Genomic DNA, 57,671 nt, shown 5'->3' with positions numbered 1-57,671 from the left:
GCATGCGGATGCTGAGGTGCTGTGTCAACTGGCCCAAAAGCTTCTTGCACAGCGTGCTCTGCACGGACTTTTACCCGAAATCAACCGGCTTGTTGGCGCGTTGCGCATTCCTGGCAGCGAGTTGCCCAACGAACGCGGGTATCCCCACGAGACTTTGGCCCAGGAATAATGCCGGCGCAGGGAACAGCATTGTGGGCGCCCCGGCGCGTGACCGTTCAGGATTGCACCCGCAGTTACGTCTTGCGGGTCAATCATATAAGGCATAAACATAGCGGTCACGCGCTGAAGGCTTGATGGTGGACGACGACGCGTACGCGACGCAACGAGGAAGCGTTCGCGCTGCAGGGCGAGGGGGGTGTCGATCCAGCCGTGATCGTCGAACAGCAGCATGTTGGGCTGGGCGAGCGCGCCGCGCCGCGGGCAGGCCGGGATGTTGCTCACGAGCCGGCACCGGGCCAGGTCGATCACCGGACCGAATCCGTCGACGGACCAGGTGCGCCCATCGCATGCATCGATGCATTGCAGGAAATGCATCGAGCCGTGGCACTCCATAATCCGGTCGCTGTCGTAGCCCGCCTTCTGGAACGCGCCATCGACGTTGCTCGTAAAGACGAAGTAGCCATATTTCATCCGCCGCGCCCAGCACAGCAGGATCCGGTATCCGTCGTGTGGCGCCGTCTGGCGAAAGCGCTGCAGCAGATGGCCTGAAAGCCCCAGGCGAGGCACGGGGCCTTGCGCATCGCCACCTCAGTGGAGATGCGCGCGAAATCCATGTTCAGGTGTTTCAGCGCCGGATAGTCCTTCCAGAGGCCCCGCCGCCCGCGAAAGGCGGGCAGCCCCGAGTCGACGCCCATGCCCGCACCCGCCGTGATCAGCAGCGCATCGGCATCCGCGAGCCACGCAACGGCCTGGTCAAATTTTTCTTCCGGGGTCAGCGCCATGTCATGCACCCCTCGTCTTCATCAGGTTCGCGATCGCCGCGATGCCTGCGTGCATCCGCGCCGCTGCCGCGGGATTGGCTGAGTGGACCAGCATGTGCGGCGGCTTGAATCCGCGCAGGGCGACGGCCTCTTCAATCCAGCGGATCACGTCGTAGCCGGTGCCGAGGCGGTCGTCACCGAGGTCGTGATCGAGGCTGACCGTGTCGACCTCGCCCGTTTTGAGCAGGGCAATGACCTCGTCGGGCCAGCGCGCCTGGATCCAGCCCGCGGGCGCCTCTCGCTCATCGTCAAGAAAGATCTTCATCGTTGAGGTCACCATGAAAGCGGGAGAGGTTCAGGACTGGTTTTTCTGATCGGCAGCGGGGATGCCGCCGTGCTCCTGTGGCGGCCAGCATCCCGTCGCGCTGGCTCCGAATACGGTCAACTGGATGCTGCCCGCACCAGACGGGCCGGTGTTGGCCGCGAGACCGAGCGACAACTCACGCACGGGCTCGACCAAAAAACGGAGGGCCAGCGTGTCGTCGATGCCGGTGTACCGGATCTGCATAAGAGTCTCCTTCCCGGCAAGCGGGCGTGTAATCCAATGTGTGGTGGCGGCAGGCGGTGCGTGACCGGTCAGCGCACCGGGCCGTCATGGATGCCCGTGCGTCGCGGCAGAAAGAGCCGCAGCGGCGCCCTGATGGCCATACGCAGTTGCGGTCTGCGTCGCGACCGGCGGCGCCGCAGGACCAGGCGGATGGCACGGCGCGCCTCGCCTGTCCGGTTGGGTCGGCCCCGGCTGATGCGGAACAGCCAGCCCGTCATACTCATGGGCGCTATTTCTGTGACGAGTGCGGTGGCGGTGGGGTGCCGCGGGTAGCGCGGCTGCCGGGTCGGGTGCGGCGTGACGCGATACCAGAAGCGGCGACGATGCGAGCGGATCACCATGATTGGGCCTCCCTACCGGCCTGTGCCGTGCGTGCGGCACGTACGGCGCGTGCGTCGAGCAGCACGCCGCAACCAGCGCCACGTAATGGTGAGCGGCAGGCAGTAGAGGCCCAGGCAGATCCGGGCCTGATCGACGGTGACCTGCCAGGGCGAACGGGAGTAGTCATGATCGGGTTGTTCCAGAAGGACGGCGCGACGAAGGCGCACCGGTAACCGGGCAGCCTGATACGGGGCGGCCCACCTGTTGCTGCACGCTTCGGTGCAGACACAACCAGGTTCTCACACGGCGGAAGGAATGCAAGTCGACATCGGGGCGGAGTCTGGTGCCGACGAAGGGCGGTACAGGCGGCGACAGAAAGGGGGCAGCCACGGCGCGCGCAAGGGACCGTGGCGAGCAATGGCCGCGGCTGCCGGCGCGTGTCAACGCATGAAGTACGCCGGCAGTATGGCGCCCAACGCGACGCTGGGCCCGGTACTACGACGAAAATGCGACGCCGGGTTTCGGGCGGCTGGCGTTGTCCGGTACGCCGGTCACCGGGGGGGCGCGCGCCAGAACATTACCGCCGCGCCCAGCGTGCGCAGGTCCTCGCGCAGCGTGGCGAGAAAGAGCTGCCGCATGGCCGGGCGGCGCGCCGCCGGGCGCGACAAGCAGTAGCGCGCCGATCAGCAGCAGGCTGGCGACCAGCCCCGCGCCGCCGATCACCAGCGCGGCGAGCGCACCATCCCAGTGGCGCACGAACACGCAGTAGCAGAGCAGGCCGGTCAAGCCGGTGAGAACGGCGAGTAAGGACAGACGCATGACGGGACCCCGGAATGACAGAGGGAGGATGGGAGAGAATGCAACCCGTTTTCAGGCAGGCGATTCAGCAGCGCCGATGCCGAGTGTCCGGGCGGCGGCCTGCATGTCCTCAAGGCGCAAAAAGGGCCCGTTGTGCACGTCGTCTTCGATTTCCTCCCCATTGAGAAACCGCATATTGCTCAGGTTGATGGCTTCCTCAATGAGCGCCTCGGCATCGGCAATGGGCCGCCCGGCCAACAACTGGGCAGCCAGATCTTCGGCGCCCCGCTCCAGCACAATATTCCACCTCGCCTGCCGGTCATCCAGCGTGGACTCGACCCACGCCAGCAGGTCGGCTGCACCAGGCACGTCGAAGCGGATCCGCATCGCAAAGCGCCCGCCGCGCAGCACGGCCGGATCGAGCAGGTCCGGATGATTGGTGGCCGCGATGTAGATGACATCCGGTGTACGCCCGCCAGTGCCATCCATTGTGGCGAGCATGCGGTTGGTAAGGGCCGAGACGTTCGAGTGACGCCGGTCGGTCAGGATCGAATCCGCTTCGTCGATGAACACGATGGCCGGGCGCTGGTCTTTTGCTTTGCGCACGAGGTTCTCCCATTCATCGGGGCGGGCAATCAGGTCGGTGCCGGTGGTGGCGAGGAACAGCCAGCCCGACGCCTTCGCCAGTGACATCGCAGCCATCGTTTTGCCAGTGCCGGGGGGGCCATAAAACAGGATCCCGCGCGGCAGGGTGCCGCCGAGCCGGGTGAAGTCCCAGACGTTGCGAAGCCGGTCACCGAGATGGGTCAATATCCCCAGGGAGGCATCGGGCATGACAATGTCTTTAAGCGGGACCACATGCCTGGGCAACGCACTGCGCTGGCCCTGGATGAGGCGCATGGCCCGCATGGCGATCTCGAAGGTGACGGGGCCGTCGAATTCGCTGTCACGCTGCATCTCGCGCAGTTGCGGGCCGAGGGCGGCCAGCCGGGCGGCGCTGAAGCCGTCCCAGCGGCGCGCAAGTTCGTCGACGGCAGCCTCGTCGATGGCTTCCCGTCCGAGGCATCGGACGATATGCCGCCCGATCAGGTGGCGGCGCGCGGGCAAGTCGGGTGCCGGCACCTCGATGTGGAAGTCGAAGCGCCCGGAGCGGATCGCGCCGCGGTCGAGCCGCTCGATGTAGTTGGTGGCGGCGACGAGCACGACCTTCGCGCTGCGCAGATCCACGATTTCCTTGAGCAGCGTGTTGACGACGTCGCGGTCCATCGAGTGGCCCGTCGTGCCATCACGGGGCTTGAGAAATGAATCGATCTCGTCGACGAACAGCACGCAGGGCGCATGGCGTCGCGCGGTACGGAAGAGGCCGCGCAGTTTCTCGGGTGTCTCGTTGATCCACTTCGAGGCCATGTCGCCGAAGGCGACGGACAGGAACGGGATGCCGAGTTCACCGGCCAGCGCCTCGGCGAACATCGTCTTGCCGTTTCCGGGTTCGCCAAAGAGCAGGATGCCGTTGCGCGGCTCGCACTCCAGGCCAGCCAGAATGTCCTGCCCGGCGCGCAGCAGGCGGCGTTTGGTGTCGGCCATGCCGGTGAGGTGTTTGAACGAGCCACGGAGACGACGGACAAGGTCGCTGCAGTCGTGTGGAATGGCCTCCGTGCTGGCGGGTGCCGGGGTAGCCGGGCGCCCGGTGGGCGTGGGAGCGCGTGATGCGGGCACCGGCGGGGTAGAGGATGAAGCGGCAGGCGTTGCCGATACAACGGTTTCAGACGGCGCCACAGCGGCGGATGCCGCAACCGGTGCCGCTACCGGTACGACTGCCGGGGCGGCTGAAACTGCAGGAGCGGCTTGATCGGATGCCGATGCCCTGGCCATGGAACGCGAGCGGCCGATCTTTTGATGCAGCGGAATCCACGCGCGCGTGCCTTCGACGTAGAAAGTGGATTTGCGACGAAACGGCTTCTGGATGGCGGAGTATCGCATGGTGACCTCGTGAGGGTGGTGGGGCGGACGGTTCCCGTCCGTTTTGTCGCCGCAGTTGGCGGCGGCAACAGAACCACGATCTCACAGGATCCGGCCGATGCAAGTCGATGCCGGGAACGCTTTAGGAGGCAAGAAATCTGCACATATAGTGCCGGCCGAATCGGACAGCCAAACCTGCACGTCGTTGCGAACAGGAATCAACGGGCGAGGTGTTTTGAGTGCGTCAGCCGCAGCCAGTGGCCTTGCAGTCGTCGCGGGATCGTCAGATCGGCAGGTACGATGGCGGCCGGAACCGACGATGACGTCGCTCGCGAGGTGTGGCATCGAGCGCCGGCGAGGCAATGACATCCATCCGTGGCTTCGGGCAAGAAGGCAGTCGTGAAAGCGACGCGTGCGGGCGTTCGCCACGTTGCACTCAAATGCGCTGATCCCAAAACGGGGGCGACGTGGACGGGCCGTGGATGGGCGCCTGCCTGGATTCGCGAAGTGAAGGACCGTTCAAAATTCGCTATTGAAGCGGGCGCACAGTCGAAGGATGTGGCGAAAAAAGCAGCCCCAACGAAAAAGGCATCGGCGAAGCGCGCTACGGCTCAGAAGCGAGTGAAGCGCGCGGCCGCCGTGAAAAAGGAACCGGCGCAGCGCGCGGTTTCGTCGGCAAACGGTGTGCGTGCGCGCAAAACCGCAGCGCCCGCGAAAAAAGCTTCGGCACCCCGCAAGGTGGCGGCTCAAAAGGCTCCGGCCGCGGTCGAGGCTGTGGCTACGCCGGAAGTTGTCGCGGCATAAAGAGCGACCCAGTGGTGGCCGGTGGAACCCGTATTCCGGCTAAAATGATGTGTTTCCCGATCCGTCGATGACGGTGATTTACACCACGAATGCCATAGAATCGATCAACATGAGCCTGCGCAAGGTGATCAAGACCCGCAGCTCGTTTCCGACCGATGAGGCCGTCACCAAGCTGTTTTACCTAGCCCTGAACAATATCAGCAAGAAGTGGATGATGCCGATTCGCGACTGGAAGGCGGCCCTGAACCGCTTCGCCATCCAGTTCGAAGAGCGGCTGGTGCCGGGTTAAACCTCAACCCGTTTACACAAAATTCCGGCCCCCCCCCCCGCCGCTCGGGTCCCCGCAAAGCGCTCACGCCGACCACCGTTATCTTTTGCGTCCCTGGCGTGAGTGGGCCGCCATGGGATATCCCCTCGGTCCCGCCTACGCCGCCTTCGCGTCGAGCCGAAACACCGCCACCGCGTCACGGAGCGCCACCGCGTGCTCTTCCAGCGATTTCGCCGCGGCCGCGGCCTGCTCGACGAGCGCCGCGTTGTGTTGCGTGACCTCGTCGATCTGCGACACGGCCTTGTTGACCTGCTCGATACCGTCGCTCTGCTCGAGCGCCGACGCCTCGATCTCCCTCATCACACCGGTCACGCGTTCGACCGCTTTCATCGCTTCCTGAATCGTCTTCTGCGCATCCGACACCAGCGACGCGCCCTCTTCGACCTTCGCCGCCGACTCGCCGATCAACTCCTTGATCTCCTTGGCCGCCGCCCCCGAGCGCTGCGCGAGGCTGCGCACCTCCGAGGCCACCACCGCGAAGCCGCGTCCCTGCTCGCCGGCGCGCGCCGCTTCGACGGCCGCGTTCAGCGCGAGGATATTGGTCTGGAACGCGATCCCCTCGATCATGCCGATGATCTCCGTGACCTTGCGCGACGACTCGCTGATGCCATCCATCGTTTCGGTGACGCGCGACACCACCGTGCCGCCGCGCGTCACCGTGTCGAGCGCGCCGTGCGCGAGGCGGTTCGCCTGCTTCGCGTTGTCGGCGTTCTGCTTCACGGTGGCCGATAGCTGCTCCATGCTCGCCGCGGTCTCCTGCAACGCGGCCGCCTGCTGCTCGGTACGCGCCGACAGATCGGCGTTGCCCGACGCGATCTCGTTGGCGCCCTGCGTGATCGCGCTCGTGCTGCCGCGCACCTTGCCGACCGTTTCGACGAGGCCGTCGCGCATCCGCGTCAGCGCGCCGAGCAGCTGGCCCATCTCGTTGCGCGATTTCACCTTGATCGCGACGCTCAGGTCGCCGGCCGCGATGCGCTCGAAGTGCTTGACCGTCGCGTTGACCGGCTTGATCAGCGCCGACGACAACGCGACCCGAGCGCCCACCGCGATCACGAGCGCGATCACCGCGATCGCGCCGAACAGCACTGTCGCGAGCTGGAAGCGTCGCGCGCCGGTCGCGGCGTGCTGATGCTGATTGTCCATCTGCGCTTTTTCGAGCGCGTCGATCGCTTTCGAGTAAGACGCGTACAGGCTGTTGGCGGTATCGCCCTGGATGTTGCGGAAGGTGTTGAAGTCGAAGTCGGTCAGTGCCTTGAATTCCGGTTCGATCGCCTTGTCGACGAGCGCCGCGCGCGCGTCGCCGACGCTCTGCGCGAGCTTGCGCTCTGCGTCGCTCGCGAACGGGCCGGCCATGTAGTTGCGGAAGTCGTTGTTCGATTCGAGCAGCACCTTGTGCGCGGCCGGCAGCAGATCGTCGGTCTGCTTGCCGACGCTGAACAACGTCTGATAGGTGCCCAATGCGAGCTGCACCTGCAGAAGCTTCTCGGAACTCGCCTTCAGATGCGACAGCGCGGCCGCACTGCGCTGCGTGTCGTCGAGGCTGTCGTTGGCGAGCTTCAGCGCGCCGTAGCCGACAGCGATCACCGTCAGAAGAAAGGCGACGAATACGCTGATCACGAGCGTCAGTCCGCCACGAATTGTGATGTTATTAAGCATTGGGTCTCCGGAACGCCTTTGTTGCGCGCGACTTACACTTCGTCGCATCCAGGTTTACGGTTGCGGCGCGCGTGCGCCGCATAGGGGGAATCCATGAGGAGCGAGCGCTCACGGGCCTGTGCGGGCCGCTTCGGTCTCGCTATATGGGATTTTTTGCTGGCCTGGATGAAAGCTTCGCGCCCGTGCCGCGCGCCGGCCGCCGCACGTTTCGTTTGTATAATTCCGCGTCTTCGCTCAGGCCCACTTTCATGCTTAGTTTTGCGCTCGGCTTTCTCGTCTCTCTGCTGATCACGCTGTTGATCGTGCGCTATGCGCATCTGCATGAAAAGTTCTCGACCGACACCGATCTGGCCGGCGTCCAGAAATTCCACGTGCGTCCGGTGCCGCGCATCGGTGGGACCGGGATTCTGGTCGGGCTGATCGTCTCCGCGGTGCAATTGCATCGCGCGTATCCGGCCGTATCGGGCAGCATTCTCGGGTTGATCGCGTGCGGCATGCCGGCGTTCGGCTCGGGGCTCGTCGAGGATCTGACCAAGCGCGTGTCGCCGCTCGCACGCCTGATCTGCACGATGGCGGCCGCCGCGCTCGCCTGGTTCTTTCTCGACATCGCGGTCACGCGCATCAGCGTGCCGCCGCTCGACTTTCTGCTGTCATATGCGGCGATCTCGTTCGTGGTCACGGTGCTCGCGGTCGCGGCGCTCGCCAACGCGATCAATATCATCGACGGCTTCAATGGCCTCGCGTCGATGGTCGCGTTCATGATGTTCGCGTCGCTCGCGTATGTGGCGTTCCAGGTGCACGACCCGGTCGTGCTGTCCGCGTCGTTCATGATGATGGGCGCGGTGCTCGGCTTCTTCATCTGGAACTTCCCGGCCGGGCTGATTTTTCTCGGCGACGGCGGTGCTTACTTCATCGGCTTCATGCTCGCCGAGCTGTCGATCCTGCTCGTGATGCGCAATCACGACGTATCCGCGTGGTATCCGGTGCTGCTCTTCATGTACCCGATCTTCGAGACCTGCTTCTCGATCTACCGCAAGAAGTTCATCCGCGGCATGTCGCCGGGCATCCCGGATGGCGTGCATCTGCATATGCTGGTCTACAAGCGGCTGATGCGCTGGGCGGTCGGCGCGCGCACCGCGCGCGAGCTGACGCGCCGCAACTCGCTGACGTCGCCGTATCTGTGGCTGCTGTGCCTGATTGCGGTCGTGCCGGCGACGCTGTTCTGGCGGCACACGCTGCATCTGTTCTGCTTCGTCGTGGTGTTCGCGGCGACTTATGTGTGGCTTTACGTGAGCATCGTGCGGTTCAAGTCGCCGCGGTGGATGGTGGTGAGGAAGGGGAAGCGGTAAGCAGAAACGACAAAGGCGCCCGAGGGCGCCTTTTTGGTCGAAATAGCTTAGCCGCCTCGAAAGTGATCCGACGGCCAATTTCAACGGGTCAAATGACCTGCCTTCGCGGGTACTGATTCAATGCTTCGACTACTCCGATGACTCGCGGCAGCGGAACGCCTACGACACCCGCGTCGCCGGCGCCACACTACGCAGCGTCGTCGCCGTCGCCGGCAGATACTCCGGCACCCAGCGCCGCAGATCGCGCCGCACTTCATCGTCGGCCGGCACGCGATGCTGCATCAGCCACGGCAGCAGATTGTCGATCAGGCTGTCCGGCACCTCGCGCGCCTGTGCGATGCGCAGCTTCGGATGCGGCGTGCGCGTGGTGGTTTCGTCGTCCGCGAGCAGTTCTTCGTAAAGCTTCTCGCCCGGACGCAAACCCGTGAACACGACGCGAATCTGCTCTTCGGTGAAACCGTACAGGCGGATCAGATCGTGCGCGAGATCGGCGATGCGCACCGGCTGGCCCATGTCGAGAATGAAGATCTCGCCGCCGCGCCCCATGCTCGACGCCTGCAACACGAGCTGCGACGCCTCGGGGATCGTCATGAAGAAACGTGTGATCTCAGGATGCGTGACGGTCACCGGTCCGCCGCGGGCGATCTGTTCCTGGAACTTCGGAATCACGCTGCCCGCGCTGCCGAGCACGTTGCCGAAGCGCACCGTCTCGAACTGCGTGCGCCGCGCGCCCTGCTGCTGCAGCGCCGAGCATGCCATCTCCGCGAGCCGCTTGCTCGCGCCCATCACGTTGGTCGGGTTGACCGCCTTGTCGGTCGAGATCAGCACGAAATGCGCGACGTCGTGGCGGATCGCCGCGCGCGCGACGCGGTACGTGCCAAGCACGTTGTTGCGCACCGCCTGCCACGTGTTGACCTGATCCAAAACAGGAACTGGCGCCAATGCTGTCCTTCCTTCTTTGTTCCCTGTATGCACGCAACTTGGCGCGTGACGAGCACGTGCTGCTGCAGCGCGCCATGCCATGCTGGCAGCGGACTCGTCGGCGGCGTGACGCTCCAGCTCACGCGCACTTCTCTGATCGCATCGACGACCGTGTCGCCGATCACGACGATCTTCTCCGCCGCGACGCCTTCAGCAAGCAGGCTGTCGCGCGCACGCGAGGTCGGTGCGAAATGCAGCGTCGCGATGCGGCCGAGCAGGCTGCGGTTCGCTTCCTCGGGACACGGACTCGTGAGATCGCCGGTGCGCAGCCCCGCCTCGACGTGGCCGACGCGGATGCCGCGCTGGAACGCCGCGAAGCCCGCGCAAAACGCGATCGTCGTGTCGCCCTGCACGATGACCCAGTCGGGACGTGTTTCGTCGAGCGCGCGATCGAGCGCGGCGATCAGACGCGACGCGAGCGCCTAAATCGCTGCACGTTCATTGACTAACATTTTCTGATTGCGCAAGTCCGGCAGTGGTGCAGCTTGTCGAACTCAACGCTTTGCACATCAGGCAAAAACGAACCTCTTGTCGAGTCGGTATTTGATGAGATAACCAATCACCAGCCCAATTACGCCACCCGAAAAACGAACAGGCTCGGAGTGGTAAATCGCATCCGCGCCGAATTCGAAACCCCAGAAAATCGCGGTGGTCGCGAGCCCCATCACGGTGTAGAGGATAAAGCTCTTGATGCCATGCGAGAGGTCGCGATGGCGATAGCGAAAGATCCAGATCTTGTCGAGCGCGAACTTCACGACCAGCCCGACCCCGGTCCCGACCACGACGGATACCGGCACGCTGAACGCGTCGGCATAGACCAGCAGCGAAATCTTCTGAGAACCGATATTCGCGAGAATCGAAAGTCCCGCGAATAGCGAGTAAAAAACGACGAGGCGCGGCGCGCTCAGCGGGGCTGCAGGCGAGTTCACGAGAAAGGCCACCGTGTCAGAAAAGAAAAATCGACGCTCCGCCGCGGCGCGGCATCCGGCGCATTACAGGGAAAGCCGCTTGAACACGCGCCCGGGAATGGAACGGATGATCAGCATGATACCCGACCAGAACCACGGCGTATAAACGACGTCCCTGCCCTTCTCCACCGCACGCACGATATCGCCGGCAACCTGGCCCGGCGTCGCGACGAGCGGCCCCGGCAGCGGCAAGCCCGCCGTCATCGGTGTCGCGACGAAACCCGGCTTGATCGTCACGACCTGCGCGCCAACCTTGAACAGCCGCGCCCGCAAGCCCTCGCAAAAAGCCGACAATGCCGCCTTTGCACTGCCGTACAGGTAGTTCGACTGACGGCCGCGATCGCCGGCAACCGACGAAATCACTGCAATCGTGCCGCGGCGCTGCCCTTCGATCACGTTCGCCACGCGCGTCAGCAGCGCGATCACCGACACCGCGTTGGTGTTGAATTCGCGCACCGCAACCTCGACGTTGTGCTGGCAAACCTGCTGGTCGGGCAGCGTGCCGGGTGCGATCAGGACGATATCGAGCGCGCCGAGTTCATCGGCGCAGCGCTGCATCATCGCCGCGTGCTCGCCGATCTGATCGATGTCCATCTGCTGGCACAGCACGGTCTGCGCGCCACGCGCGGTCAGGTCGTCCGCGACCTGCCGCAAACGGTCGGCATTGCGCGCGACGAGAAAAAACCGCGCGCCCTGTTCGGCCCACCGACGCGCACAGGCCATGGCGATCGCCGAAGTGGCGCCTACGATGACGATATTTTTCATACTCGAGTCGTTCGTTCCCAAAAGCGCGACAGCAAAGCCGGGTCACGCAGTGCTTCGACCTGCTGCCACTGCGGATAGGCAGCGCGAAAATCCTCTCCCGACATATGCGCGTCCTTCGCCGGATACAGGCGGCCGCCGCTTTCGCGCACGATCGCATCGAGCAGCTCGAACAGCTTGCGATTCGAAGCTTCGCGCTGCGGAAAATCGAGGGCAAGCGACGTCCCTTCCAGCGGAAAGGACAGCAAGCCCGGCGAGCGGATAGCGCCGCAGCGCTTCAGCACCGCGAGTATCGAGCCGGTGCCGCTGCGAGCGATCGCCTCGAGAATCGCGCGGATCGCATCGCGCGCCACCGGCGCCGGCATCACGCATTGATACTGCTGGAAACCCGCTCGACCGTAAATGCGATTCCATTCAAGCAGGCTGTCGAGCGGGTAAAAGTAGGCATCGTAGCCGACGCTCGAGCGCACCGCGTCCGCACGTTGGCGTCGGTCGTACAGCTCGTTGAAGGCGCGCAGCGTCAGCCGGTTGAACACCGGAATCGGCAACGTGAACGGCACCGTGCGCGTCTTGCGGCGCTCGATGTCGAGCCCCCCGCCGTTCGCGTGATCGGCCACCATGAAAATGCCTCGTCCCAGCGCGGCGTCGCGGCTCTGACAGTCGACCCAGGCCACGCTGTATTCGTGCTGCGCGTCGAGCCGCTCGGACAGTGCGAAGAATTCGTCGAGATTGGCAAAGCGGATGCTGGTCACGTCGAGCGTGCTCGATTTGATTGGCATCAGCTGAATCTCCGCCCAGGTGATCAGCCCGGTCATGCCGAGACCACCAATGGTCGCGACAAAGAACTCGGCGTGCATGTCAGCGGCGCATTCCAACTGCGTGCCATCGCTGCGCAGCAGACCAAAGCGCCGCACATGCCGGCCAAACGTGCCACGGACATGATGGTTCTTGCCGTGTACGTCGTTGGCGATCGCGCCGCCGAGGGTCGCGTACCTGGTGCCGGGCGTGACCGGCAACATCCAGCCGCGCGGGACCGCCACGTCGAGGATCTGCCCGAGCGTCATGCCGGGCTCGGCGCGCAGGATCCCGTTCTGCCAATCGGCCGAAATCAGCCGGTCCATCGGCAGCGTCTGGATCATGTGCCCCGACGCCGCAAGACAACTGTCGCCATAGCTGCGTCCGTTGCCGAATGCGAGCGTCGTGCGCTCCTCGTCGTTCACCTGACGCCAGACCGCGGCGGCTGAATCGCGCCATGCGATCGGATGCGCATCTTGTGGCGCGTACGGATAGCGCCCCCATGAGTGGACTTTCGGCATCGGCTAGATCGCTATCCAGAAAGCGATGCCGCACAGCGCGAAGACCAGCCAGCTGTTGCGATCCTTCGCCGCGAACACGATCGGATCGTCAGTCATCTGCCCGCGATGCGCGATGACCCACGTGCGGCTCACCCAGTACAGCAGCAGCGGACAGGCCAGCCAGATGAACTGCGGATGCCGGTACAGGCTCGTGGTATGCCGTCCTGAATGTAGAGCGCGAGGACCAGCACTGACAGATAGCCCGAGGCGGCGCCAAGCGACGAGATCAGCGGCAGATCGTCGGCGACATAGCCCCGGCCGCGCGTTCTCATCAGGCCGCGCTCGCGCAGCACATGAAGTTCCGCGTAGCGCTTGACCAGCGCCAGGCTCAGAAAGATGAACATCGAAAACGCGAGCAGCCAGAACGTCAGACGCGCATCGATCGCGGCGCTGCCGGCGACGATTCGCGTCGTATAGAGCGATGCCAGTACGATCACGTCGACCATCACGCGCCGCTTCAGGTGTAACGAATAAGCAAGCGTAAGGATGTAGTAGCCGAGCAATACCAGGCCGAACTCGCGCGGCAGGCAGAACCACGCGATCGCGCCGCCCACCAGCAGCAGAACGGGAAAAAGCGCCACGCCCCACACGAGCGGCAGGGCGCCGGACGCCAGCGGTCGCCGTCGTTTGGTCGGATGGTGCCGGTCGTCTTCGAGATCGAGCAGGTCGTTGAGCAGATAGACACTCGACGCGCACAGGCCGAACGCGAAAAACGCGAGGATCGCGGCGATGACCGCGGGCAGGTGCGACACTTGATGCGCCGCCAGCAACGGCACGAAGATCAGCAGATTCTTCAGCCACTGGTGCAGGCGCAGCGATTTCGCCCACGCCCGTGGCCAGCCGGAGCGTTCGTCGATCACTCGCTCGACGTTGCCGTGTTTGCGGGCCGCGCGCTCCACGCCGGTCGACGGATTGACGACATAGGCACGCTCGGCGGCGGCCCAAACCGCGACATCGTCGTGAGAATTTCCCGCGTAGTCGAAGCCTTTCTCGCCGAACTCGGCGACCAGTCTGTCGCGCTTGCAATTCGCGGACAGATTGATGGCGCCATCCGTCGCGAAGGTCTTGTCGAATAATCCCAGATGATCGGCGATGGCATTCGCGTAGCGCTGATGGCAGGCGGTAGCCAGCACGAGGGAGCGTCCGGCGGCGCGCTCCTCCTTGAGCCACTCGATGACCGCGGCATCGTAGGGCAGCACGGTGACATCGATATTGGTCGCTTCGGCCAGACGGGCCTTCAGGCCCGGTTTGCCCTCGCGCGCGAACCACAGAAGAGGCTCGAAAAAGCGATGCGGGGCAGCCTTGGCGAATGCGAAGCCGCATTCAATCAGGACATCCGATCGAATCAACGTACCGTCGAGGTCGACGACCAGTGGTCTGCTGCTCATTTGGTTGGCCGCTGTTGCCAGAAAATTGGACGAGAAGCCATGGGATATCGTAGAAATGAGACTTCGCGAGGTTGTGACTGGACGCAACAACCGGCGCCCTCCTGTCCAAATTGGTGCAAGTACTACAACATCCAATGCGCGCGGCGGCTCCTCACCCGTCTTTTAACAGAGGAAAGCAAAAAAATAGCGACTCAGGAAGACTGTACTTGCTCGTACAGCGATTTATATGCGTTTCCCAACGCTGGCCCGGAAAATAGCCGCTCATATCGCTGCCGCGCGGCCGCCCCCATGCCGCGCGGCAGTGCTTTCCAGCGCCAGCCGGTTGATCGCGGCGATCAGCGGTTCCGGCGCCTCGGGCGGCACGACGAACCCCGTCACCCCATCCTCGTTCACGAACGACGCCCCGGACCCCACCTCACAGCACACCATCGGCTTGCTGAACATCGCTGCTTCGACCGGCACCATCCCGAACGCTTCGGAGCGCAAATGCGACGGCAGCACCATCGCGCGACAGCCCCTTGAGCAGCGCGACCTTTTCCTCATGCGTGACCTGCCCGGCAAACACGACGTTACTCGCGCCATGCTCCCGCGCCAATGCGGCCAGCCGCTCGCGCTCCGCCCCGAGCCGGCAATGACGATTTTCGCCTGCACGTGCCGGCCGGCCTCGACGAGCGTATGCAGTCCCTTGTAGTAGCGCAACACGCCGAGCGCTAGAAAATACGGCTCGCCTGGCGCGAGACCGGGCCAGCTCTCGAGCTTTCGCTGCGCGTCAACGGGCTGCGGCTCGCCGCGATAGTCGATGATGCCGAGCGAAATCGTCTTCAAACGCTCCTTCAACAAGCGCGCTGCGGGCGTTTCGCTGGTTTGCGCATAGGCCGGCGACGTCGCGACCACCGCCGGACATGCTGCGCGCAGCGTGCGCCGCATCAAGGGTCCATAGACGGCCTCGAGCAGCTTCTGCCGCACGATGTCGGATTGATACGTCATCACCGTCGGTTTTTTCGTGCGTCCGAGCAGATGCAATACGTCGGCGAACGGCCACGGAAAGTGGAAGTGCACGACGTCGGCCCAGTCGGCCATCTCGCGATACCTGATCACCGAGCACGTGCCGCCCAGATCGCACGATGCCGGCGCCGCCCACGATTTCTCGCGGATCACCTGCCCTTCGGGACGTTCGACGACGGTCAGCGTCGGGCTAGGCGACAAGGTCAGGATGCGCGGATCGACACCGCGCTCGCGCGTCGACAGCGCAATCTGGCGGATCGCTTCCTGCAGCCCGCCAGGCGGGTCCGGGAAGTACGTGCGGTACACATGAACGACCCTCACGTGCGCACCTCCGCGCCGTGTGGCTGCGCACTGCCGTCGCCCGCCAGCGGGTAGTGGAACGTGATCGCCAGCATCTTATCGAGCCGCGCTTCCCATGTGTTCTCGCCGACCGCCGCGCGCACTTCCTCCGCGCTCAGCTTGCCGCGTGCAAGGTGGTTCTCGATCGCCGCGATGAACGCGTCGGCGTCGCCGCCCACTTCAAGCCCCGCGCGCGGTTCCTTCGCGAAATCGAGCGGTGTCGATACGACCGGCAGACCGGCCGCGAGATATTCGTAGAACTTCATCGGAAACATCGAGTGCGCGTATTCGTTGATCAGCGTCGGCAACACACCGACCCGCATGCCGCGCAAATACTGCGGCAGCACGCGATACGGCCGGTAGCCGAGCAGATGCACGTTCAGCAAACGCTTGCGCTGCGCGAGCAGGTCGCTGCGCTGCCCTTCGCGCTCCTCGCCGATGATCACCCATTGCCACTGCGGCCGCGCGCCCTGGTGCTGCAGCGCAGAGCACGCCATCTCCGCGAGCCGCTTGCTCGCGCCCATCACATTGGTCGGGTTGACGGCCTTGTCAGTCGAAATCAGCACGAAATGCGCGACGTCGTGGCGAATCGCCGTGCGTGCGACGCGATGCGTGCCGAGCACGTTGTTGCGCACCGCCTGCCACGTGTTGACCTCTTCCATCAACGGCACATGCTTGTAGGCAGCCGCGTGAAACACGATGTGCGGACAGTAGCGCGCCATCACCTGATCGAGCAGCAACGAGTCCTTCACGTCGCCGACGATCGGCACCACCGACACCTCCGGATACTTGTCGCGCAGCTCTTCGTTCAGACGATAGATCGAGAACTCGGAGACGTCGAACGCGACCAGTTGCACCGGCCCGAAGCGCAGGATCTGCCGGCACAGCTCCGAGCCGATCGAGCCGCCCGCGCCGGTCACCATCACGACGCGGCTTTTCAGCAGCGCGGCGACGTGCTCGGTGTCGATCGTCACCGGGTCGCGGCCGAGCAGGTCTTCGAGATCGATCTGCCGCACGCGCGACATGAACGCCTGGCCCTGCGTGAGCGGCGTGAGCGCGGGCAGCACCATCGCGCGCACGCCGGCGCGCACGCATAGCGTGGCGACGCGTCGCTGGGTGTCGACGGAGGCCGACGGAATCGCGATGATCGCGTGCTCGACACGCAGCGTCTCGGCCCAGTGGGCCAGGTCGCTGATGGGACCGAGCACCTTATGGGCGTAGATTTCGCGGCCATGCTTGGCGGGATCGTCGTCCAGCAGGCCGGCGAGACGCCATTCGCCCGAGCGGGACAGCTCGCGGGCCAGCGTGGCGCCCGCGTTGCCCGCGCCGAGAACGATCACGGGCTTGCCCTGGCCGACGAGGCCGCCTACAGAAGTGCCTAATCCGCTGGGCTGGGCGCATCCACCGCGCACGAGTTCACCATCGCGCGCCGCAAATCGCTGACGTCGACGTATCTGTCGCTGCTATGCATGATCGCGGCCGTGCGGGCGGCGGCCCACTTGGACGCATTGCCGATGTTCAGCGAGCGCTTCTGGGCGTGTATCTGCATGCCGCAGGGTCACGTCGGCGATCTTGCGAACAGGCAGGCGTCCTGTCCCCGAACGTGCAAACTGCTGCTGGCGCACCCCCAGGGGCCGATAAAGTTCGCTACACTCAAGCGCCAAGTAGCAGCTCAACCACCTTCCGCCGTTGCCCAATCCAAGCGGCGCCGCGCAGGCCGCGCTTCATCGCGTTCTGCGCCGACACGGCCTTGCCGGCGTCAGTCGCCGACCCTTCGATGTTCGTTTGGTTATCCATGTCCTAGGGGATCGGGATAGGGGCAGGCCTCGCGGCCCGGCCCCTCCCACACCACCGTGCGTACGGGTCCGTACACGGCGGTTCGGATCGGTTAATCGACTATGGCCTTAGTGATGGAAGCCCCAGCGAGCGAAGGTAACGGTTTGACAGGGCGATGCCCAGCGCGGGACTGCAACTCAGCCGCCACGCATCGTGTGGCGAACCGACCGTCTGGGCAGCAGGGTTTCGGCTGACGCCGCGTACTGTCAGCTCCCGGAATCTTGTGCGGCCCCGTTTCCACTGCTTCCAGAAGAAGCAGCGGATGCGGCGGCGTATCCATTCATCCAGGCGTTGCAGAACGCTGGGCGTTTCGCAGAAACCGAAGTAGCCCCGCCACCCTGCCAGATAACGTTTCAGCGCGCCGATCATCTGGTCGACGCTGACCCCGCGCGTGCGTTGAGTCAATTCCCGGATGCGCTCCTTGAGGCGGGACAGCGCCTTGGGCGCAATACGCCGTTTGACCTTGTCCCGATCCGAGAAGGTGAACCCCAGAAACTTCCGCGTGTGTGGCCGTGCGACCGCGCTCTTGGTCTCGTTGACCGTCAGCTTCAGCCTGCCGGCGAGGAAGGCCTTCAGCCCCGCCATCACACGCTGGCCCGCGCGTTCGCTGCGTACGTAGACGTTACAGTCGTCAGCGTACCTCGCGAAACGCAGCCCGCGTCGCTCAAGCTCCCGGTCAAGATCGTCGAGCATCAGATTGGATAATAGCGGGGACAGGGGACCACCCTGGGGTGTGCCCTCGTCCGTCGCACCAACCAGCCCGTGCTCCATCACACCCGCCGTCAGGAAGGAGCGGACCAGCTTCAGCATTCGCTTGTCGCTGACTCGCTTTGCCACCCGACTCATCAGGATGTCGTGGCTCACGCGATCGAAGAATTTCTCCAGATCCAGATCTACAACCCATCGGTACCCCGACTGGATGTAGCTTTGCGCCTGCGCCACGGCCTGATGTGCCGAGCGGCCCGGACGGAAGCCGTAGCTGGACTCCGAGAACGTCGGGTCCCACTGCCTTTGCAACACCTGCAAGACCGCCTGCTGGACGAATCGATCAAGCGCAGAGGGGATGCCGAGCTTGCGCACGCCACCACCATCCGGCTTGGGTATCTCGACCCGTCTCACAGGTTGAGGCTTGTATGTGCCGTTCAGCAGCGTGGCCCGTATCGACGGCCAATGCTCCCGCAGGTACGCCGGTAATGCCTGAACGGTCATCCCGTCCACGCCCGGTGCGCCCTTGTTCGCTTTCACACGCTTCAACGCCTGCTTCAGGTTCCCCCTTTCGCAGACTTCTTCCATCAGTCGGTCATATGCCGACGGGCTTTCAGACTCGGGGTTCGCCGCCATAGGTTCAGCCCCTCCACCAGCAGCCATCGGGGCTTCACCCCTGCTTCCGCTGTCGAGGACGCGATGCGTTTTCTGCTGCTCTCCCATGTCGAGTTCTCCGGCTTACTCGCCGCTCCTTTCCGTTCGGGCCTTCAGGCGTCGCCGCCCTAATATGCCCTCTGCTGACTCCTGCACGGTGGTCAACGGCCCTTGCGAGCCGCTCAGTCCTGATTCCAGGACGCCATGCAGGCCTCCCGAGGTAAGCGCAACCGCCTTCACCACACACCTGCCAGATCTACCACCCCAGCCCTTGATGGCTATGGACTTCGCAATCAATTGCTTGCTCGTCCGGCTAGGTAGGCCTCGCATCTGGTTTCTGTTCGTCAGGTCATGGCTTTGCTACACGCTTCCTTCAGACCCCGCCTCACGACGACGCCCTTGCGTTTCGCTAGATCCTATGCACGAAGGAGCCACTAAACACGCCGATCATAAAATCAGCCCGTGTGGATCTTACTCAAAGGAGAGAATCATGCGCACAGATCATGCAGACACGACCCATCCCGAAGCGCTTGTGCTGGCAGTCTCGCTGGAACTGGCTGCGACAAAGTGGAAGGTCACGCTGCACGACGGCCGCCGCGACAACCCGGCAGTGCACACAGTGGCGGAGCCACAAGCCGCATCCCGCCTGCAGGCTGTGCTGGCCCTGATTGCCCAACACAGGGAGAAGTGGGCACTGCCGGCGGATGTGCGGGTCGTCGTCAGCTACGAAGCCGGCCAGGACGCATTCTGGATCTATCGCGCGCTGCAGGCTCGCGGGATCGAATGTCATGTCGTCGATCCCGCGAGCATTCCCGTTGAGCGTCACAAGCGCCGCGCGAAGACCGACCGGCTCGATGCCATCAAACTGGTCATCAACCTGCGTGCGTGGCTGCGCGGCGAACGCGACCGCATGCGGGTAATCCGCGTGCCGTCACTGCAGGACGAAGCCTCCCGCCATCTGATGCGTGATCGCGGACAACTACAAAAGGAAGTGCTGCAGCATCGCGACCGTATGCGCAAGCTGCTAGCCACGTTCGGTTGCTGGGATGAGGTCGGCAGCAGGAAGTTCGCCGACCGCCTCATCCGCGGCGAGGTACGGTGTCACGATGGCGCGCCGCTGCCACCCGAGTTCCACGAACGGCTCGTACGCGAGTGTGAACGGCTCGCACTGGCTGAGGAGCAACTGGCGGCACTCGAGAAGACGCGCCAGACCAGTCTGCCCGAGCCTGCGCGCACCCGGATCAGTCATCTCACGCGCCTGAACGGCATCGGGCAGGTTGGGGCCTCAAGACTGGCGCTGGAACTGTTCTGGCGGGAGTTCAGCAACCGCCGTCAGGTCGGCGCGTGCGTGGGCCTCGTCCCGCAACCCTACGACAGCGGCGAGAGCCAGGTGGACCAGGGCATCAGCAGACAGGGCAACCGGCGGGTCCGGGCCCTGCTTGTCGAGATGGCCTGGTCCTGGATTCGCTACCAGCCCACGAGCGCGCTGACGCAGTGGTTCAACCACCGCACCGAGGGCACAGGCCCGAACCGCCGGGCCCGACGGATTACGATCGTCGCGGTGGCACGGCGCCTGGCGATTGCGCTGTGGCGCTATCTGAAGGATGGCGTGATTCCCGCCGGAGCACAGCTGAAATCCGCCTAACCCCTCAGACTCCCGGGAGGTTTGTTCAACGATGTGAGATGAAGCAAATATGGTTTGAAGCGAGCATGCCCGTGTGAAGGACTGGTTGCGCAGCCAGCAACCGATTTTCTAGATGGGGCATGCTCCCGGCGATCTTACCGGCGTAACGCGCATACAGGATGAGGCTGGTTTCATGCCAGCGGATAGAAGTTGGTGAGACGTCAGGTCTCACGGGCGCAAGGATCGACTTCAACCATCGGTGGGTTCAGCGCAACGGCGCCCACTCGCGGTACGAACTGTGAGGAGAGTTCGCTTATCGATGATCAGTCAGTCTGTAAAACGGCTTGACAAGGGACTACTCATAGAAGTCCTTCACCACCATCAGGTTGGACAGGGGACTCACACCCCCAAGCTGTTGCGCATGCTCGGCGCACCATAAAAAAAGCCGCCCATGGGCGGCTAGATGTGTTTGTTACGGACGCAAAAAACCGGCTCGCGGCCGGTTAATGATTTGGTCTTCAGGGCGCTCTGAAAGCGACCTTCGCATGTGCCGGGTCTGAGACAATTCCAATCTGTTACGATACCTTTCCAGACTGGCGCTTGGTAACTTTCAGAAAGGAAACGTATGTCCGAGAATCCACTGATTGCACTGTCTCACCGGTATTACAGGGAAGGCGAAGGGACGACAAAGCCCGATCACTATTTCAAGCTCTACCACGAAATGCTTTGCGGGTTGCGAGACAAGCCAATCAACTTCCTTGAACTGGGTGTGTCTTCGGGTGCATCCATGTTGGTCTGGCACGACTACTTCTCGAAGGCACGCATTGTAGGCCTAGAGTTCGAGGCGCAGCCGCCAGCAATCAGCGAGATATTGAAAGGTGATCGCGCACACTTTGTACGCGGCGACCAGAGCAGTCCGGCGACGCTTCAGGACGCTGCGGACCTGACGCATGGCGAAGGCTTCGACGTGATCATCGACGACGCCTCGCACATCGCCGACTGGTCACGCCGTTCGTTCGACTTTCTCTTCAACAAGGCGCTGAAACCGGGTGGGTTGTACTTCATTGAAGATTTTGGCACTGGCTATATAGACGGCTTCCCAGGCGGCCATGCATTCTCGCGCGACCCCGGCATCGAGTCGGAGGCCGGCTTTCAGTCCATCTTCCCGAGCCATCAGTACGGCATGGTTGGTTGGATCAAGCAACTCTTCGATGAGTTGCACGCCGCTGCGATCATTCCAGGAGAACCCGTCAGATACGCGATGGAATACTTCAAGATTCTGCCGCACATCATGGTGATCAAGAAACCCGGTTGACATCCCCTGAGCCGGATCGAAGGGAATAACAATGACGCTTGACCAAATACTGCGACGAGAAAACAACAACGCGGATCTGCTGCGCCTGATCGCGGCATGCGCGGTAATCTGGGGCCACGCCTTTGTGATGGTACCGGGCAACAAAATAATCGAGCCCGTGCAGCAACTGCTTGGCTTCGACTACTCCGGCTCGCTCGCAGTCAAGTTTTTCTTCTTCCTGAGCGGGATTCTGGTCACGAACAGTTGGCTTAGCAATGGCTCGCCACTGCGATTCGTTACCGCCCGAATTTTCAGGATTTTCCCTGCGTTGATAGTTGCGGCCCTAGTCTGCATGTTCATCATTGGGCCAGCACTAACCGAACTGCCGCTTGCGTCGTATTTCGCTCGCACAGACTACTTTCTGCATATTGCCCGCTATCCATATATCGAGTATTACCTTCCGGGAGTCTTTGAGCACAACCTGCACCCGCAGGCAAACGGGGCCATCTGGACGATTCGGTATGAACTCGCCATGTACACCGCGCTGCTGACGCTCGGTCTATGCGGGCTGCTTCGATTCAAATGGGTGGCTACTGCATTTTTTTCTGCCTTGATACTGGTATCAGCCATCAGGCCAGAAAGTATCGAACTGTTTGGGCTGCCCAATGTGAACATGGCAGGACACCTACCGGCGTTCTTCCTATTCGGCGCAATACTAGCGCTCCACAAGAAGTGGGTTCGGCTTGACGGGCGGCTGGTTGCGGGTTTGATCCCGTTTGCCTGCATGTTCAGGCATAGCGCGGCATTTCAGTTCGTTTTTTATCCCGCATTTCTAATCTCGTCGATATGGTTGATGACGTTGCGCCCGGTTCTGCAGACGCGTCTACCGGGCGATTTCTCATATGGCGTATATGTGTTCGGCTGGCCAATTCAGCAGACGTTGGTAACCGTATTCCCACATATGGGAGTGGCTGCGCACATAGTTTTCGCTATGTCCACCTCTATCGCAGTAGCGTCCGTATCGTGGTATGCCGTCGAGAAACCATGCATTGCATTTGGCAGAAATGTTTCCTTGCTGCGCAAATCCGGTCGCCCGGACGGGTTGCCTAGCCATAGCTAAGGACGCGGGACTTCCGTCGCGCCCGGCGTCCTGTCGCAGCAAATTGTATTCGTAGATGATGATCTCGCCGCCGCTTGGATTGCCTCCTGCCTCAGTGCCGATATTGCTCCCCACCGCGCCAGAACCGCCCCATAGCCGCTCGCAGCGGTTCCGATGCGCGGGATATACGTGACCAACTGCGCCAGCACCATAGGGCGAACTACCTCCACTCCCCGAAGAATCGATCCCTGTCTGGCCAAAGGCATAACCCGCACTGGAATCGATCTGGCCGGAGTTGATCAGGGTGGCGGAAACCCCTGAAAGCGCGCATCCGCTGCGCCATGGGAGCACGTAGCTGCGATGCATCGCCGCTACACTGCGCCCGAGGCCACGCCGAGCTCTATTCGGTGGCCTGAGCTATCCGCACGCCACAGAGTTTGACGAACTTTGCAACGTCGCGAGTGTCTTTTTTAACCTATATAAACGCGCGTTCCGAGGACTTGCCGACGACCTATGCAAGCCCGCCTTCACCGGACATTGCCCACTTTACGACACCCTCGTCGCCGGCATCACGCTGCGCAATTGCGTGGCCGTTGCAGGCTGATATTCCGGCACCCAGCGACGCAGATCGCGCCGCACTTCATCGTCGGTCGGCACGCGATGCTGCATCAGCCACGGCAGCAGGTTGTCGATCAGGCTGTCCGGCACCTCGCGCGCCTGCGCGATGCGCAGTTTCGGGTGCGGCGTGCGCGTGGTCGTTTCGTCGTCCGCGAGCAGCTCCTCGTAGAGCTTCTCGCCGGGCCGCAGGCCCGTGTACACGACGCGGATCTGCTCTTCGGTGAAGCCGTACAGACGGATCAGATCGTGCGCGAGATCGGCGATGCGCACCGGCTGGCCCATGTCGAGAATGAAGATCTCGCCGCCGCGCCCCATGCTCGACGCCTGCAACACGAGCTGCGACGCCTCGGGGATCGTCATGAAGAAACGTGTGATCTCAGGATGCGTGACGGTCACCGGTCCGCCGCGGGCGATCTGTTCCTGGAACTTCGGAATCACGCTGCCCGCGCTGCCGAGCACGTTGCCGAAGCGCACGGTCTCGAACTGCGTGCACCGCGCGCCCTGCTGCTGCAGCGCCGAGCACGCCATCTCCGCGAGCCGCTTGCTCGCGCCCATCACATTGGTCGGGTTGACGGCCTTGTCGGTCGAAATCAGCACGAAATGCGCGACGTCGTGGCGGATCGCCGCGCGCGCGACGCGGAACGTGCCGAGCACGTTGTTGCGCACCGCCTGCCACGTGTTGACCTCTTCCATCAACGGCACATGCTTGTAGGCAGCCGCATGAAACACGATGTGCGGACAGTAGCGCGCCATCACCTGATCGAGCAGCAGCGAGTCCTTCACGTCGCCGACGATCGGCACCACCGACACTTCCGGATACTTGTCGCGCAGCTCTTCATTCAGACGATAGATCGAGAATTCGGAGACGTCGAACGCGACCAGTTGCACCGGCCCGAAGCGCAGGATCTGCCGGCACAGCTCCGAGCCGATCGAGCCGCCCGCGCCCGTCACCATCACGACGCGGTTTTTCAGCAGCGCGGCGACGTGCTCGGTGTCGATCGTCACCGGGTCGCGGCCGAGCAGGTCTTCGAGATCGATCTGCCGCACGCGCGACATGAACGCCTGGCCCTGCGTGAGCGGCGTGAGCGCGGGCAGCACCATCGCGCGCACGCCGGCGCGCACGCATAGCGTGGCGACGCGTCGCTGGGTGTCGACGGAGGCCGACGGAATCGCGATGATCGCGTGCTCGACACGCAGCGTCTCGGCCCAGTGGGCCAGGTCGCTGATGGGACCGAGCACCTTATGGGCGTAGATTTCGCGGCCATGCTTGGCGGGATCGTCGTCCAGCAGGCCGGCGAGACGCCATTCGCCCGAGCGGGACAGCTCGCGGGCCAGCGTGGCGCCCGCGTTGCCCGCGCCGAGAACGATCACGGGCTTGCCCTGGCCGACGAGGCCGCCGTACAGGTAAAACTCCTTGGTCGCGCGATAGAGCGCACGGGCGCCTCCCATCACGAGAAACAACAGGATCGGCGAGACGATGAGGACCGAGCGCGGGACGATGGGAATCGGCTGGATCATCACGGCGGCGACCATCACCACGATCCCGCCCGCGATGACCGCCTTGGAGATGCGCATCAAATCGGGCAGGCTCGCGAAAACCCACATGCCGCGGTACAAGCCGAAGATGCGGAACATCAAGCCGTAAACCGGCAGAACCCACACGAGCGCGTGCAATGCGCCCATCCAGAACTCATGGGGAATGGGACCGTTGAAACGGATCAGATAGGCGGAAAGCCACGTGCCCATGACCGCGCACAGATCGAACATGAAGGCGCTGAACGATAGCCATGAGGCTTTGTTTCGAAGCATCGGCGTCACACCTTTGGTTGTTCGGAGACAATTGAATGAAAGCGCCGCCAGCGCGAATCAATGGCGACGCCTATCAGCACGAGCACGACAGCCCATGCAATAACGAAGCTCCACTGCATTTGCACAGACCGACCCAGCGCGGAAACAGCAAGTATTATGCCCGCGAGCATTGCTACATACCAGTAAAGCGCCGTCCGGGCGTGCCCCATCCCCGAGCGAACCATTCGTTGATAGTAGTGCTCGCGGTGCGCCTGCCAAAATTTTTCTCCGCGGAGAAGGCGACGCAACAGGGTGACCGAAGCATCGGCGATGAACGGGGCAAAAACCATCGCAGGGAACCAGATCGGCCACGCGCCTTCGCGCCAGCCCCAGTAACCGAGGGCACCCGCCAGGAAACCGAGAGGAATCGAGCCGGCGTCGCCGAGAAAGATGCGCGCCGGATGAAAATTGAACAGCAGAAAGCCGGCCGCGGCACCCGCTACGGCCGCGCTCGCAAAGCCCAGTTGGGGCACCGGATGTCCGCTCACCAGCGCGGCCACCGCGTAGCCACCGAAACCGAATAGAGCCATCCCGCCGGCGAGCCCGTCGGCACCATCCATGAAATTGTAAAGATTGACGAGCCAGAGCATCAAAAAGGCGAGGCACGTCAGCATCCACCAGGGGACGTCGGCGGGATAGACCGCCACCAGCACCGCCACCGCGGCGAAATGGCCGGCAAAACGAACGCGCGCTGGCAGCCCGCGCCGGTCGTCGATCTGGGACATCGCTGCGAGGAACACGACGGCGCAGGCGATCATCCATAGCGACGAAGCCGTCAGAAGAATCGCGGCCACCGCCACCGGAACGACGCCCCAGCCGCCGACGCGCGGCGTCGGCCGCACATGGAGCGAGCGCTCGTTTGGAATGTCGGTGGCAAGCCGCCAGGCGAGGCCAGTAGTCAGCAAGAACCAGAGCAGCACCGCGCAGCCTGTGGCGGCGCCAATCGCAACCAGCGCGGCGGTCGGCCAGGGAAACAACCCGTGATCGGCATTCAGCAGCATCGGTGGTCCTCAATGCGTCGAGCGGTACCAGCGCGCCGTGGCGGCCAGTCCGTCGTCCGTCGAGTACGGCGGTTGCCACCCGAGTTCGGCGCGAATATGCGACGTGTCCTGGCGCAGGCTCCCGATCAGTCGCTCCACCTGGGCCTGACGCCCCGTCAGCCGCCCCGCCGCGTGCAGCCAGCTGCCGGGAACCGGTAGGAGGCGCGCCGGCTTGCCGAGGTGCCTGCCCAGCGTGCGCGCCAATTCGGCCACGCTCAGGCTGGTGTCATCGGCAACGTTGAAGCAGGCCGCCTGCCGCGCGCGGATCCGTGACGCAATGCTTCAGTGCATCCGCGAGATTCTCTACGTAGACCATGCTGCGTCTGGCCGCGATAACGCCGAGCGGCAACGGCACGCCCTTCGCGATGGCGTCCATCAGCCGCAGAAAGTTCGCGCGGACTTCCGCACCATAGACGAGTGGCGGGCGGACCACGACGATTTCCATGCCCGTTTGCGCGCCGTAGCGCGTGAGGCTCTGTTCGGCTTCGGCCTTCGAGCGCCCGTAAGCGTCCTGCGGATGCGGCGGATCGTCTTCGCGCAACGGGCGCCCCGGATCGATCTCGGCCTGCGCCTTGACGCTGCTGACGAAGACGAAGCGCCGCGCGCCGTGGCGCTGCGCCGCCTCTGCTACCCGCATCGTCCCGTCCACGTTCATCTGGCGAAACGCTGCATCGGGGTCGGCCGCGCTATCGCGCATGACATGGACGCGCGCGGCCAGATGGACAACGCAATCGGGCCGCAAATCCTGCGGCCAGACCGCTGAGACGTCCTTGAAGTTCTCGCTATCGTGAACCCATTCGCGCACGCCAACCGTGCAACGGCCAGGCTGCCGAACGAGCGCGGTCACGGCGTGGCCTTCGGCGGTCAGCGCGCGGCACAATGAACGTCCGACAAAGCCGCTCGCACCGGTGACGAGCACGCGACTCACAGCCACCTCCAGCCGAAGCGCCTGAAGAATTTGAAAGCGGACGCGGCGAACATGCGGATATGCGCGGAACCCTTGCGCGACGCGCCGCCGCCGTGGTGCAGCACACGGACCATCGGCGCGTATGCAATACGCGTGAGTTCGTGAGTTCGCAGGCTCAGGTCGTAGTCCTCGAAATAGAGGAAGTAGCGAGGATCGAAGCCGCCAAGGCGTTTGAGCACGCTGGTTCGAAACAGCATGAAGCAGCCGCTGATGATCGGCGGATCCCAGACCACTGAGGTGCCGTCGATCACATCCCGCATTTCATAGCGCGCGAGGCGAGCGGCGAACAGCGAGTCGCGCAGAGCGACGGGCAGGAAGCCACGGGCGAACAGATCGATCAGCGTCGGGTACTGTCGACAGAGGTATTGTTGGCTGCCCGAGTCGTCTCCGATCCACGGTGCAAGCAGGCCCACGTCGTCGTGCGCGTGAAAGAACTCGCAGGCGGCAACAAGTGCACCGGCCTCGAGATCGATGTCGGGGTTCAGAATGAGATGAAAGTCGCTCCGCGCCTGCTCAATCGCAAGATTGTGACCGCGACCGTAGCCTACGTTACCGTGCCCCGTCAGCAGCTGGAAGGCGACGCCTCCCTTGTCGAGCCGATCGATGGCATCGTGCACATCTTTCAGGCCGCCGTTATCCACGAGGTACAGCACAACCGTGCATTCGGGAGCGCTCGCTCGCAAACACTCGCAGGCTGCCGCGAAGCTCACCAGCGTTCGCCGGAGGAGAGCCTCATCGGGCTTGTATACGACAATAGAGGCCGAAAGCCCGAGACTTCGTGGAAACAACGCGCCTTTAGCGTTCATGCGGAAATCGACTGCAAGACAATTAGAAAAACGGATAGCTTGATGCGGCCAAGTGCTCGGCCGCCCTTTCCACGTGATGCCTCGCAGTGGGCGCACATGTGCGCCGCAATTGTAACCGCTGCGGCCGAAGTGGAACAAAATCAACGTCATGACGTGCGTTGGGCCTGTGGCAAGTCGAGCAGGCGTATTGACGAGATTGCTCTTGTTCTCGCAACTCGATTCGCCCCAAAAAACGTACCTGCGGGAACGCTGAGAATTGTGAATAAGGCGACACGGTAAGCGGGATCCCAGCTGGCGGCGGGTCCTCGATACGGTGCGGAGTCCTGGGCGGCGTTGAAGGAAAGTTCTGGATCAACTACTCCAGAACTGAATTGAACAACTGCGCCAACGCCCTTCCTCCGCCTGACAGGCACTTATCTGACCCTTTTCTTATCCCGAGAAGACTTTCGCGGCACATGCTCTTGCGCTATTATCGTCGCTCGTATTTTGGGGACTGAGAACCGAACCAATACTTTCGCGACAGAGCGCGCAAACGCAGCATCAAAACAATCAAGCAAGGCTAGTGTCGTGAGTTAAAAATTCATTGAAATATGTTCGCTGCGTACTAAAGTGTCTTGTGTAGCACTGGTATGAGGACGTGGCGATGAGCGGAAGACCTAAGGCGGAGCTTGTGCTGAGCGAATCGGAGCACGAACAGCTTAAGGCGTTGACGATGCGACGCAAGACAGCGCAGGCGTTGGCTTTGCGAGCGCGCATCGTGCTGGCCTGTGCCGATGGCATGGACAACCGGATGGTCGCAAAGGCACAGCGTGTAAGTCAGCAGACTGTTTGCAAGTGGCGCGCGCGCTTCGTTGCAGACCGTCTGGATGGATTGCTCGACGCGCCGCGCCCGGGCGCGCCCCGAACGATCGATGATTCGCGCGTCGACGCAGTGATCGCGAAGACGCTCGAGTCTGTCCCTGCGGTGGCCACGCACTGGAGCACGCGTACGATGGCGCGCGAGATGAACCTCTCGCAAACGGCAGTGACCCGGATCTGGCGAGCTTTCGGGTTGCAGCCGCATCGGCAGGAGACCTTCAAACTTTCCAGCGATCCGCTGTTTGTCGACAAGGTTCGCGATATCGTCGGGCTTTACCTCGATCCGCCGCTCAAGGCCATGGTGTTGTGCGTGGACGAGAAGAGCCAGATCCAGGCGCTGGACCGCACGCAGCCCATCCTGCCGTTGGCACCGGGCATTCCCGAGCGGCGCACCCATGATTACATGCGTCACGGCACGACCACGCTGTTCGCGGCATTGGACATCGCCACCGGTGAAGTGATCGGGGAGTTGCACCGACGCCATCGCAGCAGCGAATTTCTGCAGTTCCTGCGCACGATCGAAGCCAACGTTCCGCAGTCGCTGGATGTGCATCTGGTGATGGATAATTACGGCACGCATAAGACGCCCTCGATCAAGGCGTGGTTCGCTCGCCATCCTCGCTTCCATGTTCATTTCACGCCGACCTCGGCGTCGTGGCTCAATCAGGTTGAACGATGGTTCGCCACGCTCACAGAGAAATACCTTCGACGCGGCACGCATCGTTCGACCCGCCAACTCGAAGACGCCATCCGCCATTACCTTGAAGGCTACAACGCAAATCCCCGTCCCTTCGCCTGGAGCAAGTCGGCCGATGAGATCCTGACCAGCCTTGAACGGTTTTGCGTGCGGGTCCAGAAGGTCGAAGGACGCGCGCGATGAACATCAATACCGACGCGATCGACGAAGTCGCCCTCGCACTTCTTTCCCTGACCCTGCACGATCACAACCGGGCATGGAAGGGCTTCGACTGGGATGTGCTGAATCGGCTCTACGAACGAGGCCTCATTGGCGACCCGGTTAATAAAACGAAGTCTGTCATCTTCACCGAAGAAGGATTACGTGAGTCCGAGCGGCTCTTTAAGCAGCACTTCGTCATCGCTGACAGTACAGGACATTAATACAACGAACTTCCAACTCACGACACTAGCTGTGGTGAAAATCTTGAGGTGCCTGTACTATGCTTATTGGCCCGAAGGATAAGTTTCATGTGTTCAGACAGGCCACGAAGCTGGGTGGGCCGTATATATCGGCTAATAGTTCAATGCGCCACGACTCCCTAGACACAAAATGAGGATTGCTCCATGGCTCGTCGGTTCAGGTAATCCGAACGGCAGCCTGTGTAATGACAGAGACGTAGGCTACGCTTCTCGATTGTTTCCACCGTTTTTTGCACTCTAGACCATCGAATGTCGAAGGATTTGAAATGAAAATTGCGTGCTTTGTGATGATGAGAAACGAATCCCCAATCTTGGGACCTTTTCTCGATCAGGCCGATGCGCTTTTTGATCGATGTATTGTTTTGAATCACGGCTCGACAGATGACAGTGTTTCAATGGTTCAAGCCCGAGATGACTCGAAGTTTTCCCTCTACCATCTTAAGGCGGCGGGTTACCCACAATCGGAGGTCGCAACATTCTTCGCTCGCGAAGCTTTCTTGAGGAATCAGTCCGATTTCCTTTTCTTCCTCGATTGTGACGAATTTCTGCCTTTCGATAGCCGAGTGGAGTTGGAAGATTTCCTTTCTAAGCACGCAACCGCGGATGTGATGCGCCTGCCGTGGCTAAATGTATGCCCAAGTACTTTCGACGGGGGAAATATATTTTCGAGTACCTTTGTACACCAAGGGCCATCTTCCATTTTTTACAAAGTGATTCTACGAAAGAGCGTTGCTGAAAAGTCGCCTAACTTTGAAGTACAGCAAGGATACCACAGCATCTTAGCACCGGGGACCGACGCTCTGCAGATGGTCGACTGCGAGGACGCATATTGCATTCATATCCCAATCCAGAGCCGCGTGCAGTTCGGGTTCAAATTGGCGAATGGCAACAATCGGTTGATGCGAGAACGAATCAACCTTCGCAAAGGTAACGGATATCACTGGGCTGAGCTTGCCAAACAGTTCGCGACAGGCGGGTTGGACTCTAAGACTCTGTGCAACTTGGCGATGTCTTACCCGAATACAGACGCTGTCAACGACAACGCACCGCGTGAATTAACTTTCTCCTTCCCTTATGTGAATACTGAGTATCGTGAGCCGCCCAACTACACAGCGTCCCAGATCGCTGGGCTGATCGGTCTTGAAATCGAACAGGATAAGCATGCTGTTGCACATGCCTACTCAGTAATTGACTCTCTCGGCGGCGTGGTGTTTTCAGGTGGGATCAACTCCCAAGAGACGCCGATTTCCTTGAAAAATGGAGCCGCACCAATAACGCGCTCATTTACTGGAATCGTCGGTGGCGTTGCTGAGGATTTTTCGTCGCTGATTGAACCGCTTTTTAACGTCCCAACCAAGTTGCCCGTGACGGCATGGAAGGGCCATGTGCCTTTTATGTTCGTCCTGCAGAAACTCCTAAAGCCACGAGTGTATGTGGAGCTGGGGGTTCACAATGGTGCAAGCCTTATAGCCGCATGTACTGCAGCCAAGTCTTACAATACTGATACCACGTTATACGGAATTGACTCCTGGTATGGCGACGATCATGCTGGACGCTACGAAGGCGATCGAATTTATGCTGAATTAAAAGCCCATCTCGATGCGAATTTTCGAAATGTAAAACTGCTGAGAAGTTACTTTGCTGATGCACGTCGGCATTTCCGGGATGAATCTATCGATTTGCTCCATATCGATGGGTTGCATACATATGATGCAGCGAAAGAAGACTTTACTACTTGGTTTGGAGCCATGTCCCCGTCGGGCGTAATTCTCTTCCACGATATCTGTGTTTACGAACGAGGATTCGGCGTACATCGTCTATGGGCAGAATTGAAAGAGCTTTTCTCTACCGTGGAGTTTCATCATTCGTACGGTCTCGGCGTGCTTTTTTTAGATCCCAATGATAGCCGTTTGAGTTCGCTCACTGCATTAGCTTCAAACGAACATCAGATGAGCTTCTATCGAGACTTAGTGTCTCTGGTTGGAGACGTTTTGCCAGAGCGTATGGGCTACTTCGGTGCATCCGGCATTATCTCGGAAAAAGAACGCCTCATCGTTGAAAAGGACCGTGATATCGCGGACCTTAATCATCGTTTGTCTGCATTTGATCGGGACGTCGCACAGTTGCGTTCAGAAGTACAGGCGCTGCGGGCATCAACAAGTTGGCGTATTACGGCACCGCTGCGCGCACTAAAATTTCACCATGGTTGAGAAGTCGCTGCGTATTGCCGTTGTTGGGCATTTCACCTATTTTGAGAACCATTTTCCAGAAGGCTGGAAAAAAGATCCAAACATACTGTGCGTTGATGTCGACGAGAGAGACTACAGCTGGTTGCTGACTGTTCGTAATTTCCGCCCGCATATTACGTTGTTTTTTCGTCCGGAGTTGTATCCGAGGCACTACGTTGAGTGCATTCCCGGTTGGCGAGTCGCGTTGCTTTCGGAACCACTGCCTACACTTAAGGATGGAGAACTTGAATATACCGAGGAAACACGACTTCGGGAGCGAGTCTATGCGCCCATGGCGTGGGATGCCTATCATTGGCGCATTTTTTACGACCAAGGCAAACGGGAAAGCGCAAGAATTTTGGGATTTCCTATAGATGAATATCGTCCATTGCCGATTGATACATCATGTTTCTGTCCCCCCTTGCACCACAGGGCAAAAGAGTTCGATGTGACGTTTCTGGGAAAACCTACGCCTCACCGAATAGCACAACTTGATTTTCTGAGATCGACTGCGCTGTCTTTCCTGTGGGTCGCGCACGGGTTATCCGGAAAGCGTCTTGCCCAGATTTTCAGGCGATCAAAAATTGTGCTGAACGTCCATGCGGATGGGCGGGAAGCCTTCGAGCCCCGACTGTACCTTGCGGCTGCATGCGGTGCTGGAGTGCTTACGGAGCCATTGTCTTCACGTCCGGATTTGTTTGTCCCGAGGATATGGGAACAGGGTGGGCGCTGGAATGCACAGATGCTGGAGGACTACGTTCGCCTTGTCTCGCAGGAAACTTACACGAAGGGACTTTGGCAAGATGTGGAAGCATTGAGTACGCGGCGGTTGATTGCTGATCTTTGGCTTCGATTCGGGCGGTAAGGTGATAGAAAATGTTTAACCGATCGTTTTTACGAAGAAGTTTGCGGGGCAATAAGGTACCCACAGAGGCGGTATCCATTATCGTCAATAGTTACGACGATCAGCGTTTCAAACAATTCGAGGCTCGATTCCTTGCCAAGCTTGACTTCCCCCGCGTCGAATTGATTCGAATCGCAGACGCTGCTTCGATGTCCGAGGGATATAACCGGGCCGCGGAGAGTGCGACATGCCATTGGCTTTTCTTTTGTCACGATGATATAGGGATTCTGGGCGAGACGAGCGGCGCGGCTTTTCGTGATGCGATGAGTGCATCCGACGTCTTCGGTCCTTGCGGAACGCAACGGCTTGTATCCGGCAACTGGTATGACGGGGGGATGCCTTATAACGCCGGTGCCGTCGTGGCCCCTGACCCCGCGCGGCGCGGGGAATACAGGCTCGAGTTGTTCGGGAGGTCTCCGAAAAGTCTAGTTAGAAGAGTGCAGGCACTTGACGGTTTGTTTATCGCATGTAAAAGACAGGTTTTCGATGCCATACGCGGGTTCGACGAACTTCGACTGCACGGCTTTCATACCTACGATATTGATTTTACCTTTCGTGCTTATTTGGCGGGATTTGATTGTGTCGTGACTAATAATTTGCTGTTGCTTCACGATTCAAATGTTTCCGAGTTTTCAGAAGAGAAGCTGGCGGCGTGGGAGCGCGAGCGTAACCGGTTCGCGCAACGATTTGAACGTTACTTGTCCGCAGATCCAGGTGTTCGGACGCATGACAATTATCCGTTAGCTGACCCCGAAGACGGGCCCTCCGCACGAAGAAGGGCCGTAAGATCAACGCGTTGGCGGCCTTAGCGGGTGTTAGGGACTTTTGTTAAGAGCTGCAAAGTGCACGAACGTAAGCACGGAGAATACGATGGACTGCAAGCTAGTCAAGATTTCGGGCAATCGCTGGTAGTCTCCTGCCAGTTGATCGTAACCGGCGCGAAGCCCACCTTCGCGGTTCGACTGCAGCGTCCGCCCGTCGGGAATGACCGCGCGGGCTTCACCCCGGCGCTGCTGCGCGATCCGAGTGATCGAGCGCAGGTTATTGGCCGTGGCCTCGAAACAACCTGCTTGAATCCAGCGTTGTGTCCGCTGGTCGACCAGTTCGCACGGTGGAAACTCATTGAGCAACAAACGCCACGACGCACCCGAACGCACGATCCAGCGCGGCGCGTTGTACATCTCGCGCAGTGGGTAGCGGCGCTGCGGCGCGTCTTTGTTCATCAAGTTTAGGCACGGAGCGATGAAGTACCACGCTTCATGCGATACATCCATTGGGTCTGGCCTGCGTTTTTTCATTCCTTCAAGCTACCGGGTCAAACTCAATGTTTCTAATACGTTCCAAGGTTCCGTTGAGTTCGCATGCCATTGGGCGATCTGCAATAATCTGAGCGGCGAACCTGCCAAGATGAGGGATGAAAGATGCATGTTACTGCATTGGAGATTGGTAAAAAGTTTTTTGATACTTACGTAAGCGGCAGGGACGGGCTAAAAATCGTTGACATAGGCTCTCAAGACGTAAACGGCTCATTAAGATCTGTCGCACCACGAGGGTGTGAATACATTGGACTCGACTTCGTCGGCGGGAAAGGCGTCGACATCGTCTTAACTGACCCTTATTCCTTGCCCGTTCCAGAAAACTCGATTGATGTCATTGTTTGTTCCTCATGTATGGAGCATTCAGAATTTTTCTGGCTGTTGTTTCTCGAGATGCAAAGGCTGCTCAAACCTGAAGGGATTGTCTACCTAAACGTGCCGTCAAATGGGAATTTTCACAGATACCCGGTCGATTGCTGGCGCTTTTTTCCTGATAGCGGTGTCGCGCTGCAAAATTGGGCTAGACGTTCTGGATATAAGACAACGCTCATTGAGTCCTTTACTGGCATACAAAAACAGGATGTCTGGAACGATTTCGTGGCGGTTTTCGTCAAAGATGCTGACCACATCGCAATGTATCCTGAAAGGATCCAGGCGACATATAACGAGTTTACCAATGGGATCACGTTTGAAACTGACACATTTGCAAACCAAACGGACCTCCAAGAGGATCAACAACAAAAGATTCTGAACCAGACCGCACGTGATACCGCAGTTGCGGAGCGCAATGCGGCAGAAGCGGAACGCGCTGGAGCAACGGCGGCGCGTGATGCCGCGGTGGCAGCGCGTGATGCCGCGGTGGCAGCGCGTGATGCCGCGGTGGCGGAGCGCGACGCCGCAGTGGGGGAACGTGATGCCGCGGTGGCGGAACGTGATGCCGCAGTGGCGGAACGTGATGCCGCGGTGGCGGAGCGCGATGCAGCCTTGGCGAACCGCGATGCCGCCGTGGAGAAAAGGGATGCCGCGTTTGCAGAGCGGCTTGCTGCGGTGGATGAGCGTGATGTCGCGATATTGGAGCGCAATGCTGCAATGACAGAACGTGATAGGGCGGAGGCGGAACGTCACACTGCTTTACGACTTCGAGACGCCGCGATTGCGGCGCATGATGCGATTGTCGCGTCGACGAGTTGGAAGCTCACCGCACCGCTTCGAAGGCTGCGCGGCTTTTTGCACGTGTAGATAAGAATGGTGCACGCAAGGCGCACAGCTTATTTGTAAAAATCTGGACTTGATGGGACAAACGGTGTCCATTCCAGATCGGCCAATGCCGGCTACTCGACATATGTCGGAAACCGACCGGACATATCCGGCACGGCGTCTTTGAACGAATATCGGCGAACTGAAGACGATCAATTCAGCCCGCAGAATGGTTTATCCTGCAGGTTTGACGGGCATGAGTGCAAGCTTCTCAACTGGCTTGTGGAAGAGATTCAACTCGATCGCGCGCGATCATTTCGAGAAACGTAACAAGTCCGGCCTGCATAATTCGTTTTGCGCGGCGGTAGCTCTCATGCCTTGAAGACGACCGAGGTCGAGCGGTTGATCAAAGCGAACAGAACATCAAACTTATCGTAAACATTACAAATTGATAGGACGCACCCGCAAACGTTAAAATTGCGAATCTCAGCGTCTCGTTTGATGTTCCCTCAAAGTTCGGCGTCAGCCCGGTGCACCCTGCATAGGCTGATGGAAAGTGGGCCGCAGCGCGAGGCGAGCCTGCTCACCTGCCTACCACATACATGAAAGCTCATCCTGACACAGCAGCATCACTAGAAACCGCACTTGTCGTTGTACTCGGAATGCACCGCAGCGGCACAAGCGTTATCACCCGCGCGATGGAAACAATGGGGGCCGAGTTCGGCGACAATCTGATGCCCGCCGTTGCTGGCGTGAACGACAAGGGATTCTTTGAAGACCTCGATGTTTACGCGATTAATATCGAACTATTGAAGGCAGCCGGTGCAGACTGGCACAGTTTGGCGCCTATTGATTTCGGCAGAATTGAAAAATCGCAATGCGATGCACTACGGAGTCGCGCAATTCAGGTTTTGCGCGGTAAGTGCAGGAACAAGATCTTTGCCCTTAAAGATCCGCGAATTGCACGGCTCATGCCCTTCTGGCAACCTGTTTTCGACGGGTTGGGCATCCCCATCATTTATGTCATCGCAATTCGGAATCCTATAAGTGTCAGTCGCTCGCTCGAAAAACGAGATCACTTTCCTTGGGAGAAGTCTCACTTGCTCTGGCTGGCGCATACGGTTCTTGCTCTGCAAGCTACCTCTGGCACGAGGCGTGTGCTTGTCGACTATGATCGATTGATGGAGGAACCACGCGGCGAACTGGAACGGATTTCCAGACAACTGTGCATACCACTCGATACTCACCGAGCAAGCGAATTTGAGAAGGAATTCCTTGACGGCAAGCTGCAGCATACGAAATTTGAGGCTCGCGACCTTGAACTCGTGCACGCGGCATCGCGGCAAGTAAAGAGACTGTTCAGTGCGCTGCAGTCGACCGCGGCACGCTACGATCCAGGGCAGGACCCAGTGTATGAAACCGCACTGATGGACGCGCAGCACTATCTTGAAGATCTAGCACCCATATTGCGTCACGCGTGGCAAATCGAACAACAATTGACGCAGTTTCATGCCGAAATCGAGAGTTACAAGCAGCGTGTTGATGGACTGCAAAATGACCTGAACGAATCCAGGGAGAGCGACCGCCAGCACGTCGAAGCTCTAAAACATGATCTGGACGGGTGCAGACTTGATTCCGAAGCTCTACAACATGATCTGGACGAGCGTAGATCTGAAGCCGAAGCTCTACATCATGATCTGGACGAGCGCAGATCTGAAGCGGAAGCGGCCATGAGCACGATCGTCAAACTTAATGCCGAGAGCCAACTTCAGAAAGCAACCATAGACTCCCTGACAGCCACTATTCAGTCAATGGACGAAAGCGCAGCCAAGCAAGCAGCCGCTCTGGAACAGTCAAACCGCACCATAACCGCGCTCCTGCATTCAACGTCCTGGCGCATCACGGCACCACTACGCGTTGTGCGTAGATACGTATCAAAGCGGGAATCATAATGCCCGAGGGTGTAAAAAGTTTTGTGTAAACGGTCATTTGGCGGGAGACTGCCATCAATAGGAGCATAGATGACCGTAGCGAAACGCAATAAAAGAGAGAAGCCCGATCCTGAACTCGTCAAGCTGGCAGACAGCCTACTAACGAACTACCAGAAGCCAGAGGATCTGATCGGCGAGAATGGCCTGCTCAAGCAACTGACCAAGATGCTGGTGGAGCGGGCGCTCGAGACGGAGATGTCTGAGCATCTGGGCCATGCCAAGAGCGAAGCGGTGACCAATGCCACGGGCAACATCCGCAACGGCCATAGTGCCAAGACGCTGCAAGGGGAGTTTGGCGAGTTGCCGCTCAATATCCCGCGTGACCGTCAGGGTGCATTCGAACCGAAGCTGGTGGAGCGTCACCAGACGCGCTGGACGGGCTTCGACGACAAGATCATTTCGTTGTATGCGCGGGGCCTGAGCGTACGCGAGATCCAGGGGCACCTGGAAGAAATGTACGGCACGGAAGTCTCGCCAACGCTGATTTCGGCGGTCACCGATGCCGTCAGTGATGAGGTGAAGGTCTGGCAGGCCCGTGCGCTCGACGCGCTTTATCCGATTGTCTATCTCGACTGTATCCACGTCAAAGTGCGCGACAGCGGTGCGGTGCGAACCAAGGCGGTGTACCTGGCCATCGGCGTGAACATGGCCGGCCATAAGGAGGTGCTGGGGCTGTGGATCGCCCAGACCGAGGGGGCGAAGTTCTGGCTGCAGGTGGTCACCGAGCTGAAGACGCGCGGCGTGCAGGACATCTTTATCGCCTGCGTGGACGGGCTCAAAGGTTTCCCTGAAGCGATTGAGGCGGTCTACCCGAAGGCGGCTGTGCAACTGTGCATCGTGCACATGGTGCGCAACAGCCTGAACTTCGTGCCCTGGAAAACGCAGAAGGAAGTCGCCGCCGACCTGAAGACGATTTACGCTTCATCGACCGTCGAGCTGGCCGAGCAGATGCTGGGCGCCTTCGAGGCGAAGTGGGACAAAGACTACCCGTCCATCGGGCAGAGCTGGCGGCGCAACTGGGCTCGCGTAATTCCGTTCTTCGATTACCCGCCAGAAATCAGGAAGGTGATTTACACCACGAATGCCATAGAATCGATCAACATGAGCCTGCGCAAGGTGATCAAGACCCGCAGCTCGTTTCCGACCGATGAGGCCGTCACCAAGCTGTTTTACCTAGCCCTGAACAATATCAGCAAGAAGTGGACGATGCCGATTCGCGACTGGAAGGCCGCCCTGAACCGCTTCGCCATCCAGTTCGAAGAGCGGCTGGTGCCGGGTTAAACCTCAACCCGTTTACACAAAATTCCGGACACCCCCAACAATGGCTCGGACTCCTGATGCAGCACTATGCGTCGAGAACGATGAAGCCATCGCGATCTGACCTCACCGAGACGGCCAGATCACGTCAAGACTCATACAGCTTACTTCTGTCCTTCCGCTTCAGCGACAGGGTCCGCTGGGTGAGAACGATCAACTACTGCAGCTCACCGCGCACGATGTCAGCAAGCGATTCGAGCGGACGCTTCACGTTACGCATCACCCGCCCAACGCGCGAGCGCAACGTGTGCACTTTGAACTATTTCCGTAAAGCGGTGACAGCACGGCGAAGAGGCGACGTCAGGCGCCAACTTGTGGATGCTCTCAGTTCGAACAATTCTCGTTCTTTAAGCGCCGATTGCCTCTCCAGTTCGATATTCCGTTGACGAAGTCGCTCCACTTCAGCACTCAGGGCGGCATTTTGCGCGATATTCTGTTGACGAAGGTCCTCTATCTCATTCTTCAATGCGGTATTTTGCGCAATCAATTCGACCGATTGTGATCTCGCGCTCGATGATTCCGCTGTCTCTTCAAGTATTCGACGGAGTAACTTGTTTCGAATCGCCTCGTAGTCGCTGGGATGTAAAATGGGCGTTGAATCGGCTTTTCTCAGGCGACCATAGAACTCGACACCCGGTGAATCGAACACCTCGACGATCTCGAATGAGCACAGGCCGAGATAGCCGAGGTCCCGGATAAGCAACTCGAACGACGACGGTGTGAACACAGAACAATGAGTGTCCAGATACTCCACACTCCCGGAGCGAGTCTGCTTCAGCCATTCAGCATAATATTTTTCGAGCGCCAAGCCTACGGAAACGCGATCTGGGGTGACACCGCGATGGAAGGCGATATCCTTTCCATTGCCGTTATCGAAAGCCCCTAAGCAGGAGTACAGGTCGAAATATTGCGCAGATGTCGGCTTCTCTCGCTTGCATTCATATGCCTCGATCCATTGTCCTAGTGTAGAGACTGGACGGAAATAATCAAAGCAGGACCGCTTGTCGGGTATGGCCATCGAAATCAAACCACCCGGCTTCAGAGCCTGCGCACATCCCTGCAGGAATCGGATCGGATCTGGCAAGTGCTCGAAATTGTGGGACGACACAATATAGTCGAACTGGCCAAGTTCGCCCCGTGACCTGACGAGCTCTTCGATTTGGGTTGACGAGCCAAGAAGGTCGACTTCTTCGATCCTGTCCCGAATGTCGTCCGGGACATTGGCGATATCGGTCGCACGTTGCCTGAGCGTCGCAAGATCGAATACGTCCAGTACCAGGCATTGATATCCCTCGGCTTTTGAGGCTAAGGGGTTAAACCAAGGTCCGATCTCGATCCCTTTTTGGGCCCTCGAAATGCCCTTCAGAACTGCATCGCGCCGCTCCATGCCGCCCCCATATGCCGTCTGACATTCGGGCAATATTAACAGACTCAGGCATGCCACGATCTGGAGTCTATGCCTGTCCTCGATAGCTGGGTCTGAATGATCCAAACTTCAACTGCGACTGCATCGCAAAACGTCGATATGGGGTGCTGCATGAAATTGCCCACATGCGCGCTTCGATGCATGCGGGCGTGACAATGCCATACCGGATGATCGTCTCCGCTCGACCGTGGTTACGGTTCAGTTGAAGGCCCTGACCAACGCTTCGCCTTAGGCCGGCGGTGGCGAGTGTGGAGGGACGTGCAGCGGGGGAGTTTGTGCGGCCGTCGGACAGCCAGAGTGGTGGTCGCGGGTGGAGGATTTTGCGCCATCCTCCCGCCACGCCTCATACAGCGCCTGACAGCGACCACATAAATCGCGGTTCCGCGCAAAACGCATTATTCAGGGCCGACTGCCGAGCGCCGGCCTGCAAAAACCACATTGCGTGCTCAAGACCAGTACTGCCGGCCCCGCGATACATGCGGAATTTCTGTAATCGATTCACATGCTAACGGTCCATCGTCTCATTTTAATCGAAACGATGTCCACGATTCACCCAGCTCACGATCGCCCGTAGTTATCCTCAAACCGAACAATATCGTCTTCGCAAAGATACGAACCCGACTGCACTTCGATCAGTTCAAGCGGCATCTTGCCGGGATTCTCCAGGCGGTGAACCTGACCGAGAGGAATATACGTGGACTGATTCTCCGACAATAGAAAGCTTTCATCACCGCGCGTAACGCGTGCCGTGCCTCGCACCACCACCCAGTGCTCCGCGCGATGATGATGCATCTGCAACGACAGCCGCCCTCCAGGTTTGACCGTGATGCGCTTTACTTGGAACCCATCTCCCGCGTCGATCGAGTCATAGCAGCCCCACGGACGGTAGACCTTGCGGTGATAGTCCGCTTCCGTACCCTTCTCACGCTTGATTCGCCCGACGATTTTCTTGACATCCTGCACCGATGAATGGTTTGCGACAAGAATCGCGTCAGGTGTTTCAACCACGACCAGGTCATTCGTGCCGACACAGGCAATCAGACGCCCTTCCGAATGCGCAAAGGTATTCGACGCGCCTTCCAGCATGACATGCCCCTGCGCAACGTTACCGTCCGCATCCTTTGGCAGCACGTCCCACACCGCATCCCACGCCCCGACATCCGACCAGCCGGCATCCAACGGTACAACGACGGCATGGAAACCAGACTCAGGAGAGGCAACTCGCTCCATGACCGCATAATCGATCGATTGCGACGGACACGCCGTGAACGCGGCACTCCCCACACGGGAAAAGTCAACGTCCTTCGATTCACCTTTTGATGCCTCTACGCATGCGGCGTAGATCTCGGGTTCGTATTTCTCGATAGCGCTTAGCCATGTCGACGCGCGCATAACGAATAACCCGCTGTTCCACAAGAATTCGCCCGAGGCGACATACTGCTCAGCCAATTCACGCGACGGTTTTTCGACGAAACGCTCCAAACAATAGCCGTCGTTTCCATCGAGCGGCGCCCCTAGGCGGATATAGCCAAAGCCTGTCTCTGCTCGTGTCGGCACAATGCCGAGCATGACGATTTGCCCGTCGTTCGCGTATCGTACCGCGTTCGCCACACTGCGTCGAAAAGCGGCTTCGTCCGTCACCGCGTGATCGGCAGGCATGACGACCATAACGGCGTTTCCGCCCTCTTTCACCAACGAGAGTGCGGCCAGCGTCAGCGCCGGAGCCGTGTTGCGCCCCACCGGCTCCAGGATGATGCGAGCTGCAACACCAACCTGCCTCAGCTGCTCCGCAATATTGAAGCGATGCTCCTCGCCGCAGACGATAATCTTTTCCTCGGACACCGGGTGATTTGCACTCAATCCCTCGAGGCGTCGCGCGGTCGACTGAAGCAGCGACTCTTCGCCAAGAAGCCCAATCAGTTGCTTCGGGAACTGTTCTCGCGAAAGCGGCCAAAGGCGTGTTCCCGAGCCGCCCGCCAGAATGACTGCCCTGACTGGAGCATGATCGAGTATCGAAACCGCCTCGTTCGAGGCATCACGTGTTTGCGCATTCATCTTTTGCTACCGACTCAAAGAAACATTTACCGATCGATCGATTTTGCAGCCATCAAGCGGGCGAGACGACGCCACGGAAGGCGGCGCTCAAACCCGGTTGCAATACGTGCTCGTAATAAGCAGTTCGGGTCGGAAATGCTGATCGCGCTGCCTGCAGGAACACGAGCAATTCACTCATCTGCTTGTTCCTCAAGAACTCGACAAACGCTTCGAGATCCTGCGCCCCAAGAGCCGGCGAAAACAGGCGCGCCCCTGATTGGAACAGCGCATTGGCGATCACCGCCGCGATCTCCACGCGAACTTTCGCCAAATCTTCCTTGATCGTATTTCGCTCGTGCACGCGGTAGACGATATGCTCGTGCTCGAGATCCATGATTACCGATCCCGACTCGTACGCGAACATCAGGAAGTCCAGGTCATGACAGTAGCGTAGCGGCTGGAAACCGCCCGCAGCCTCCCACAGTTTCCGCGAAAACACCATGTTGGACGTCGTGGCAACGTAGTTTTCGTTCAACAAGGAAAGCTGCTGAAGACCGGACCGGTCGAGGAAGGCGCGCGACCGCTTCAGCCAATCGATAGCCACACCGTGTCGTTGCTTCGCACCGTCGTCATCCATGATGCCGACGCCTCCGACAATCAGGTCTGCTCCATGGCGCTCCGCCAGCAATTCGCGGCATCGCTGCAGCTTGCCGGCAGTGAACAGATCATCGGAGTTCAGCACCGCAACATATTCCGAATTGCTGATACCGATCGCGCGATTGATGGTGTTATGCGCCCCGGCATTCTCCTGCTTGAAGACGCGCACGCGCGGCTGCTTCGAGAGCACACGTTCAGCGACTTCGAAACCGCTGTCGGTTGAACCGTCGTCGATGAGGATGACTTCGCTGGCCTCGGACGTCTGCTCCAGAACACTCATCAGCGCTTTTTCTATATATCGCGCATGATTGTAAAGAGGAATAACGACCGAAATCGACGGCTCGCTCATTTTCTTGCGAAATTTAAACATATTTCCTGGCTCTCGCGTGGACAACGCGCATTCAAATTATTGAATATCGGTATCGAAAAACGGGAAGTATTTCGATCGGTATCGTAAATCGCACGAACGGTCTTTAATGTATCGCGCAGGATTTCCCGCCACGATCGTGTACGGAGCCACATCTCGCGTCACGACTGAACCGGCACCGACCACCGCGCCTTCGCCGACCGTCACGCCCGGGCAAATGATCGCGCGCGCGCCTATCCATGCGTGATCGCCAATTTCCACGGGCTTGCAAAGGCAAACGAAATCCGGATTTTGCGGATCGTGCGTCAACGTTTGAATCAACGTATAGTGCGAAATATTGACGTTGTTGCCGATCTTAAGCGGCACTCGGCCATCCAGATACGTGTATCGATTAATCACGGTATTGGAGCCAATCACGATATGGTAGCCCGTGACGAAGCAGCCCATCGCGATGCTCGAATCGGCTCCGATCAGAACATGGCAGAAACGTCTAAGAAACCAATGCCGGATTCCGTACGGCATGTAGTTCATGAACAGATGGTTGCCGAGATAAAAGCACACCGCGGGCTTGAAACGCCAACGAAGGAATTGCCACACGGAGCGCGCCCGGCCCACGACTCGGCGCGGAAAATTAGCGACGTTGCTCACGAACCACCTCCTCGATAATCGCCTCATAGCGCCGGACGATGTGGCCGAAGTCGTACAGCTGGTAAATCTTCTCCCGTGCACGCTCAGCGCGTTGCGCCCATTCTTCTCGATTATCGGCCATCGTCTCCATGGCCTTCACGAGTTCCGAAGTGATGCGGTACGCACGTGGCGCGTACGCCAATTCGTCGAGCTTCGCCGAGTCCAGTTCAACCGTATCGCCATATTCGTTCGGGATCAATATCCCGATATCGTTGTTTTCGATCACCTCAGCCGAAGCGCCCGTGTCCGTCAGGACCATCGGCTTTTTATAAAACATCGCTTCATTCATGGCGATGCTCCATCCCTCGATGAACGACGGCAAAAGGAATGCGTCGGCGACGCGATGCACATCGGCCACGTTGGCGATATAACCCGGCATCAGAATATGGTGCTCGAGGCCTTCTTTCCGGATCAACTGCTTCAAGGCGTCGACATGAGGTTGAAAGACGGGATTGCCAACGCACAAGATTTTGATATCCGAGCGCGTCGCGAGAATCCGCTTCATCGCGTCAACCATCACATAATGCCCTTTGTGGAGGTTGTACGAGGCGACATTGGCAAATACGTAGTCCGATTCCGACAGGCCCAGATCCGAACGCTGCAATTTTCCAGGCACTTCCTCGCGCGCTTCGTGTTCGCTGATGATCAATCCGTTCGGAACGGTCACCACCTTGTTTTCGGCCACACCGAGATTGGCAACCGCGAATCGCGTGGCGTTCTTCGACACGGAAATATATCGGCTAACGTATTTGTCGTTGCCGGCAAACGCCCGCGCCTGATCCCGCGAAAAAAACGCATAGACGTTGTGAATGAACGTTATGTTTGGGATACCCAGCTTCGCGAATAACGGATAGCCCGTGTAGGAGAAGTGGGACATGGTCAAGTCCGGCCTCGTCTCCTCGAGCAAGCGCTTATATGCCGTCAGCGTGTCCCGCTCCGGCAAACCGATTACGCGCAAGCCCGCATCGCGAGCCACCGTGCCCAGGTGGCCGACTTTTCCCGCCGTTACGATCGTGACGTCATAGCGGTCACGATTGAATGCGATCGCGGAATCGAGCACCACCTTCTCCAGGCCGCCCTTGTCGAACGAAGCGAGCTCGATCAACAGGCCCAACTTGTTGCTGTCCCGGACCGGTTGCCTGATGGCCGGTTGCGCCATGCGTGTCAGCAGTCGCTTTACTGAATCCAATACCGTCATAGTCACGATCTCAATTAGTCAACCTGGAACAACGCGAACGAAGCTTCATCGATTGTCTTGCGCAATCCGATCGACTCCAGCATCTCCCGGAAACACTGAGCGACCTTGCCGACCGAGAACTCGGCATGCGCGACGTGGAAGCCGGCCTCGGCCATGGCCTGCCAAAGAAACGGATCTTCATGCAGCCGAACGATTTCGTTCGCGATCTGCTGGGCCGTCTCGCCCTCGAGGATATGCTGACCAGCAATCAACCCCATGCCTTCGCTTGCCACGCTGCTCAACACGCACGGCACGCCATGAAGCAGGCTGGATACCACTTTGCCCTTTACACCCGCACCGAAACGCAAAGGCGCGACGGACAATCGAACGTGATCGAGCACGGTCGCAAGGTCTTCGACGAAGCCGACGATCCGGACGCCGTCTTGCGGCGCATCGAGTGCGGCGATTTCAGGGGTGACATTGCTTCCGACGACCTGCAATTCGATATCCGGCACCTGTTTGCGGACGAGCGGCCAGATCTCGTCGACGAGATACTTGACAGCATCAATGTTCGGAAGATGGGCAAAGCCCCCGACAAAGACGACACCGCGGCGTTGTTCGAAAGTTGTCGGCGCCCGCATCGGCAGGCGCGGAATCGGAATTCGATGCACGTTCGCGCTCGGAATCAATCGTTTGACGATGTCGAGCTCGAAATTGCTGACCACCGTCGTTGCGTCTGCAACGCCTATTGCGTGCAATTCGGCGCGGCGTACCTCCAGGGCCTTATCCAAAGCGCTCCCGGAGCGTTGGTGAATGGCGGCACGTTCTTCCCGGAGATAGTGCAGATCGACAGTGCTGAAAACGAGCTTCGCCCGCGGGGCGACGCGACGGACCGTATCGACCAGGTGGGTAGCCACGCTGATTCGCTGCAGCATCACGACGGTGGCAGCCGCGGCCTCCTGCTTCACCAACTGCTGAAGCGATACCATGCCCGCTGCGACGAGAACCCGGAATCCCCAGCGTCGAAGCAGGTCGGCATGATCATCCTCCTGGCTTTGCTCGAACGCCGCGATGAAGCACACCTCATAGCCAAACGCCTGGAAAATGCGCATGTACCAGAACAGGTCCGCGGAGCCGGAATCCTGGTTGGGCTTGGGAATGAACGCGTCGACGATGACGATCTTTGGTCGGATCGCAAGCGGCAGTACGTCTCTGGAATCCACATAATTCGCGAAGTCGGCCTCGAAGCGCTCGCGCAACTGCCAGCGCTGTTGAGCGTCCTCCCAGCTCTCGCTTTGCGGCGCTGGGATCGTCATCGCGTCACGCACGAACGAGAATCTGGCGAATGGCTGGCAGTAGGTGCGCGCGCCCGCTTTTGCGAGGAGCAAAGCAAGCGACGCGAAACCCGTCGCAAACGGCGCCTCCGTGCCCACTTCAGAGGCAACCTTTGACCAGACGTCGTTGCGGATCATGACGATCCCTGGCGACGCCGCCGATACACGCATGACAGACGCTACCCGCGAATCATCGGCAGGAAGTCCTTGAAGGTTTCCATCCAGTTGGCCTTGCCATGAAACCCCCGAGCCCGCAGCGAAGACGGTCCCGTCGTCCCGAAGCAGCAGGCCGGTAACCGCGCCCGCATCGGGGAAGCGGTCGAATGCTTCCACCATCGCTTCAAGCCAACCCGGAAACGGCGCGAGGCGGTCGGACATCAACACCAGGAATTCGCTATCCACAGATCCGATCTGGTCACGGATATGGGTCAACGACGACGTTGCACGAGTTCCGTGCTTCACTTCCACGTTGAATTCCGGCTTCAGCGGTAAATCTGCATCCGCTATCACTTGCACGCGCGTGGCAACGTTTTGCACGGTCGCACTCAACAAGCGGACATTCGTGTCAAGCGTAGCCGAATCGGCGGATGCAATGACGGCGATGGTTACGCGAGGTTCATCAGATGTGCGAAAGGGTATGAATTTCGCATCCCGCCAACTGCTATCGCGGCGGGTCGCGAGGCGTTTCGCGTTCGACCGTGCCGGCGCGTGAGCACCTCCACGACCCAGCAATACGTGCGCCCTCGCCTTGACCTGCCGCAGCACGTGCCGGGTCATGAAGCGCACTGGCTTCGTCATGCGCCAGGAGATGGAGGAGCGAATCCTGTCGATTTCCACCTGGAGTGCCCGGTTTCGCGTCCGCAACATATTGACGACATCGGTGTCATCCGGCGTCGCCAATTCGAAATCTTCGTTGGCCGAATCATCGAGCGCAGACGTGTCACGCTGAAATGCTGCGGCTACCCGAGCGAGGATTTTCTGCTGTCGCGCGAATTCCTCGTCGCGCCGCTCTCGCTCCAATCGCATCTGATCGAGTTCGCCGTCGCGGCGGATGATTTCCTGGTTCAGTCGAACCGCCTCTGCGGTCAGTTTGCCAATCTCCGCGTCTCGCGACTGCACAGCCTCGGTCAAGCGAACCGTCTCCGACGTCAGATGGCCGATCTCATCGCCGCGGTGCAACGTCTCGGTGATGAGACGAGTAACTTCAGCGGCGTGTTGCGCGAGCTCTTCGTTGCGTGCGCCGTCATAGGCCGCGAACGATAGACTGCCATCAAGAACACTGTCGTCGTCGACGGGAAGTGCGCCATTGGATGCCAACGCGACGAAATATACCGGCTCACGCAGCGAGTCAGTGAGCTCATAGCGCTCGTCACCGACTTCCGACCAACAGCCGAGATTGCGCGCTCCGCTACGATCTTCGCTGAGAATCAGCGACCCCGCGCTAGCTCTCTGGCCATAGAGCGCAATGTTCGCAAAGCCGCCACGCAAAAATTGAACGAACTCATCGCGATTCAACTCGCAGACGTGATATGGATTCGGGACCGATCCAGTAGGGGAATACACCGGCGCGTTAGGCGTGGAGATGACGAGCTTTCCATCGGGACGCAAGACTCTGCGCACTTCGCGCATGAATTGTTCGTGCTCGCGAAAGTGCTCCAATGTCTCAAATGATGTCACGACGTCCACCGACGAGTCGGGCAGTGGCATCGCCGTGGCGCTGCCCTGCTCGAAGCGGAGATTGTCGCCGACGTAGTTGGCCTTTGCGGCACTCACGCAGCCTGCATCGATATCGACGCCAACCACGGAGCCCGCAACTTGCGCGAGCATGGCGGCGCCATAACCCTCTCCGGACGCAATATCAAGAACATCCTTGCCGGCACAGAACTGCGCGGCGAATAGGTATCGGTGCAGGTGCTCGTACTGGATGGCTCCAGATACAGATGGCAGATACCGCTCACCGGTAAATTGCGTGCCATTGGATGGACGCCTGAAGCGCAAGCTCCGAACTGAACTGGTCATAAAAATACCCTAACTTCGGCTGATACCGCCAACGAAAACGATGACTTGTCTTGCCAGGCGACGCTCACGCCCCTAGCCTTGGTTACTGCACCGACGACAAGCGCCTCCGACAGCGGCGTTTACTCGGTCGACAAGCCCCGGCGAAAAGCGAGCGCCGCTCTGACCAGAATACGTACTAAGAAAACTGCTCGATACGCGGCGGAAACGCCAGCGAAAACGCCGGACCATTGTCCAGCGCGAGATTGGGGTTATAGAACGGATCCTTGCTGACTTCCGATCCCCATCGCCCCCGCATCCAGTCGACGTTCGCGCTTGAACCGGGTCGCCTTGGCGGCGGTCGCATCGCTACCGCGCGACGCTGACTCATGATGATAGAGGTCCGCATACGGAACATATAGATTCCGGTATCCGGCGGCTCCCAGTTTCAGGCAGAAATCGACGTCATTGAACGCGATGGCCAGGTGCTCCGCGTCGAGGCCGCCGACTTCGTCGTAGAGCGACTTTCTGACGACCAGACACGCCGCGGAGACTGCCGACACCTGCTGCGCCAACACCGCGCGGCAGAAGTAGCCTCTCTGCCCTCGAAGCAGCATGTGATGCATGTGTCCGGCCAGATCGCCGAGCCCCATCAGTACGCCGCCGTGCTGCAGCCGATCGCCCGGATACCATAGCGCGGCGCCGACCGCGCCGGAGTCGGGCAGCGCAGCATAGCCAACCAGCGTGTCGAGCCAATCCGGCGACACGATTTCAATATCGTTGTTCAAGAGGCAAAGGATCGATCCGCGCGCGCGTTTCGCCGCCTCGTTGTTCAACGCAGAGTAATTGAACGGTGCGTCGATGCGCACCACCGAGATGTTTGGGTCCTTCGCATACTGTGCCAACAAGCTCAATGCACGCGAGTCGGCGGAGCCGTTGTCTACGATCAGGACTTCGTAGTGTTGATACTGCGTTCGGCCGCGCAACGTGTCGATGCAGCGGGCGAGCAGCTCCGGCTTGTCGCGAGTCGGAATGATGATCGACACCAAAGGGGCCGGAGAGGGCACCGCATACGTCACGCGAAGCATCGTCGAATCCGGATACAACAGTTCGACTTTCCCAGGGAGCCCGCGTCGCTCCAGGTGCTCACGCACTGCGCGCAGCGCCGCATCGCGTGTGTACGGCTTGCTTGCCACAGCTCGCGAGGTGCTCGACGCTGTGATGCGCCAGTGGTACAGAACGTGAGGCACGTGCACCACTGCTTCATGCCCGGCGATGTCAACGCAGCGCAGAACGAGATCGTGGTCCTGGCTGCCTTCGAAGCCCGGACGGAAACCTCCTGCCTGTCTGACCAGATCCGCTTCAAATACGCCCAGATGCGAGAACATGTTCTGCCCGAGCGCTAGCGCTGGATTCCAGTCGGATTTGAAGTACGGCTCCATCCGTTGGCCATTGGGTGCGAGCTTGTCTTCGTCGCTGTACAACATGCGCGCCGACGGATATCGCTCCAGATACATCGCGACCATGGCGAGCGCATGCTCGGGCAGAACATCATCATGATCGAGGAGCGCGACGAACCGGCCGGACGCAAGCGCAAGCGCATCGTTACTGGCCCGGCAAATGTGGCCGTTGTCATGCCGACGTACAACTTTGATGCGGGCATCGCGTTGCGCATATTCCTGCAACACCACCGGGACGTGCGGCTCAGTGGAAGCATCGTCGGCAATGCAAAGTTCCCAATGCGGGTAGATTTGCGCGAGCACCGAGTTGATCATCGCCCGCAAATAAGTTTCGGGCGTGTTGTAGACAGGGACGATGACGGAGATCAACGGAGCATCCCGCAGCGCGCCGACTGCCTTCGCGAGGCCTTCGCGCACAGAGTCATCGATCAAGTCGTATTGCTGGATCCAAGCCTGGTAATCGTTCGCGTCAGCACGGACGAGCCGGCTGTATAGCCCCGACACGCCCTCGCGGCGCAGCATCGCTATCGCTGCGCACAATGCCGGCACCAACCCGCCACGCAGTTGTCCGCTTTGGCGAATTGCATGCAACACCTTGCGTGGCAGATGAACGACCCCGGTGGCTCGCATTCGCTCACACCTGCGCTTCATACGCGGCGACGACTTCCTCCATCGGACCGAAAGCCCGAACGCGCCCACGTTCCATCCATAGAGCCTTATTGCAGACCTTGCGGATCTCGTTGTTCGCGTGCATTGCCAGTACTACGATTTCCGCGCGGCTGTGCAGATCAGCAAGGCGCCCTTCGGCCTTGTGCATGAACGACGCATCTCCCACCCCCATCACTTCGTCGAGAAGAAGGATCTCCGCATCGACCGCAGTCGATACGGCAAACGCCAGACGCACACGCATGCCGCTCGAATAAGTGCGCATCGGAAGATCAAGGTAGTCGCCAAGTTCGCAGAATTCCGCAATCGAATCCTGCTTTGCGCGGATCTCCGCATCCGACATGCCGAGAAGCAAGCCGCGCAAGCGGATGTTTTGCATTCCCGTGGAATTCTCGTCCATCCCGAGACCAATATCGAGGAGCGGCACGATCTTGCCGTCTCTCTCGACAGTTCCATAGGTCGGCGCATAGATGCCTGCCATCATGCGCAACAGCGTCGATTTGCCAGCGCCGTTGTGACCGATCAAGCCGATCCGGTCACCGCTTTCGAAGCGAACATCGACATTGTCGAGCGCGCGAACCACGATCACACCATCGCTGCCTTCGGCGATCGCGTTCCTGCGCCCCATTCGCATCACCTTCTTCTTTAGCGAGCGACCTTGCACGTCATAGATGGGCAAATCGAGCGTCACGCCCTTGAGTTCGATGAAAGTCATTACCTATCCCTTCTTAAATCCAGTATGCAAGACGCTTTAGGTAACGCCCCGTCAATGCCAACGCGAGGAACCAGCCGACCACCGCCATCGAGCCCGTCACAGCCCAGGTCAATGCACTCGGTACCTGACCGATGAGCGGATCACGCACCAGATCGATCATGTACGCAAACGGATTGAATTCGACAACGAACGAAAAACGGGTCAGCGAATGCGGGCGGAAAATGATCGGCGTCACGTAGAACGCGATCTGCATAAACGCCCCGATGATTTGCGGCAAGTCACGAAATCGAGCCGACAGCAAACCTGCCACCATCGCGATCCAAAGGGCGTTGACCATGTAAAGAATCAGCGCAGGAATGAAGACAGGCAGGGTTTCCCAACTCTGGACGCCAAAAATGCCGAGCAGCAGGATAACAATCAGGAAGTTGTGCGCAAGAATCACGAGATTGCGCCACACCACCTGAAGCATATAGATCAGCTTCGGCGTCGACGTTTGCCGAATATATGCACTGCTATTGATATACGCACTGCTGCCTTCAATGACGATTTGCGAGAAGCTGCCCCACATCACGAGGCTGATCGCAAGGAATGGCAGGTAATCGCTCATCTTCTGCCCGAAGAGCGTGCCGTACACGACGCCGAGAGAACCGATCATGACCCCCATGCTAATGGTCAGCCAGAACGGTCCAAGCCGCGAGCGAGCGTATCGCTGCCGGACCTCAAGCCAGCCCAGCAAGGTCCACAATCGCCACGAGGCGACGCTATCTTTCAGATCAACAAGTACCAGGTTAAACATTATCGAGTTTCAGTTTTATGCGTTAACGGTTGCCGCGTAACGCGTGGTCATGCGGCAGAACAATGTCATCGCTGATTCAAAGGCCCCATACGTCCAGTCAAACCGTGCCAGATGCCGATCATCGCCATGCGCACATGTTCGAAACGCGGCTGGAGGAACAGCCCATAAATGGCGAGGCGAAACGGGAACTTCACAATCTCTGTCGACTTCCAACTCCATGGGATGTAACTGCGTTTGATCAGGGCCACTGCATTACGAAAGAGGTAGTAGTGACGCACCGGGCTGTGACTCGGATAGGGGCGCCCGAAAATGCGCACCGGTTCGCCGCCCAGTTCGTGCGCGAGCCGCAAACCGGGTGCGCCCAGCACCGCATAACCCTTCGAACGCGCCCTGATACACCATTCGAGATCAACGAAATCGATGAACAATGCATCTTCCATCGGACCGATTTCGCGCCACACGGCCAGATTGATGCACGAGCCCGAACTGATCAGAAAATCGACATCGACCGGACGGGTACCCACGGGCGGCACACGCCGCAGTTTCAAATAGCCGAAGCGCACGAATGGCGCAACGCCGCCGAGCCGCGCATCTTCGTAGGCGGGGCCGATCAGCGCGACCTGAGCACCGCGGCCAAGCTCGGCGTCGAGCAAGCGGGGCAACCCTTCCAGCAATTCGGTCGACGGCTCGCTATCCTGATCGAACAGCAATGCCGAGGTGCAACCCGCCGCCATCAGCCGCTCGATGCCCTGATTGAGCGCCGTCGCGATACCGAGGTTCGCGCTGTTGGCGACATAGTCGATGCGGGCGTTCAATCCAAGCGCCGCTGGCGTGGACGCGCTCTCGGTGTTGTCGACGACCACGCACGGCCACACCTGTGCGAGTCGATTCGCGCGGCTCACGCAGGCGTGATCCGGTCGATAAAACACGATCACGACACCGGCTTGCTCCCGACGCGACGAATACTGGTCCAAGTTACTCACTCAGGCACAGCTTCAGCGCATCGGCCCAGTCCGGCAAACGCAATCCAAATGCTTCGGTCAACTTGTCGTGCGACAGCCTCGAATTGGCCGGACGCCTCGCAGGCACCGGATAGTCGCTCGCCGGAATCGGCACGACATTCGGCGCGCGTTCGCCCAGCGCGTTCGCGAAGATCGCCTCCGCAAACCCGTGCCACGATGTCGCGCCGGCCGACGTGAAGTGATAGACACCGGAACGCCGGGCCCACCAATCCGTGCGATCGTCCGCCGCCAGAGCTTGCGCAACGATATGCGAGGTTGCCGTGGCGATGGTTTTCGACCACGTCGGTGCGCCGATCTGATCGGCGACCACCCGCAACTCGGGACGCTCGCTGCCGAGCTTCAGCATCGTCAGCAGGAAGTTCTTGCCGCGCCGCCCGTATACCCAGCTGGTCCGGAGAATCAGGTGCGAGCAGCCGGTCGCCGCGATCGCCTGCTCGCCCTCGAGCTTGGTCAGCCCATACACGTTTTGCGGATTGGTCGGGTCGGTTTCGACATAGGCGCCTTCCTTGGTGCCGTCGAACACGTAGTCGGTCGAGTAATGGACCAGCGCCGCGCCGCTGCGCGCCGCCTCCTCCGCAAACACACGCGGCACTTCGGCATTAAGGCGGCCCGCGGCATCGACGTCCGTCTCCGCTTTGTCGACCGCGGTATAAGCGGCCGGATTGACGATGAGCGACGGCTGCAACTCGCGCACGACCGTGCGCACGCGCTCGAGATCGGACAAATCGAGGATCGAGCGATCGCAAGCGACGACCCGCCCCAGACCTTGCAACGAGCGCAGCAGTTCGAATCCGACCTGCCCATTCACCCCCGTCACCAGAATCGTCGGCTCAGGTTTCACGCTTACCTCACGCATAGACTTCAGCATCGCCCAACCGCTTGCCCGCCGCATCCTTGGCCGCGAGCAGCGGCTCGAAGTCGACCGGCCATTCGATACCGATCTCCGGATCGTTCCACACGATGCTGCGCTCGTGCTCGGGAAACCAGTAGTCGGTGGTCTTGTAGAGGAACTGCGCCGACTCCGACAGCACGACGAAACCGTGCGCGAAACCGGGTGGCACCCACAGCTGCCGATGGTTCTTGACCGACAGCGTCACACCGACCCACTTGCCGAAGTTCGGCGAACTCTTGCGGATGTCGACGGCCACGTCGAACACCTCGCCCTCGACCACGCGCACGAGCTTGCCCTGCGCGTGCTGGATCTGATAATGCAGACCGCGCAGCACGCCCTTCGCCGAACGCGAGTGATTGTCCTGAACGAACTCTACGCCCGTCTCGACCTTCTCGGCAAATTCGAGCGCATTGAAGCTTTCGAAGAAGAAGCCGCGCGCATCGCCGAACACCTTCGGCTCGATGATCTTGACTTCGGGCAGCGCGGTAGCGGTTACCTGGATGGCCATGCGACGTGATCCGTGAGAATGTTTTGCAGGTATTGCCCGTAGGCATTCTTCGCTAGCGGTTTGGCGAGCGCGAGCAGTTGCTCGCCGTCGATCCACTGACGCCGGTACGCGATCTCTTCCGGACACGCGACCACCAGACCCTGGCGCTTTTGCAGCGTTGCGATGAAGGTCGCGGCTTCGATCAGCGAGTCGTGCGTGCCGGTGTCGAGCCACGCATAACCGCGGCCCATGATCTCGACGTTGAGCGCCGCGTTCGCGAGGTAGCGCGAGTTCACGTCGGTGATTTCGAGCTCGCCGCGCGGCGACGGCTTGATGTCCGCGGCGATGTCGCAGACCTGCTTGTCGTAGAAGTACAGACCCGTGACCGCGTAGTTCGAACGCGGCCTGGCGGGCTTTTCCTCGATCGACAACGCGCGGAACTGCTTGTCGAACTCCACCACGCCGTAACGCTCCGGGTCCTGCACGTGATACGCGAACACGGTGGCGCCGTCGGTCTGATCGTCGGCGCGTTCGAGTTGCTTCGCGAGATCGTGGCCGTAGAAGATGTTGTCGCCGAGAATCAACGCCGACGGATCATTGTTCACGAACTCGCGGCCGATGATGAAGGCCTGCGCGAGTCCATCCGGCGACGGCTGCACCGCGTACCGGATGTTCATGCCCCACTGGCTGCCGTCACCGAGCATCGCCTCGAAGCGCGGCGTGTCCTGCGGCGTGGAGATGATCAGCACGTCGCGAATACCCGCCACCATCAGCGTGGACAGCGGGTAGTAGATCATCGGCTTGTCGTACACCGGCAGCAGCTGCTTGGAGACGACGTGCGTGATCGGATACAGGCGGGTGCCCGAGCCGCCCGCGAGAATAATGCCTTTGCGCGCCATTGCCGTGCCTTTACGCGCGCTGCGCGTAGTTGGTCTCGACCCACTTCCGGTATTCGCCCGAAGCGACCTCGTCGACCCATTGCTGGTTGTCGAGATACCACTGGACCGTTTTGGCGAGCCCCGTCTCGAACGTTTCCGCCGGCTTCCAGCCGAGTTCGCGCTCGAGCTTGCGGGCGTCGATCGCGTAACGGCGGTCGTGACCCGGACGATCTTTCACATAGGTGATCTGGTCGCGATACGAGCCTGCCGCCTTCGGGCGCTGCTGGTCGAGCAGGTCGCACAGCGTGTGCACGACCTCGAGATTCTTCTTCTCGTTCCAGCCGCCGACGTTGTACGTCTCGCCCGGCGTGCCGCGCCCGAGCACTTCACGGATCGCGCTGCAGTGGTCGCCGACGTACAGCCAGTCGCGCACGTTCTGCCCGTCGCCATACACGGGCAGCGGCTTGCCGCCGAGCGCGTTGGCGATCATCAGCGGAATCAGCTTTTCGGGGAACTGGTACGGGCCGTAGTTGTTCGAGCAGTTGGTGGTCAGCACCGGCAGGCCGTACGTGTGGTGGTAGGCGCGCACGAGGTGATCCGAACCGGCCTTGGTCGCCGAATAGGGGCTATTCGGCGCATAAGGCGTCGTTTCGGAGAACTGCGGATCGGTTGCCGACAGCGAGCCGAACACTTCGTCGGTCGACACGTGCAGGAAGCGAAACGCGGCGCGCTCCGCAACGCCCAGCGTGTTCCAGTAGCTGCGCGTCGCTTCGAGCAGCGTGAAGGTGCCGACGACGTTGGTTTGCACGAAATCGGCCGGACCGTGGATCGAGCGATCCACATGGCTCTCGGCCGCGAAATGCAGCACGGCGCGCGGCTTGTGCTCGGCCAATAGCGTATCGAGCGCGGCGCGATCGCAAATGTCGACGCGCGCGAAAATGTGTTTGGGATTGCCCTGTAGCGACTTCAGCGTGCCCAGGTTGCCGGCGTAGGTCAGTTTGTCTACGTTGAGCACCGCTTCGTCCGACGCATTCAGCCAGTCGAGCACGAAATTAGCGCCGATAAAGCCGGCACCGCCCGTTACCAGGATCATGTAATTCCCTTGTCGATGTGAGTGACAGGCGGCGAAGAGCTTGCGACCTGTTCACCCCGCGTGGTGTCCGTTTCTCTGGTCGTCCGTCGCGTTCCCCGGAGAGTGGACACTCAGACGCCAATTTTATTAACCGCCCATTATAAAGCCGCCCAGTGCAAAAACCAGAACCCTAACAACTTGAAACAGCTTGACAGAATTCGTTGCCGTTGGTCTGTGGAAAGGGGCTTTTCGGTGCGGTTACGCGCATTTTTGGCGCTTGTAATGATATGCGCCACATACTGTGCGGCGCGGCACGGAAAGAGTGGGAAACGAAGAAGAACGGCGAAAGCGTCATGAAAGGCCGCAAACGCGGCCCTTCGGTGCAGACCGTCAGGCGGTTGCTCGCGCGAGCGCGCTCAGGCCCGCGAGCATCCAGCGCAGCGTATCGATGAAAGGGATCGACTCGACCGCCGGCACCAGCGAATGCAATTTGGCGGGCGAACCGGCAAGCATCTTGACGTCCGTTTGCCGGACAAAGGCGGGATTGACCTGGACTTCGATGTCGTGACCGGTGAGTTCGCTCGCGGTCGTGAGGATTTCACGCAACGAATACGGCGCGCCGGTGCAGACGTTGACGATTTCGGCGGCGACATTGGAGTCGAGCAACGCCTCGTACGCGCTCGCCACATAACGCACGTCAGAGAAGTCGCGCGCGATGTCGATATTGCCGAGTTCGATCGATGCCGCGCGCCGCGCGAAGTGGCTGACGATCTTCGGCACGAGGAAGTTCACCGCCTGGCCGCGGCCGGTGTAGTTGAACGGCCGCACGATCAGGATCGGCAGGCGGTCGAACCATGTGCGCACCAGCGCTTCCATGGCCGCTTTGCTGGCCGCGTAATGATTGACCGGCATAAGCGGGAAGCTCTCGTCGATCGCGGCGCTGCTGACGTTGCCATACACGTTCGCGCTGCTTGCGATCAGCAGTTTGCGCGGCACATGGCCGATC

The 57,671-nt window shown here is 60.1% G+C and carries 46 protein-coding genes and 8 pseudogenes (2 of these 54 cut by a window edge); 15 read left to right on the top strand and 39 right to left on the bottom strand.

Annotated elements, in window-relative coordinates:
• Nucleotides 1-169, top strand: partial view of a hypothetical protein gene (locus OKW40_RS20180; protein ID WP_429491201.1) — the 3' end only. It extends 614 nt beyond the left edge of the window; only the last 169 of its 783 coding nucleotides appear in the window; the start codon falls outside the window, past its left edge; the stop codon is at nucleotides 167-169.
• 392 nt (nucleotides 170-561) lie between these two features.
• Here OKW40_RS20180 and OKW40_RS20175 read toward each other — a convergent pair.
• The 7 genes and pseudogenes from OKW40_RS20175 to OKW40_RS20145 all read right to left on the bottom strand — a co-directional run.
• Nucleotides 562-630, bottom strand: a pseudogene (locus tag OKW40_RS20175) (hypothetical protein); the annotation flags it as partial.
• Nucleotides 627-941: a hypothetical protein gene (locus tag OKW40_RS20170; protein ID WP_429491199.1), complete on the bottom strand. Its 315-nt coding sequence runs from the start codon at nucleotides 939-941 to the stop codon at nucleotides 627-629. The gene OKW40_RS20170 and the pseudogene OKW40_RS20175, both read right to left, overlap by 4 nt.
• Nucleotide 942: 1 nt before the next feature.
• Complete coding sequence (locus OKW40_RS20165) at nucleotides 943-1,245, bottom strand: cyclic-phosphate processing receiver domain-containing protein (protein ID WP_429491198.1); 303 nt, start codon at nucleotides 1,243-1,245, stop codon at nucleotides 943-945.
• Nucleotides 1,246-1,275: 30 nt separating this feature from the next.
• Nucleotides 1,276-1,488, bottom strand: a complete 213-nt coding sequence (locus OKW40_RS20160; RefSeq protein ID WP_429491196.1) for a hypothetical protein — start codon at nucleotides 1,486-1,488, stop codon at nucleotides 1,276-1,278.
• 68 nt (nucleotides 1,489-1,556) lie between these two features.
• Complete coding sequence (locus OKW40_RS20155) at nucleotides 1,557-1,868, bottom strand: hypothetical protein (protein ID WP_429491194.1); 312 nt, start codon at nucleotides 1,866-1,868, stop codon at nucleotides 1,557-1,559.
• 475 nt (nucleotides 1,869-2,343) lie between these two features.
• Nucleotides 2,344-2,667, bottom strand: coding sequence for a hypothetical protein (locus OKW40_RS20150; protein ID WP_429491192.1), 324 nt, complete (start codon nucleotides 2,665-2,667; stop codon nucleotides 2,344-2,346).
• A gap of 51 nt (nucleotides 2,668-2,718) precedes the next feature.
• A complete protein-coding gene (locus OKW40_RS20145; protein WP_429491191.1) occupies nucleotides 2,719-4,230 on the bottom strand; it encodes an AAA family ATPase in 1,512 nt (503 codons plus the stop codon).
• Nucleotides 4,231-4,980: 750 nt separating this feature from the next.
• On the opposite strand from OKW40_RS20145, the gene OKW40_RS20140 reads away from it, so the two are divergent.
• Together OKW40_RS20140 and OKW40_RS20135 are read left to right on the top strand one after the other, a co-directional pair.
• The gene (locus tag OKW40_RS20140; RefSeq protein ID WP_429491189.1) at nucleotides 4,981-5,409 is read left to right on the top strand and encodes an H-NS family nucleoid-associated regulatory protein; all 429 of its coding nucleotides are present in this window, start codon (nucleotides 4,981-4,983) and stop codon (nucleotides 5,407-5,409) included.
• A gap of 52 nt (nucleotides 5,410-5,461) precedes the next feature.
• Nucleotides 5,462-5,698, top strand: a pseudogene (locus OKW40_RS20135) (transposase); the annotation flags it as partial.
• A 135-nt stretch (nucleotides 5,699-5,833) separates the two neighbouring features.
• Here OKW40_RS20135 and OKW40_RS20130 read toward each other — a convergent pair.
• Nucleotides 5,834-7,393 (bottom strand): methyl-accepting chemotaxis protein, encoded by a 1,560-nt coding sequence (locus OKW40_RS20130; RefSeq protein WP_429491187.1) that lies wholly within the window; start codon nucleotides 7,391-7,393, stop codon nucleotides 5,834-5,836.
• A 248-nt stretch (nucleotides 7,394-7,641) separates the two neighbouring features.
• On the opposite strand from OKW40_RS20130, the gene OKW40_RS20125 reads away from it, so the two are divergent.
• Nucleotides 7,642-8,742 (top strand): MraY family glycosyltransferase, encoded by a 1,101-nt coding sequence (locus tag OKW40_RS20125; protein WP_429491185.1) that lies wholly within the window; start codon nucleotides 7,642-7,644, stop codon nucleotides 8,740-8,742.
• A gap of 159 nt (nucleotides 8,743-8,901) precedes the next feature.
• On the opposite strand, the pseudogene OKW40_RS20120 reads toward OKW40_RS20125, so the two are convergent.
• The 11 genes and pseudogenes from OKW40_RS20120 to ltrA form a co-directional block, all read right to left on the bottom strand.
• A pseudogene (locus OKW40_RS20120) lies at nucleotides 8,902-9,738 on the bottom strand (polysaccharide biosynthesis protein); the annotation flags it as partial.
• A pseudogene (locus OKW40_RS20115) lies at nucleotides 9,729-10,145 on the bottom strand (UDP-N-acetylglucosamine 2-epimerase); the annotation flags it as partial. The pseudogenes OKW40_RS20120 and OKW40_RS20115, both read right to left, overlap by 10 nt.
• Before the next feature lie 87 nt (nucleotides 10,146-10,232).
• Nucleotides 10,233-10,652 carry a GtrA family protein gene (locus OKW40_RS20110; RefSeq protein ID WP_429491183.1) on the bottom strand — a complete coding sequence of 140 codons (420 nt, stop codon included), beginning with the start codon at nucleotides 10,650-10,652 and terminating at the stop codon, nucleotides 10,233-10,235.
• A 63-nt stretch (nucleotides 10,653-10,715) separates the two neighbouring features.
• Nucleotides 10,716-11,456 (bottom strand): SDR family oxidoreductase, encoded by a 741-nt coding sequence (locus tag OKW40_RS20105; protein WP_429491181.1) that lies wholly within the window; start codon nucleotides 11,454-11,456, stop codon nucleotides 10,716-10,718.
• Entirely contained in the window at nucleotides 11,453-12,769 is a 1,317-nt protein-coding gene (locus tag OKW40_RS20100; RefSeq protein WP_429491179.1) for an FAD-binding oxidoreductase, read from the bottom strand. The genes OKW40_RS20105 and OKW40_RS20100 overlap by 4 nt, the downstream gene beginning before the upstream one ends.
• Nucleotides 12,770-12,772: 3 nt before the next feature.
• Nucleotides 12,773-14,196: pseudogene (locus tag OKW40_RS20095) on the bottom strand (UbiA family prenyltransferase).
• A 261-nt stretch (nucleotides 14,197-14,457) separates the two neighbouring features.
• On the bottom strand, nucleotides 14,458-15,522 hold the full coding sequence (locus OKW40_RS20090; protein ID WP_429491178.1) for a glycosyltransferase: 1,065 nt from the start codon (nucleotides 15,520-15,522) through the stop codon (nucleotides 14,458-14,460).
• Nucleotides 15,519-16,907 (bottom strand): annotated as a pseudogene (locus tag OKW40_RS20085) (polysaccharide biosynthesis protein); the annotation flags it as partial. The pseudogene OKW40_RS20085 and the gene OKW40_RS20090, both read right to left, overlap by 4 nt.
• 11 nt (nucleotides 16,908-16,918) lie before the next feature.
• Complete coding sequence (locus tag OKW40_RS20080; RefSeq protein ID WP_429492063.1) at nucleotides 16,919-17,089, bottom strand: hypothetical protein; 171 nt, start codon at nucleotides 17,087-17,089, stop codon at nucleotides 16,919-16,921.
• Nucleotides 17,090-17,193: 104 nt separating this feature from the next.
• Nucleotides 17,194-17,337, bottom strand: coding sequence for a hypothetical protein (locus tag OKW40_RS20075; protein WP_429491176.1), 144 nt, complete (start codon nucleotides 17,335-17,337; stop codon nucleotides 17,194-17,196).
• A 99-nt stretch (nucleotides 17,338-17,436) separates the two neighbouring features.
• Nucleotides 17,437-18,804, bottom strand: coding sequence for a group II intron reverse transcriptase/maturase (gene ltrA / locus OKW40_RS20070; protein WP_429491174.1), 1,368 nt, complete (start codon nucleotides 18,802-18,804; stop codon nucleotides 17,437-17,439).
• A gap of 421 nt (nucleotides 18,805-19,225) precedes the next feature.
• On the opposite strand from ltrA, the gene OKW40_RS20065 reads away from it, so the two are divergent.
• The 3 genes from OKW40_RS20065 to OKW40_RS20055 all read left to right on the top strand — a co-directional run bounded on the left by OKW40_RS20065 (nucleotide 19,226) and on the right by OKW40_RS20055 (nucleotide 22,773).
• Complete coding sequence (locus OKW40_RS20065; protein ID WP_429491173.1) at nucleotides 19,226-20,380, top strand: IS110 family transposase; 1,155 nt, start codon at nucleotides 19,226-19,228, stop codon at nucleotides 20,378-20,380.
• Between the two features lie 604 nt (nucleotides 20,381-20,984).
• Complete coding sequence (locus OKW40_RS20060; RefSeq protein ID WP_429491171.1) at nucleotides 20,985-21,674, top strand: hypothetical protein; 690 nt, start codon at nucleotides 20,985-20,987, stop codon at nucleotides 21,672-21,674.
• Between the two features lie 31 nt (nucleotides 21,675-21,705).
• Nucleotides 21,706-22,773 (top strand): acyltransferase family protein, encoded by a 1,068-nt coding sequence (locus tag OKW40_RS20055; protein WP_429491169.1) that lies wholly within the window; start codon nucleotides 21,706-21,708, stop codon nucleotides 22,771-22,773.
• Between the two features lie 525 nt (nucleotides 22,774-23,298).
• Here OKW40_RS20055 and OKW40_RS20050 read toward each other — a convergent pair.
• The 4 genes and pseudogenes from OKW40_RS20050 to OKW40_RS20035 all read right to left on the bottom strand — a co-directional run bounded on the left by OKW40_RS20050 (nucleotide 23,299) and on the right by OKW40_RS20035 (nucleotide 28,031).
• Nucleotides 23,299-25,179: an SDR family NAD(P)-dependent oxidoreductase gene (locus OKW40_RS20050; protein WP_429491168.1), complete on the bottom strand. Its 1,881-nt coding sequence runs from the start codon at nucleotides 25,177-25,179 to the stop codon at nucleotides 23,299-23,301.
• Between the two features lie 5 nt (nucleotides 25,180-25,184).
• Entirely contained in the window at nucleotides 25,185-26,219 is a 1,035-nt protein-coding gene (locus tag OKW40_RS20045) for an MraY family glycosyltransferase (protein WP_429491165.1), read from the bottom strand.
• A 9-nt stretch (nucleotides 26,220-26,228) separates the two neighbouring features.
• Nucleotides 26,229-27,186, bottom strand: a pseudogene (locus OKW40_RS20040) (UDP-glucose 4-epimerase family protein).
• Nucleotides 27,183-28,031: a glycosyltransferase family 2 protein gene (locus tag OKW40_RS20035; RefSeq protein WP_429491163.1), complete on the bottom strand. Its 849-nt coding sequence runs from the start codon at nucleotides 28,029-28,031 to the stop codon at nucleotides 27,183-27,185. The pseudogene OKW40_RS20040 and the gene OKW40_RS20035 overlap by 4 nt, the downstream one beginning before the upstream one ends.
• Before the next feature lie 643 nt (nucleotides 28,032-28,674).
• Here OKW40_RS20035 and OKW40_RS20030 point away from each other — a divergent pair.
• From OKW40_RS20030 to OKW40_RS20010, 5 genes are all read left to right on the top strand, one after another.
• Entirely contained in the window at nucleotides 28,675-29,769 is a 1,095-nt protein-coding gene (locus tag OKW40_RS20030) for an IS630 family transposase (protein ID WP_429492006.1), read from the top strand.
• Nucleotides 29,766-30,008: a DUF6429 family protein gene (locus OKW40_RS20025; RefSeq protein WP_429491161.1), complete on the top strand. Its 243-nt coding sequence runs from the start codon at nucleotides 29,766-29,768 to the stop codon at nucleotides 30,006-30,008. Before OKW40_RS20030 ends, OKW40_RS20025 begins: the two co-directional genes overlap by 4 nt.
• 305 nt (nucleotides 30,009-30,313) lie before the next feature.
• On the top strand, nucleotides 30,314-32,257 hold the full coding sequence (locus OKW40_RS20020; RefSeq protein ID WP_429491159.1) for a class I SAM-dependent methyltransferase: 1,944 nt from the start codon (nucleotides 30,314-30,316) through the stop codon (nucleotides 32,255-32,257).
• The gene (locus tag OKW40_RS20015) at nucleotides 32,250-33,140 is read left to right on the top strand and encodes a glycosyltransferase family protein (protein WP_429491157.1); all 891 of its coding nucleotides are present in this window, start codon (nucleotides 32,250-32,252) and stop codon (nucleotides 33,138-33,140) included. The genes OKW40_RS20020 and OKW40_RS20015 overlap by 8 nt, the downstream gene beginning before the upstream one ends.
• An 11-nt stretch (nucleotides 33,141-33,151) precedes the next feature.
• On the top strand, nucleotides 33,152-33,988 hold the full coding sequence (locus OKW40_RS20010) for a glycosyltransferase (RefSeq protein ID WP_429491155.1): 837 nt from the start codon (nucleotides 33,152-33,154) through the stop codon (nucleotides 33,986-33,988).
• 117 nt (nucleotides 33,989-34,105) lie between these two features.
• Here the strand turns inward: OKW40_RS20010 and OKW40_RS20005 are convergent.
• Nucleotides 34,106-34,477 (bottom strand): annotated as a pseudogene (locus OKW40_RS20005) (transposase); the annotation flags it as partial.
• Nucleotides 34,478-34,600: 123 nt separating this feature from the next.
• On the opposite strand from OKW40_RS20005, the gene OKW40_RS20000 reads away from it, so the two are divergent.
• From OKW40_RS20000 to OKW40_RS19990, 3 genes are all read left to right on the top strand, one after another.
• Entirely contained in the window at nucleotides 34,601-35,734 is a 1,134-nt protein-coding gene (locus OKW40_RS20000; protein WP_429491153.1) for a methyltransferase domain-containing protein, read from the top strand.
• 560 nt (nucleotides 35,735-36,294) lie between these two features.
• Nucleotides 36,295-37,644 (top strand): hypothetical protein, encoded by a 1,350-nt coding sequence (locus tag OKW40_RS19995; RefSeq protein ID WP_429491151.1) that lies wholly within the window; start codon nucleotides 36,295-36,297, stop codon nucleotides 37,642-37,644.
• 69 nt (nucleotides 37,645-37,713) lie between these two features.
• A complete protein-coding gene (locus OKW40_RS19990) occupies nucleotides 37,714-38,964 on the top strand; it encodes an IS256 family transposase (RefSeq protein ID WP_429491149.1) in 1,251 nt (416 codons plus the stop codon).
• Nucleotides 38,965-39,259: 295 nt separating this feature from the next.
• On the opposite strand, the gene OKW40_RS19985 is transcribed toward OKW40_RS19990, so the two are convergent.
• The 15 genes from OKW40_RS19985 to OKW40_RS19915 form a co-directional block, all read right to left on the bottom strand.
• Entirely contained in the window at nucleotides 39,260-40,387 is a 1,128-nt protein-coding gene (locus tag OKW40_RS19985; protein WP_429491147.1) for a methyltransferase domain-containing protein, read from the bottom strand.
• Nucleotides 40,388-40,984: 597 nt separating this feature from the next.
• Nucleotides 40,985-42,481 carry a mannose-1-phosphate guanylyltransferase/mannose-6-phosphate isomerase gene (locus tag OKW40_RS19980; RefSeq protein WP_429491145.1) on the bottom strand — a complete coding sequence of 499 codons (1,497 nt, stop codon included), beginning with the start codon at nucleotides 42,479-42,481 and terminating at the stop codon, nucleotides 40,985-40,987.
• Nucleotides 42,482-42,533: 52 nt separating this feature from the next.
• The gene (locus OKW40_RS19975) at nucleotides 42,534-43,487 is read right to left on the bottom strand and encodes a glycosyltransferase family 2 protein (protein WP_429491143.1); all 954 of its coding nucleotides are present in this window, start codon (nucleotides 43,485-43,487) and stop codon (nucleotides 42,534-42,536) included.
• Nucleotides 43,488-43,523: 36 nt separating this feature from the next.
• Nucleotides 43,524-44,132: an acyltransferase gene (locus OKW40_RS19970; RefSeq protein ID WP_429491141.1), complete on the bottom strand. Its 609-nt coding sequence runs from the start codon at nucleotides 44,130-44,132 to the stop codon at nucleotides 43,524-43,526.
• Entirely contained in the window at nucleotides 44,116-45,369 is a 1,254-nt protein-coding gene (locus OKW40_RS19965) for a glycosyltransferase family 4 protein (protein ID WP_429491139.1), read from the bottom strand. Before OKW40_RS19965 ends, OKW40_RS19970 begins: the two co-directional genes overlap by 17 nt.
• Nucleotides 45,370-45,383: 14 nt before the next feature.
• Nucleotides 45,384-48,701 carry a methyltransferase domain-containing protein gene (locus tag OKW40_RS19960; RefSeq protein ID WP_429491137.1) on the bottom strand — a complete coding sequence of 1,106 codons (3,318 nt, stop codon included), beginning with the start codon at nucleotides 48,699-48,701 and terminating at the stop codon, nucleotides 45,384-45,386.
• 248 nt (nucleotides 48,702-48,949) lie between these two features.
• Nucleotides 48,950-50,659 carry a glycosyltransferase family 2 protein gene (locus OKW40_RS19955; RefSeq protein ID WP_429491135.1) on the bottom strand — a complete coding sequence of 570 codons (1,710 nt, stop codon included), beginning with the start codon at nucleotides 50,657-50,659 and terminating at the stop codon, nucleotides 48,950-48,952.
• A 112-nt stretch (nucleotides 50,660-50,771) separates the two neighbouring features.
• Nucleotides 50,772-51,518: an ABC transporter ATP-binding protein gene (locus tag OKW40_RS19950; RefSeq protein ID WP_429491133.1), complete on the bottom strand. Its 747-nt coding sequence runs from the start codon at nucleotides 51,516-51,518 to the stop codon at nucleotides 50,772-50,774.
• Between the two features lie 13 nt (nucleotides 51,519-51,531).
• Nucleotides 51,532-52,314: an ABC transporter permease gene (locus OKW40_RS19945; protein ID WP_429491131.1), complete on the bottom strand. Its 783-nt coding sequence runs from the start codon at nucleotides 52,312-52,314 to the stop codon at nucleotides 51,532-51,534.
• Between the two features lie 65 nt (nucleotides 52,315-52,379).
• Nucleotides 52,380-53,297, bottom strand: coding sequence for a glycosyltransferase family 2 protein (locus OKW40_RS19940; RefSeq protein WP_429491129.1), 918 nt, complete (start codon nucleotides 53,295-53,297; stop codon nucleotides 52,380-52,382).
• A complete protein-coding gene (rfbD, locus tag OKW40_RS19935; RefSeq protein ID WP_429492004.1) occupies nucleotides 53,290-54,192 on the bottom strand; it encodes a dTDP-4-dehydrorhamnose reductase in 903 nt (300 codons plus the stop codon). Before rfbD ends, OKW40_RS19940 begins: the two co-directional genes overlap by 8 nt.
• On the bottom strand, nucleotides 54,185-54,736 hold the full coding sequence (gene rfbC / locus OKW40_RS19930; RefSeq protein ID WP_429491127.1) for a dTDP-4-dehydrorhamnose 3,5-epimerase: 552 nt from the start codon (nucleotides 54,734-54,736) through the stop codon (nucleotides 54,185-54,187). Before rfbC ends, rfbD begins: the two co-directional genes overlap by 8 nt.
• Nucleotides 54,721-55,614, bottom strand: coding sequence for a glucose-1-phosphate thymidylyltransferase RfbA (rfbA, locus tag OKW40_RS19925; protein WP_429356687.1), 894 nt, complete (start codon nucleotides 55,612-55,614; stop codon nucleotides 54,721-54,723). The genes rfbC and rfbA overlap by 16 nt, the downstream gene beginning before the upstream one ends.
• A 10-nt stretch (nucleotides 55,615-55,624) precedes the next feature.
• Nucleotides 55,625-56,686, bottom strand: a complete 1,062-nt coding sequence (gene rfbB, locus OKW40_RS19920; RefSeq protein ID WP_429491125.1) for a dTDP-glucose 4,6-dehydratase — start codon at nucleotides 56,684-56,686, stop codon at nucleotides 55,625-55,627.
• A 369-nt stretch (nucleotides 56,687-57,055) separates the two neighbouring features.
• On the bottom strand, nucleotides 57,056-57,671 hold the 3' portion of the coding sequence (locus OKW40_RS19915; RefSeq protein WP_429492003.1) for a GDP-mannose 4,6-dehydratase. The gene runs 323 nt beyond the window's last position; only the last 616 of its 939 coding nucleotides appear in the window; the start codon falls outside the window, past its right edge; it ends in the stop codon at nucleotides 57,056-57,058.

This window comes from Paraburkholderia sp. RAU6.4a, from assembly GCF_050435625.1.
Lineage (GTDB): Bacteria > Pseudomonadota > Gammaproteobacteria > Burkholderiales > Burkholderiaceae > Paraburkholderia > Paraburkholderia tuberum.
This window is presented reverse-complemented; position numbering and strand designations above follow the sequence as displayed.

Coding starts and splice junctions, on each gene's coding strand:
- OKW40_RS20125 (WP_429491185.1), top strand. CDS start 7,642: ATGCTTAGTTTTGCGCTCGGCTTTCTCGTCTCTCTGCTGATCACGCTG.
- OKW40_RS20105 (WP_429491181.1), bottom strand. CDS start 11,456: ATGAAAAATATCGTCATCGTAGGCGCCACTTCGGCGATCGCCATGGCC.
- OKW40_RS19955 (WP_429491135.1), bottom strand. CDS start 50,659: ATGCTGCGCCGCGAGGGCGTGTCGGGGCTATACAGCCGGCTCGTCCGT.
- OKW40_RS20010 (WP_429491155.1), top strand. CDS start 33,152: ATGTTTAACCGATCGTTTTTACGAAGAAGTTTGCGGGGCAATAAGGTA.
- OKW40_RS20145 (WP_429491191.1), bottom strand. CDS start 4,230: ATGGCCGACACCAAACGCCGCCTGCTGCGCGCCGGGCAGGACATTCTG.
- rfbA (WP_429356687.1), bottom strand. CDS start 55,614: ATGGCGCGCAAAGGCATTATTCTCGCGGGCGGCTCGGGCACCCGCCTG.
- OKW40_RS20030 (WP_429492006.1), top strand. CDS start 28,675: ATGAGCGGAAGACCTAAGGCGGAGCTTGTGCTGAGCGAATCGGAGCAC.
- OKW40_RS20170 (WP_429491199.1), bottom strand. CDS start 941: ATGGCGCTGACCCCGGAAGAAAAATTTGACCAGGCCGTTGCGTGGCTC.
- OKW40_RS20155 (WP_429491194.1), bottom strand. CDS start 1,868: ATGGTGATCCGCTCGCATCGTCGCCGCTTCTGGTATCGCGTCACGCCG.
- OKW40_RS20060 (WP_429491171.1), top strand. CDS start 20,985: ATGTCCGAGAATCCACTGATTGCACTGTCTCACCGGTATTACAGGGAA.
- OKW40_RS19960 (WP_429491137.1), bottom strand. CDS start 48,701: ATGACCAGTTCAGTTCGGAGCTTGCGCTTCAGGCGTCCATCCAATGGC.
- OKW40_RS20100 (WP_429491179.1), bottom strand. CDS start 12,769: ATGCCGAAAGTCCACTCATGGGGGCGCTATCCGTACGCGCCACAAGAT.
- rfbD (WP_429492004.1), bottom strand. CDS start 54,192: ATGCGTGAGGTAAGCGTGAAACCTGAGCCGACGATTCTGGTGACGGGG.
- OKW40_RS19985 (WP_429491147.1), bottom strand. CDS start 40,387: ATGGAGCGGCGCGATGCAGTTCTGAAGGGCATTTCGAGGGCCCAAAAA.
- OKW40_RS20015 (WP_429491157.1), top strand. CDS start 32,250: ATGGTTGAGAAGTCGCTGCGTATTGCCGTTGTTGGGCATTTCACCTAT.
- OKW40_RS19950 (WP_429491133.1), bottom strand. CDS start 51,518: ATGACTTTCATCGAACTCAAGGGCGTGACGCTCGATTTGCCCATCTAT.
- OKW40_RS19995 (WP_429491151.1), top strand. CDS start 36,295: ATGAAAGCTCATCCTGACACAGCAGCATCACTAGAAACCGCACTTGTC.
- OKW40_RS20080 (WP_429492063.1), bottom strand. CDS start 17,089: ATGCAGATACACGCCCAGAAGCGCTCGCTGAACATCGGCAATGCGTCC.
- OKW40_RS20050 (WP_429491168.1), bottom strand. CDS start 25,179: ATGCTTCGAAACAAAGCCTCATGGCTATCGTTCAGCGCCTTCATGTTC.
- OKW40_RS19975 (WP_429491143.1), bottom strand. CDS start 43,487: ATGTTTAAATTTCGCAAGAAAATGAGCGAGCCGTCGATTTCGGTCGTT.
- OKW40_RS20165 (WP_429491198.1), bottom strand. CDS start 1,245: ATGAAGATCTTTCTTGACGATGAGCGAGAGGCGCCCGCGGGCTGGATC.
- OKW40_RS20150 (WP_429491192.1), bottom strand. CDS start 2,667: ATGCGTCTGTCCTTACTCGCCGTTCTCACCGGCTTGACCGGCCTGCTC.
- rfbB (WP_429491125.1), bottom strand. CDS start 56,686: ATGATCCTGGTAACGGGCGGTGCCGGCTTTATCGGCGCTAATTTCGTG.
- OKW40_RS20075 (WP_429491176.1), bottom strand. CDS start 17,337: ATGGATAACCAAACGAACATCGAAGGGTCGGCGACTGACGCCGGCAAG.
- OKW40_RS19990 (WP_429491149.1), top strand. CDS start 37,714: ATGACCGTAGCGAAACGCAATAAAAGAGAGAAGCCCGATCCTGAACTC.
- OKW40_RS19980 (WP_429491145.1), bottom strand. CDS start 42,481: ATGAATGCGCAAACACGTGATGCCTCGAACGAGGCGGTTTCGATACTC.
- OKW40_RS19965 (WP_429491139.1), bottom strand. CDS start 45,369: ATGACGGTATTGGATTCAGTAAAGCGACTGCTGACACGCATGGCGCAA.
- OKW40_RS20130 (WP_429491187.1), bottom strand. CDS start 7,393: ATGCTTAATAACATCACAATTCGTGGCGGACTGACGCTCGTGATCAGC.
- OKW40_RS20000 (WP_429491153.1), top strand. CDS start 34,601: ATGCATGTTACTGCATTGGAGATTGGTAAAAAGTTTTTTGATACTTAC.
- OKW40_RS20065 (WP_429491173.1), top strand. CDS start 19,226: ATGCGCACAGATCATGCAGACACGACCCATCCCGAAGCGCTTGTGCTG.
- OKW40_RS20055 (WP_429491169.1), top strand. CDS start 21,706: ATGACGCTTGACCAAATACTGCGACGAGAAAACAACAACGCGGATCTG.
- ltrA (WP_429491174.1), bottom strand. CDS start 18,804: ATGGGAGAGCAGCAGAAAACGCATCGCGTCCTCGACAGCGGAAGCAGG.
- OKW40_RS20020 (WP_429491159.1), top strand. CDS start 30,314: ATGAAAATTGCGTGCTTTGTGATGATGAGAAACGAATCCCCAATCTTG.
- OKW40_RS20025 (WP_429491161.1), top strand. CDS start 29,766: ATGAACATCAATACCGACGCGATCGACGAAGTCGCCCTCGCACTTCTT.
- OKW40_RS20035 (WP_429491163.1), bottom strand. CDS start 28,031: ATGAACGCTAAAGGCGCGTTGTTTCCACGAAGTCTCGGGCTTTCGGCC.
- OKW40_RS20045 (WP_429491165.1), bottom strand. CDS start 26,219: ATGCTGCTGAATGCCGATCACGGGTTGTTTCCCTGGCCGACCGCCGCG.
- OKW40_RS19945 (WP_429491131.1), bottom strand. CDS start 52,314: ATGTTTAACCTGGTACTTGTTGATCTGAAAGATAGCGTCGCCTCGTGG.
- rfbC (WP_429491127.1), bottom strand. CDS start 54,736: ATGGCCATCCAGGTAACCGCTACCGCGCTGCCCGAAGTCAAGATCATC.
- OKW40_RS20160 (WP_429491196.1), bottom strand. CDS start 1,488: ATGCAGATCCGGTACACCGGCATCGACGACACGCTGGCCCTCCGTTTT.